The organism is Paenarthrobacter sp. 10L412 (assembly GCF_056395565.1).
In genome coordinates, this window is the sequence record NZ_JBFTJT010000005.1 from 114943 (window position 1) to 171787 (window position 56845).

The window sequence follows — 56845 nt, forward strand, 5'->3', positions numbered from 1 at the left end:
GAAGAACGCATACTCCAGGACGAACGCCAGTCGGGGGCGGGCCCACAGACCAAAGCCAACGCGGCGATCATTCCGTCCCCAGCCAAGAACTGGAAGGTCCCGGAGGTGGACCACCGCATCCAGAAGCCAGTGAGACAGGACTCCGACCCAAAAGAGGACACCCACTAGGACACTCTGGTAGAGCAGCCCGGCCAGCAGTGCGGGCACAATGCTGAGCGCACCACCGAGGACCAGCGAATGCGAGTAAGGGTAGGAAGTGAATTTGACGCGGGATTGCAGTGGATTGTTACGGTCCACTTTCACCGACTCTTTGCCAGCGAAAACCAATGCAGGCCAAACAATGTCTGGCCACGCGACTGCCACGGCGATGGGTAAGGCGGGCGTTTCAGGCGCCACTGCGAGAATGACCGCAGCTGCGGCGAAATGACCTATGTACACAATCGTCAAGCCTAGTGTCGGCAAGAACGGCATTCTCAATCTGCCACCGCGAGTCGTCCTTGTGCTCACCACAAGCGGTGCTCACCACAAGCGAGAACGGGCCACTCCCGAAAGCTAAGGCGCCGGGACCAACGTCTCGGTACGATTAGCAGCGGAGGCATCAATGGCCAGGTCAACGCAACGAACCAGCAAAAGCACCGACTACGAGTTCCTTACGGTCTGGAGAGTGGCCGGAACGCGCGAGGAAGTGGTGGATGTCCTCGGTAACGCGGCCACCCTCAAGCAGTGGTGGCCCTCGGTGTACCTCAAGGTGACACCAGTGGCGCAAGGCAACGCGGACGGCGTGGGCGCCTCGTTCGATCTCCACACCAAAGGCTGGCTCCCCTACACCTTGCGTTGGCGGCTCACCGTCACCGAACCCGTAACCCTGCATGGATTTGCGCTCAAGGCCGAGGGAGACCTCAACGGCACTGGCCGCTGGACTTTCGAAACCGACGGCCCGGAAGTCGTCATCACCTACGACTGGCGGGTCAGCACAGCGAAGCCACTCCTGCGAAAGCTGAGCTGGCTCCTGAAGCCCGCGTTCTCCGCCAACCACCACTGGGCTATGGCGCGTGGCGAGGAAAGCCTGAAACTTGAGCTCCGCCGTCGTCGGCCCGGTGCGGACCTCAGCCGCATACCGGAGCCACCAGGACCAACCTTTGTCCGCACGAGCAGTCGACTCTCAGCGCTTTAAGCAGCCAACATCCCACCTGCGCGCAAAGTATCCACATAGGACCCATCCGAGGCCAGTCCGGCTCCGAACTCCCGATAGAATCAAGACGCTGACAACTGACAGCATCCGGCCAGACGATCGAGGGAGGACTCCGTGCGCTCATTGCAGCCCCGGGCACCCTTCCATGCGTTGCGGTCCGGCGCGATCTCGCTCGTTATCGTGCTGCTAGCATCCGGGGCTCACGTGATCGGCGGCGGGGAACTTCCCGCTGTCCCGGTCCTGTTGGCACTTGTCGCATTGACAGGATTGGCCGCAACGCTGGCCACGCGCTTCAAGCTCAACTTCACCGCCATGACGGCCTTGCTTGGAACCAGCCAGCTCGCGCTCCACGAAGCCTTCACGGCTTTGAGCCCAGTAACGGCAACGGCTCCAGGGAACTCGCACCACGCTGCCGAGTCTCTGAATCCCTTGCTCTACACAGCGACGCCCCACCTGCATGAGTTGGGCACAACTCTGGGCACTGCGATGTTCGCTGGCCACATCCTGGCGACGATCTGCTCTGCCGTGATCCTGGCCAAGGGCGAGGACGCCCTGTGGCAGTTGGCGGCCTGGCTGCGCCCTTTGGTTGCGGTGCCCACCCTTCTGTTCAGGCCCGACGCCGGCGCCTCCCCTATCGTTGTTGGCGCGCCTGACGTTTTCCTGCCCCGCCCTTGGCGGAACCTGAGGCAAGACAGCCGCCGCGGCCCGCCCGCCGTCGTCGTTCTTCCCTGATTCCGCCCGGCACCAGCGCAACGCACTCAGCAGACGCCTTTGGTGACGGGCCACAAACCCGTACCCTGCGCCGACTCCGGCGCCCCCGAAAGGCAATCCCATGAAGAAGTCCACCCTCCGCCGTACCCTGTCCGCGACTGCCGCCGCAGGCGGAACCGCTGTCCTGATGATGGCCGGCCTCGCCGGAGCATCCGCACACGTATCGGCCGATCCGAACAAGACCGCCGCGAACTCGTACGCACTGTTGACGTTCGGTATCCCCCACGGCTGCGACACGTTCGGCACAACAAAAGTCGCTATCTCGTTGCCCGAGGAACTGACCGATGCCCAGCCCACGGTCAACCCAAACTGGACGGTCGAGAAGGTGACGGAGACCTTGGCCGAGCCGAAGAAGCTGGCCGATGGCACCACCATCACCAAGCGGACGAGCCAGATCGTCTACACAGCCAAGGCCCCGCTGGACCCGCATCTTCGTGATGCTTTGGTTCTCTCGGTCAAGCTGCCCGACGCCGCCGGCAAGACGCTCTATTTCCCGACGCTGCAGACCTGCGAGCAGGGCCAGACTGACTGGTCGGAGATCCCGAAGGAGGGACAGGACGAGCACGAACTCAAAGCCCCGGCACCGTCCGTCACCATCACGCCTGCCGAAGCCGAAGGTGACCACCACGCAGCGGGCACGGTGTCCACGGAGCAGGCGTCGTCGGTAACCGACGACGGATCACAGGCCCGCAGCTGGGCGGGCCTTATCGCCGGTATCGCTGGTTTGGCCTTGGGCGGCGCCGCATTCTTCCGCGGCTCAGCAAAGACAGCAGCAGCCAAGGTCGACGCCAAGTAACTTCGGTGAACCTGTAGCGGATTGGCGTCCGGAAAGATTACGATCCGGACGCCAATCCCCTTTCCTTGCCGTGGCTCAATTGACTCCCGTCACACCCGGCGCAAGGCTGGTGCCCATGTGGACTCAGCGCATCAAAACCGGACTTGTGACGTCGACGGCCGCAGCTTCGCTGCTGCTCCTTGCTGCTTGCGGGCCAAGCCCAAGCCCCGCGGGAAGCAGCAGTGCCCCGCCCACCTCATCTTCCGCATCTCCGACGTCGGCCTCCCCCAGCGAGAGCAACTCGCCTTCGCCGTCCGGAACGGTCACCTCCGCAGCACCTGCCGCCGAAGGTCAATGCAAGGCCGATTCGCTGACTGCCGCCACCGATTCCACTGGCGGCGGCGCTGCCGGAAGCATCTACGAAAAATTGATCCTGACGAACTCCGGAACGACGCCTTGCACGTTGGAAGGTTTCGCCGGCGTTTCCCTGACGGCCGACGCCAACGGTGCCCCGATCGGCGAGCCCGCTACCCGTGAAACCACCACCCCCGTCACCAAGATCGAGCTTGCCCCGGGCAAATCGGCGTGGGCTGAACTGCGCTACACCCAGGCCGGAAACTACGGCGATTGCACCAAGGTTCCGGCGGCGGGTTACCGCATCTACCCGCCTAATGACACAGCGTCACTGTTCGTCGCTGAGCAACACGATGCCTGCAGCAACACCGGCATCAAACTCCTGACCATCACTGCCTTCCAGGCTGTCTAACCATCAGCCCACGGCTCGGGCTTATTCTGTCTGAGCCGTGGGGCATGATGGAGGAATGCAGGAGCAGCAGGCGTCCATCGGCGCCATAGGCCGTTTCAGCCAGGCAACCAGGGAATGGTTCCTCGGCGCTTTTTCCGCGCCCACTCCCGCCCAGGATGGTGCGTGGAACGCTATCTCTTCGGGCTCCCATGCCCTGGTGGTGGCCCCCACTGGTTCCGGCAAGACCCTCGCCGCCTTCCTTTGGGCCTTGGACAGGTTGCATTCCACTCCGTCGGACACGTTGCCCGGATTGGAGTCCGTCCCCGACGCGAAGGGCCGCGCGAAACGTCCCAAGTCCAAGACCCGAGTCCTTTATATATCGCCGCTCAAAGCACTGGGCGTGGACGTGGAGCGGAACCTTCGCTCACCGCTTATCGGAATAACGCAAACCGCCAAGCGATTGGGGCTCCCGGCACCTCTGGTTACTGCCGGCGTCCGTTCCGGAGACACGACGGCGGCAGATCGCCGCTCGCTGTTATCGAACCCGCCGGACATCCTGATCACCACGCCGGAGTCCCTGTTCTTGATGCTGACGTCCCGCGCCCGGGAAACGCTGAGCGAAGTCGACACCATCATCATCGACGAAGTTCACGCTGTTGCTGGGACCAAGCGGGGCGCCCATCTTGCGGTGTCCCTGGAAAGGCTGGATGCTCTTCTACCGAAGCCGGCCCAGCGGATCGGCCTCTCTGCTACGGTGCAGCCGCGTGAGCTTGTGGCCCAGTTCCTGGCGGGCCAAGCCCCTGTGGAAATTGTGGCTCCGCCGTCCAAGAAGAACTGGAATCTCACAGTCACTGTGCCTGTGGAGGACATGTCGGACCTCCAAGGGGCTGCGGGCGCCTTTGACTCCGGCCCTGCTTCCGGGCTTCAACCCCAAGCATCCATCTGGCCCCATGTTGAGGAACAGATTGTCGATCTTGTCCTTTCCAAGCAGTCCACAATCGTCTTCGCCAACTCACGCCGCTTGGCCGAACGGCTGACAGCCCGATTGAACGAGATCCATGCCGAACGGCAAATGCTGGCCGCGGCCGGAGGAGAGTGGGGCGCTCCGGACAATGCAGAGGATTCGGGAAGCTGGGGCACCGGGGCGGCCACCAAGCCAGCGGGCGCTCCCGTGTCCACGGCGACGCCGGCCCATATGATGGCCCAGGCCGGCAGCACGAGCGGAGCAGATCCTGTCTTGGCGCGCGCCCACCACGGTTCGGTCTCCAAGGACCAGCGGGCCATGATCGAGGATGACCTGAAGTCAGGCAGGCTGCGCTGCGTCGTTGCCACCTCGTCACTGGAACTTGGCATCGATATGGGAGCTGTGGACCTGGTCATCCAGGTAGAGTCGCCGCCCTCGGTAGCCAGCGGCCTGCAGCGCGTAGGGCGTGCCGGCCACCAAGTGGGCGAGATCTCCGAGGGCGTGTTGTTCCCCAAGCACCGGGCTGACCTCCTGCACACCACCGTCACAGTGGAACGGATGCTAAGCGGCCAAATCGAGCGCCTCAGCATCCCCACAAATCCTTTGGACATCCTTGCCCAGCAAACCGTGGCCGCCACGGCCCTCGGCAGCATCGACGTCGAGGAATGGTTCAGCACTGTCCGTCGGTCGGCGCCGTTTGCCAGCCTGCCCCGGTCCGCATTTGAGGCCACGCTGGATCTTCTTGCTGGCAGGTATCCGTCCGACGAATTTGCAGAACTTCGGCCACGTATTATCTGGGACCGCCATGCAGGCACCATCGAGGGCAGGCCAGGGGCACAGCGACTTGCTGTCACGTCGGGTGGCACCATTCCGGACAGAGGCCTCTTCGGCGTGTACATCATCGGCACGGAAGTTGAGGGATCCGCATCCTCTGCCAACGCCGATGGTGAAGGTCCCAGCGCCTCCGCCCGTGCCGCGAAAGGTGGACGCCGCGTTGGTGAACTCGACGAAGAAATGGTTTACGAATCGCGGGTAGGCGATATCTTTGCCCTCGGAGCCACCAGTTGGAAAATCGAAGACATCACCCACGACCGCGTTTTGGTCTCCCCCGCTTTCGGCCAGCCGGGAAAGCTCCCCTTCTGGAAGGGCGATTCGCTCGGCCGTCCGGTGGATCTCGGCCGCGCTCTGGGAGCCTTCATCCGCGAACTCTCCGCGGCCGACCCCGCGCCAGCCATGGAGCGCTGCCAAGCGAGTGGGCTCGATGCCTTTGCCGCCGGCAACCTGCTTCAGTATCTGGAAGAACAGAAGCAAGCCACAAACATCGTTCCCAGCGATCGAACATTGGTTGTGGAACGTTTCCACGACGAGCTCGGGGACTGGCGTGTTGTTCTCCACAGCCCCTTCGGCATGCCTGTTCACGCGCCGTGGGCTTTGGCCGTTGGACAACGCCTTCAGCAGCGCTACGGCTTGGATGGTTCAGCCATGGCCGCCGATGACGGCATCGTTCTTCGTGTCCCCATGATGGAGGACGAGCCACCCGGTGCTGAGTTGTTCCTGTTCGATCCCGAAGAACTCGAACAGATCGTCACCGCCGAGGTTGGGGGCAGCGCGTTGTTCGCTTCCCGGTTCCGTGAGTGCGCGGCCCGCGCCCTGCTGCTGCCCCGCCAAAACCCCGCCAAGCGCCAACCCCTGTGGCAGCAACGCCAACGTTCTGCCCAATTACTGGATGTCGCCCGGAAGTACCCGTCCTTCCCTATCGTGCTGGAAACCGTCCGGGAATGCTTGCAGGATGTTTACGATCTGCCCGCCCTCAAGGACATCGCCGCATCAGTCGAGCGCCGCGAACTGCGCATTGTGGAGACCACCACCCAGCAGCCGTCACCTTTCGCGAAGTCCCTGCTGTTTGGCTATGTAGCTCAGTTCCTCTACGAAGGCGATTCCCCGTTGGCGGAGCGTCGGGCAGCAGCCCTCGCCTTGGATTCCACGCTGCTCAATGAGCTTCTGGGCAGGGTGGAACTGCGCGAGCTTCTTGACGCCGCAGTCATCGATGCCACGGAACGCGAGCTGCAGCGTCTGGTGCCGGATCGTCGCGTGCGCGGAATGGAAGGTGTCGCTGACCTCCTCCGGCTCCTTGGTCCACTCAGCGTCGAGGAAGTGACGGAGCGTCTTGAAGAAGGGCCGGACGCGGGCTTACACCTTGCCGCACTCCAGAAAGCCAACCGGGCGCTGAAGGTAACGATCGGCGGCGTCGAGCGTTTCGCGGCAGTGGAAGATGCGGCCCGGCTACGCGACGCCATTGGTGTTCCCCTGCCCATGGGCGTGCCGCTCGCCTTCATTGAGCCTGTGCACGATCCCCTGGGCGACCTCGTCTCACGGTATGCGCGCACCCACGGACCGTTCACAGCGGCCGAGTCCGCATCCAGGCTGGGACTTGGCGTCGCCGTCGTCAATACTGCGCTGAAGCGACTCGCTGCCGATGGCCGTGTTGTGGAGGGCGAGTTCCGGCCACATGCAGTGGCAACGGAGAGCAGCACCGTGGAAGCGGCAAATCCAGAGCTCATGTCCGCAGATGCACCGCCGTCCAGCGAATGGTGTGATGCCGAGGTCCTGCGGAAGCTCCGGCGTCGTTCCCTGGCTGCCTTGCGCGCAGAGGTTGAGCCCGTTGACACTGCCGCCTATGGGCGGTTCCTGCCGGCCTGGCAGAACGTGACGGCACCGGGGAAATCCCGGAGCCAGGCATTGCGCGGGCTCGACGGCATCATCACGGCAGTTGATCAACTCTCAGGCGTTCCCATCCCCGCTTCCGCATGGGAGCCATTGGTGCTCTCGAGCCGCGTGGCGGACTACAAACCAGCCATGTTGGACGAACTCATGGCGGCCGGTGAGCTGCTGTGGTCCGGCGCTGGGGCCTTGCCCGGAAACGACGGCTGGATCAGCCTCCACGTGGCTGACTCCGCCGAGCTGACGCTCAATCCGGCACCAGACTTCGAACCCGGCGACGCCCAACAGAGGCTCTTGGACTACTTGGGTGCAGGCGGCGGTTACTTCTTCCGCCAACTCACTGAAGTGGCAGGCGGAATGGACTCTGTGTTGAGCGATGACGCCGTGGTCTCGGCACTCTGGGATCTGGTGTGGGCCGGCCGCGTCACGGGCGACACCTTTGCTCCCGTGCGCGCCATGATCGCCGGCGGGCGCACAGCACACCGGCAGGTCGCCAAGGCACCTCGCGCCCGTGCGCCGAGAATGAGCAGGTTGGGCCGCTCCCACGGTACGGGCCTTCTGGGATCCCCCGGGCTAACGGGTGGGCGCTATGGTTCGGTCTCCGGCACCGCTCCCGCCCCGCCGTCGGCCGTAGGACGCTGGTCCGCGCTGCCTTCGCCCGAACTGGACCCGACCATCCATGCACGCGGCACCGCCGAGCTTCTGCTGGATCGGTATGGCGTGGTCACCCGGGGGTCCGTCATGGCAGAAAACATCATCGGCGGTTTCGGGCTCATGTACAAAGTCCTGGCCCGACTCGAAGAAGCAGGGCGTTGCCGCCGTGGCTACTTCATCGAGCACCTGGGAGCGGCCCAATTCGCCGTCCCCGCAACGGTGGACAGGCTCCGTTCCTTCACTGAAGATGCGCGCATCACCAAGGCAGAACCCGCGGCTTTGGCACTCGCAGCCACGGACCCTGCCAACCCTTACGGCGCAGCGTTGCCTTGGCCTGCGCTGTCCGCCGACGCCGGTTCCGGACACCGCCCCGGACGGAAGGCCGGCGCTCTGGTGGTGATGGTCGACGGCGCGTTGGTCCTTTACGTTGAGCGCGGCGGTAAGACTCTGCTCACCTTCAGCCATGACGACGCCGTCCTGACGGTCGCTGCCGAAGCTTTGGTGGACGTGGTGCGACGCGGAGCGGTGGACAAGCTTTTCATGGAAAAGGTCAACGGTCACGACCTCCTGGATACGCCGATTGCTGCCGCGCTTGCGGCTGCCGGAGCCTACTCAACCCCGAAGGGGCTGCGGATCCGTGCCTGAGGGAGATTCCATTTGGCGGGCAGCCTCGCGCCTCAACGCGGCCTTGGCCGGGCAGGTCATTACAGCTTCAGACTTCCGTGTGCCGCGTTTCGCCACGCTGAACCTTGCAGGTTGGACCATGAGGGAAGTGGTTCCCCGGGGCAAACACCTGCTCATGCGCTTGGTGGGGCCTGAGGACGAGGAACCTGGCGCGAGCAGGAAACCCCGTGAGCTGACCATCCACTCCCATCTCAAGATGGAAGGCAGTTGGATGATCTACCCGCCCGGAGGTCGCTGGACCAAACCGGGGCATACTGCACGTTGCGTGTTGCGGACGGCTTCCGTTGACGCGGTCGGGTTCTCGCTGGGCATTCTCGAGGTAGTGCCAACCAGCGAGGAAGATCGGATCGTCGGGCATCTGGGGCCTGATCTGCTCGGCCCTGACTGGGATGAAGAAGAAGCCCTCCGCCGGCTCCAAGCCGAACCTGACGTCCCCGTCGGCTATGCCCTGCTCGACCAGCGGAAGCTGGCCGGGATCGGCAACATCTACCGCTGCGAAGCGTGCTTCCTTTCCGGAATCCACCCCGCGTTGCCTGTGGGCTCAGTGCCGGATCTTGCCAGGACCGTCAACCATGCCAAGAGACTCCTGGGCGAGAATCTGGGTCCAGGCCTGCGGACCACTTTGGGTCCCCGGGCGATGAGGCCCGGCTACTGGGTTTACGGCAGGGCCCGCCAGCCATGCAGGCGCTGCGGCACGCCTATTCGTCGCGACGTCCTCGCAGCGCCGGATGGAACCGAGGAGCGGGACATCTACTTCTGTCCCAGATGCCAACCACTTCCATAGGACCCGAAACCCTTCACGTTCTTACTGACCTCAGGCAGCCGGCGCGGCCTCCACGGCCTCCGTAGCTTCCGCCGGGGCCGGCTCCTTGGCAGGTTCCGGGACCATGAACTTCGGCAGGAGAACCTGCACGATCGGACCGATTGCCAAGGCGTAGACCACGGTGCCCACGCCAACGGATCCACCCAGCAAGAAGCCCACGGCCAGAACCACCACTTCAATTCCCGTCCGGACGAGGCGGACAGACCACCCTGTCCGGCGAACCAGTCCCGTCATCAGGCCGTCACGGGCTCCCGGGCCGAGGCGTGCTCCGATGTAGCAAGCGGACGCGATTCCATTGAGAATCACCGCACCGGACAGCATCGCAATTTGTCCGCCCAGGTGTGAGAACTCCGGGATCAGCCATAAGCCCAGATCAGCAAAGACTCCCACAAGGACGGCGTTTGCCAAGGTTCCGAATCCGGGCATTTGCCGCAGCGGGATCCAGAGGAGAAGGACGAGGAAACTGACCGCGATCACCACAACCCCAATGCTGAAGCCGGTCTTTTCCGAAACGCCCTGGTGGAAGACGTCCCAAGGGTCAAGGCCAAGACTTGCGCGGATGAACATGGCCAGCGAGATGCCGTACATCGCAAGGCCGATCAGGAGTTGTGTGATTCTTCGGGTCATCATGAAACCATGGTCCTCGAAAACTGGCCTTGTATTCCATAGCCAGTTTGCAATACTGGTCCTATGCCCGGCTCACTGAATCCCACCGCACTCGTCCGTCTCCTTGGCTCTTGGAGCAACGGCGCCCTGCCCGCCTACCGCGAGCTGGCCGACGTCGTGCGTTTGCTGGTGATGGATGGGCGCATTCCGCTGGACGTCGCATTACCCAGTGAGCGTGCGCTGGCGCAGACGCTCGGCCTGAGCCGCACCACTGTCACTGCGGCCTACGCGAGCCTTCGCGAGCAAGGTTTCCTCACCGCGGGCCAAGGCAGCCGCGGCCGGACAAGCATCCCCCACCGCGACGCACCGGTGAGCGTTCCGGGCCTTGCTGCGCCTGAGGGACTCCTGGACCTGGCCTACGCATCGCTTCCGGCCGCCGGCGAAGTTGTCCACCGGGCGTTCGCCGATGCCCTCACTGAATTGCCTGCACTGCTCCCCGGCTTCGGGTACGACGCCCTTGGAGTGCGGGCCCTGCGACAGGCAATCGCGGAGAAGTATGCCGCGGAAGGAGTGCCCACTACCGCGGATCAGGTCCTGGTGACGTCCGGCGCGCAGCACGCCCTCAACGTAATTCTCCATACCCTCGTGGGAAAGCAGGACAGGGTTCTGGTGGAACACCCCACATATCCAAATGCCCTGGACGCCATCCGGGCGGCTGGCTGCAAAGTGCTGCCTGTGGCGTTGCCGCCGCACACTTCCCCCGCCTGGGACGTTGATGCGATGGTGTCCGCAATGAACCAGCAGCGCCCCGCAATGGCCTACCTTGTCCCCGACTTCCACAACCCCACAGGGCGAATCATGTCCGATCTGCAGCGCCGTCGCTTAGCACGGGCCGCAGCAGCAGCCGGGACTGTGCTGGTGGTGGACGAGACCTTGCGCGGGTTGAACCTCGACGCCGTACGGACGTCACCGATGTCAGCCTTCAGTCCCAGCGTGGTTTCGATCGGCTCGCTCAGCAAATCGCATTGGGCCGGGCTCAGGACGGGCTGGATCAGGGCGGACGAAGCGATGATCACCCGGTTCGTGGCGACAAGGACCACCATGGACCTTGGTGGACCCGTGGTTGAGCAGCTGGCCGCCGCGCGACTGGTGAGGTCATTCGCGGAACCGCTGGATGCCCGACTGCACGAGCTGCGGAACAATCGGGAATCCCTGCTGACGTTGCTTGCTGAACACTTGCCGGAATGGGAAGTGGAACGGCCCCGCGGCGGGCTCACCATATGGTGCCGCTTGCCCACGGCCTGCAGCACTGCCCTTACTGTGCTGGCACCGGATTTCGGGCTTCGCTTGGCAGCCGGACCGCGATTCGGAGTGGGTGGCGCTTTCGAGCATTACCTGCGCGTCCCCTATACGTTGCCACCAGCGCAGCTCGAATTCGCCGTCGGCGCCTTACGAGCCGCCCAGGACAAGCTCGACGCTTCTCCCCAACTCCGCCGGACCCTGAAGGCCGGGCGACCACCCGCCGTCGCAGTCGCCTAAGACGCCTGGGAGCCGCGGGCGGCAGAACCCATGCGCTGTTTCGCCGTGTTGCTTCCAGGGCCTACGGGTACATGGGATGTGGCCTTCGCCAAGCCAAAAAGCGGCATCCCGTTGTACACCACTTCAATGCCCGACGCCGGTACCTGGTACGTCTCGTGCCACACCCCAATATCGCCCCTGCCGGAAATTTCCTTCATGAACTTCCGCCAGGGACCCAGATGCGGGGATTCACGGTCCGCGGCGAAGCGCCTCAGGTGCTCGGGACTCTCCCAATAGCTGAGCAGGATGGTGGTGCGCCCAAACCATTGCTCACTGCCGAGCAACCCGGCCTCCGGATTGGCGGCAAGATGCCTCATCATCGTGGGCATAGCCGAGGCTACCCTCGCGACCTTGCCCATCTTCCACCACCGGTTGGCCCGCATCCCGATGAGGAAGACGGTCATTGTTTCGCGCCCGATGTCCGCCGTAAAACGTCCGGGAAAGATCTCCTGTGCCATGTCGCTCCTTTGGTGGGGAACCGGGAATTCTCGATTTCCGGGTTTCATAACGTTGTTATGAAACAATGTTATGAAACACTTGGAGACATGGCAAGACCCATCGTTCATGATCAGCACGTTCAGCAACGGCTCCTGGAAGTAACTGCGGAGCTAGTGGACCGCGAAGGCCCCGCGCGTGTCACTCTCCGCGATGTTGCCGCAGCCGCAGACACCTCCACCTCGGCGATCTACTCGCTCTTCGGCGGCAAAGCGCAACTCTTGACGGCCGCCGTCGACGACGGCTTTCGATCCTTTGGGGAGTCTCAACAGGACGCAGCCAAAGACGGACTCCGCGGCCTGGGCCGGGCGTACCGCGCGTGGGCCTTGGAGCATCCGGCACTTTACCGGCTCATGTTCAACGGCGCGCTGGCCGCCTACGTGGATTGCAGCCCGACGCCGGAAGTCGCCTCAGCCTCGATGCTCCCCTTGGTGGAGGCGGTAGTCGCCGCCCAAGGTGCTGGGAGGATCCGTTCGGATGATCCCTCCGTCATCGCAATGGCCATTTGGGGGCAGGTGCATGGGCTCGTCAGCCTGGAGCTGGCGCGGATGAATGAACCCGAAACGGACTGGGCCGGGATCTATGAAGCCTCCCTCGAAGCAGTCGGCCGCGCCTGGGCCCCCTAAACGGAAATTGACTGGCAGAAGTGGTTGTTCTCAGCGGGCTGAAAACAACCACTAATGCCAGCCAGTTGGGCAAGTACTTCCTACGCGTACACCTTCTCCAGGAACGCACCCCACGCCTTCGCCGTCAGCTCGGAGTCCCCCGAGCCACCGAATTCATGCACGGTCATGCCCACCGGCGCACCAAAAGCGTTCCTGCCGAAGAAGCGGTACAGCGTATCGGCGGTGCGCAGGCCTAGGAAGTTCTCATTGGAGAAGTCCACCTCGCCACTCAGCCTGCCCACGCCGTCGACGTCCACGTCAAATCGCGCACCGGCTTCCGCTCCGTCCACGCCCAAAGCCCTTTTCAGCTGCACAAAACCGTCCGCAGTCTGCGACGAAGCGGGCGCCTGGATATCCGTGAAGACCACGGGCTGCCCATCGAAATACTGCAGGTACTGGCCCAGGGTGTGGAGGTAAAACTCCGTGTGCTTGCTGGCGCCGTCGTACTGTTCGTCCCAGTTGTCGGCGAAGATGCCGCTGTGGACGTAGTGGAGCTTGGCGCGGCCACCTTCCACAGGCTCCAGGACGTGCTCCAACTGGTTGAACCAACCGTTGGGACCCTCCATCCGGGACACAAGATGGCTGGGGTATTCCTCGACGGTTTTCACATCGGGCCACTGATCCGTGGGGAACATCCAGGCCGCCGTGTCCTTGGTGACCGCCTGCCACACCCGCTCGGGAGTAGCCGGCAGTTCGGTGTCCGCCACGATCTCGAATTTCCGGTTGTCAGTCATTGCCTTGTTCCTTTTCTGCTGTTTTTTCCGTTGACGGGGTCTTGAGTGTGGGATGAAGTACGACGACGAGCCGGTGCTTTCGTGCGCCGCCTGCCACGGCGGCAGCACCGCCGTCGTGGTACTTATCGACGAGCCGCGTGACCGCCACGCCGAGCTCCTCAGCGAAAGCGGCGCGTTCCGCGGCTGAGCGGAAAGTAATTTCTCCATCGATCGCGAAGCTCGCGAGCTTCTTCTTGGCGGCGGCCGCACCCGAAATGAGCTTCCCCATTTCCTGGACGGTGCGGGAGGCGAGCGCCAGGAGCCAGAAAGCGGAGAACCTGTCGGCGAAACGCTGCGGATCAGGGGCCACCGAAGCCAACGCGACGGGCGAGATCAGGTACGAGGCCGCCGTCGCCTGGAGAACGCGCTCGGTGACGTTGCCTTTCCGGCGTTCTTCCACAAGCTCCACCAGGCCATGCCGCTCGAGGGCTTTGAGGTGGTAGTTGACCTTCTGCCGCGGCAGCCCCACCTTGGCGGCCAGTTGAGTGGCCGACGCCGGCTCGGCGAGCTCCTGAAGTATGCGCGTGCGGATCGGATCCAACGAGGCCTCTGCCGCCGCTGCGTCCTCGATCACTTCGATATCCAACATGCTTCAAGTATGCCAACCGACAATTTTTATTGTCAAGAACTTTTTTATCGTCGGGTTGAACGTGCGTTGCGGGACCCGGTTTGCGTGCTCCTCCCGGCCCAGGGCGCGCAGAGCAGGCCCCCAACGCGAGCCACAGTAGAATTGTCCGGTGATGCAATCCCCCCTTCCCGTGCGCGACGGCGTTAACGCGACCCGCCTGCGCCTCCCGGACGAGGGGCCGTGGGACACTGCGATGGACTACATGATGCATCGCTGGGGACACATCGATCCCCAGGGCATCGAAGACCGCTTCGACGCCGGCGAAATCGTGGGCGAAGGCGGCGTGCGCCTGAACAGGAGCACCAAACTCGAGGACCACACCTTCATTTGGTACTACCGGACACTCCCTCCGGAGACCCGCCTGCCCGTGGAAATCAACATCCTGCATCAGGACGAACACATCCTCGTGGTGGACAAGCCGCATTTCCTGCCCACAACACCCGGCGGCACGTACATCCAAGAGTCCGCCTTGGTCCGCCTGCGGAACCTGCTGAATCTGCCGGACCTCATCCCCATGCACCGCCTGGACCGCATGACCGCCGGCATTTTGCTGCTGTCGACCAACCCAGAGACCCGCGGCCGGTACCAGGTTCTCTTCGAGAAGCGCCAGGTCCAGAAGGAATACGAGTGTGTGTCCGCCGCGTCGCCCGCTGATGGCCATCCCGGCGTCGAATTCCCCGTGGTGGTCCGCAACCGCATGACCAAGTCCCGCAGCTATCTGCTCGCTGAAGTTATTGATGGCGAACCGAATGCGGAAACGCGCATCGAAAGAGTCAGGACGTTCGACGCCGGGACTCACCAGCGCGGGCTGTACCGACTGGAGCCGCACACCGGAAAGACACACCAGCTCCGGGTCCACATGGCATCGCTGGGTCTGGGCATCGTCAACGACGCCTTCTATCCGGACCTCCTGGACAAGGCCCCGGACGACTACAGCAAGCCGCTTCAATTGTTGGCCCGCGGCATCACCTTCGTGGATCCCATCACCAAGGAGCGCGTGGAATACCGTAGCCAACTGGAGCTCAGCGAAGCCCACGGCTGACCCTTTCGCGGAGCCCGTTCCTTCCGCTACAGCACAGGACTACCATGGGTTTGCTGGTCAGAATCCGGGAGTTCCGATGAAGCAATTCACTGAGATGCCGGGCGACAGGACCGCTTCGGCCTTCGCCTACTCTGCTGCGGCAGTGGGCGTTGCGGGCGTTCTGACGCTCGGGGCCATGTACGCCGTGGAAGTCCCCAAAGGCGGCCCGTTTGTTTTCGGTGCCATCAACGACGCCACAGGCGCCGTGTTCAACGTGCTCGTCATCCCTGTGATCCTCCAAGTCCATAAACGCCTTCCCCAGGCACCATGGACCGAGCCGCTGAAATGGGTAACGGTGGCCGCCTGCGCGGCCGGAGCCACAAGTTCCGCGCTGCTGGTCCTCAAGGTCCTGAGCTTCGAGCCATCGACAGCAATTTCCGTGGCCGCCATTGTGTTCCAAGGCGTCTGGTTCCTGGTGGCGCACAACAAGCTTCTCCACGTTGAGGGCTATCCGAAGGGGCTCGCGAAGCTTGGCCGATTCATCGGCGGAGCACTTCTGATCGGGCTTCCCGTTGCCGGCCTCGGCTTCCTCATTCCCGGGCCCGAGTGGCTCCGCTGGGCAGTGATGGGAGTGGGTTTCGTCGCCGGGGCGTCATCGTGGGTAGCCTGGCCATACTGGTACTTCAAAGCGGGCAGGTTCCTTGGCCACAGGCGTGAGGTTGAGGCGCCACAGGGTGCCACTCCGGAACCAGCCTGACGCCGGGCGGCACGTTAGTCCCCCGGCGTCAGGTGGTCGAATACCAGGTTCGTCTGGGTGTGCGCGATGGCAGGATCCGACGCCAAGTGAACAGCTATAAAGTCACGTAATTCTTTGGGCGTCCCGCAGGCGACGTGCATGAGGAAGTCCTGATCGCCGGCCAGCAGGAACACGCTCTGAACGTTGGGCAATGCACGCAAGCGTTGACCAATAGCCAGCATCTTGTTCCGCGCTTGGGAGTTCACCCGCACCGAGATCAACGCGTAGACGAGGAGCCCCAACGCTTCAAGGTCCACTGACGCGTGGAAGCCCCGGATGATCCGGGCATCCCTCAGCGCCCGGACGCGGCCCAGGCACGTGGAGGGTGCAATTCCCGCTTTGGAAGCCAGCACATTGTTGGGAATCCGGGCATCAGCCATCAGCTCCCTGAGGATCAGACGGTCCGTTTCGTCCAGTCGAACGCGATTCGAAAGTGCTTGCTGAGATCGAGTGCTGGGTGAATCTGACACTAAGCATCCTCTGTTCTTTTTGTGATTCTTCAGAATCCTTCGCGGCACTTTGTGGTGGATTCTATCCTGAAGCGATTTGCAGAATCGACGAGGAGGTCGTGATGGACAGTTTCGGTAAGATCCAACAGCGGGAGGGCGGGCTCAAAAGGCAGCTCACGTCCCGGCAAATGACTATGATCGCTTTGGGCGGAGCGATCGGCACGGGGCTGTTCCTGGGAAGCAAGTTTGCCATCGGGCTGGCTGGCCCCAGCGTGATCATCAGCTACGCAGTGGGCGGCTTCATCGCCCTGCTGCTCATGGGGACCTTGTCCGAGATGACAGTTGCCCATCCCACCTCGGGCTCGTTCGGCGCCTTCGCCGAGCACTACGTCAGCCCCTTGGCAGGCTTCCTGGTCAAGTACATGTACTGGTCCTGCATCGTGTTGGCCGTGGGAACTGAGGTGACGGCCGTTGGTGAGTACATGAAACTCTGGTTCCCGGACGTGCCATCCCTCCTGTGGGTTATCTTCTTCTCGGCTGTACTCATCGGTGTCAACACCATGAACGTCAAGGTGTTCGGTACGCTTGAATACTGGTTCTCCAGCGTCAAAGTCTTCGCCATTATGGCGTTCATCGTTCTTGGGGCGTATATCGTTTTCGGCGCCCACACCGAGAGCACAGGTTTCCAGAACTACACAGCTGATGGCGGTTTCTTCCCCAACGGGCTGTCCGGAACGTGGTTCGCAGTGATCGTGTCGATCTTCAGCTACCTCAGCATCGAAATGATTGCCATCGCAGCCGGTGAAGCCAAAGACCCCACCACAGCAGTGAAGAAGGCTTTCCGCACCACCATCGCCCGGCTGCTCTTGTTCTATATCGTCACCCTGGCCCTTATTTTGGCTATCGCACCCGTCAGCCAAATCCTTGCCGGTGGCAGCCCCTTCGTCACAGTGATGCAGAACCTCGGTATCCCCTTCGCAGACAGTCTCCTCACGTTCGTGGTGATCGTCGCGGCGCTCTCGGCCATGAACAGCCAGCTCTACATCTCCGCTCGCATGATCTTCAGCCTTTCCCGCAGTGGCGACGCGCCGTCCATGTTCGGCAAACTTCGCTCCAACGGGGCCCCGGTGAATGCCCTGATCCTGTCCACCACCGGCATCGCGATCGCCACCGTTGTCTACGCGATGTTCCCCGAGACTGCCTTCACCTTCATGATGGCCATCTCCATGTTCGGCGCCATGTTCACCTGGTTCATGATCTTCGTGACGCACTGGTTCTTCCGCCGCAGCATGAAACGCTCGGGCAAAGAACTCACATTCAAGACCAGATTCTTTCCCGCGAGCACGATCCTTGGAGCAGTACTCATGCTGGCCATTGCCGTCAGCACCCTCGGCACCGAAGCATTCAACATGACGCTGATCTTCGGCCTGCCATCTCTTGCCCTCGTGGCGCTCCTCTACTTCGTGGTGCAGCGACGCAAGCGTCAGTCGTCCGGCCCCGATTCAAGCCCCAGCGACGATTCAAACACAGACCGGAAGACCGCCGTCGTATCCTCCGAAAACAGGACGAACTCCACCAACTCAAGTCCGCTGGCGGTCGCGGCACCATCTGAAGACTCAGATGAGAACGAGCCCACGGCGTCGAACGCTACTTCCGCGACCTCCCGGGCGTCCCAACCATAGATTCCGGCGCTGATCGCGGGAAAAGCGACGGACCGTGCACCCACCTCCACAGCCGCATTCAGGCTTTCCCGGAAGCAAGAGGCGAGCAGTGCGGGATCGGTTTGGCCGGCGTGCCGGTTGGGACCCACCGTATGAATCACCCAGCGCGCCGGGAGCCTGAATCCGGGGGTCACGACGGCGGCCCCAACAGGCAGCCCATCCGGCAGTTTGGTGCGGCGAACCTCCCGGCAGGCCTGAAGCAGTTCGGGGCCGGCGGCCCGATGTATCGCGCCGTCCACTCCCCCTCCACCGAGCAGTGAAGAGTTGGCGGCGTTGACGATCGCATCGACGTCGCGCGTGGTGATGTCCCCGTGCATGATTTCGATCTGCATTGCGCCAGTCTCCCGCCGAGCGGCCGGAGCGGCAAGTGCGGTACCTTGTGCCAATGGACTTCATCGCCCCCGAGACGTGGGGATCCGCAATTTATTTGTGGATCGTTCCCATGGTGCTGGGCGATGCCATCTTCCCACCAATCCCGTCCGAAATGGTGGTGATCACCGGCGGAGCACTGGCCGCCGATGGCCACGCCAATTTCTGGCTCATCCTGCTGCTCGCAGCCTTCGCGTCCTGGCTCGGGGACATGGCAGTCTACTTACTGTTTAAGCGGCGGGTGAGCCATGTACTGGATCGCTGGGCATGGGGCAGGAAAGTCCACCGTGGAATCCACGAGGCCATCGCCAAGGCAGGCCGATCCTCCACTTATGGGGCTATCATCGGCGCGCGGTTCGTCCCAGGCGGCAGGCTCGCAACCTCGTCCGCAGCTGGAATCGCCAACGTCTCCGTCCGCGGTTTCAGCCTCTGCGCCGGATTGGGCGCCGTTCTGTGGGCCGTGTGGCAAGTCGGACTGGGCTACTTCACGGGCTCCGCAACCAAACTGCCGTTCTGGGCCAGCTCACTGATTGGCGTGGGCGTCGGCTTGGTCATCGGTGTGGTGGTCGGATTGATCGTCACACGGCGGCGCGGGAGCCGCTCCCCGGTGGATGAAACCTTCGACGGCGACGTGCCCCAGCCGGAGTAACGTAAGCCTAGATCGGCGACCAGCGTCCGCGGCTGCGGCGCAACACGTAGAGGCTCCCGGTCAGCGCAACGCGTTCGACGGCGTCGCGCATCATGGCGGCCGACGTCCGGGCTTCGTCGTTCTCACCGGAGTAGTCGCGGTCGTTCACCGTGAAGCGCAGGCTGAGCTGCGGGACGCCTCCGACGATATCGAGCTGGTTCGATTCGACATGATGGCGGGTTTCCAAAGCTTCTATCGCGGCCGCCATGACTGATTCGGGAGGGTTGCCAGGCTTGAGGCCAGTGATCTTCAACTTGGTCTGGAACGACGGCATCCAACAACCCTAACGCTCAGCGCAGGAGCTTTAAGCCGGAAAGCTCCCGCACCCCAATGACAGTTCGTGGGGTGAGAGAGCGTTCCGGGAAAACCGGCGGGATGTGAGAGAGCGCTTAGCCTGTGTTGCGCAGGCCGGCGGCCACACCGTTGACGGTGATCAGCATGGCGCGCTGAAGCCGCTCATCGATCTCAGCACCGGACACCGATTCCTCACGCACACGGCGTAGAAGTTCCACCTGCAGGTAACTGATCGGGTCCAGATACTGATCACGGATTTCCAGCGACCGCTTCAGGGTGGGCTGGGCGTCAAGGAGTTCAAGCTCCCCGGTCAGCCGCTCGATTTCAGCAACCGTGAGCTCGTACTCGTCCCGGATCATGTGGAACAAGCGGTGCAGTTCCTCAGGAACCAAGGACGAAACGTAGTGTCCCGCGATCTCCATGTCGGTCTTGGCCAGCGTCATTTCGACGTTGGAAATCACCGAACGGAAGAAGTGCCAGCGGTCCATCATTTCCATGAGTTGGTCAGCGTCACCGGCTTCCCGTGCCGCCTTCAGGCCGGAGCCCACACCAAACCAGCCGGGAACGATCTGGCGGGACTGCGTCCAACCGAACACCCACGGGATGGCGCGAAGGCCGCCCAAGCCAGCCCCGGAATCGGGACGCTTGGAGGGACGTGATCCGATGTTCAAGGAACCCAGCTGCTCCACGGGCGTGGACGCCAGGAAGTAGGCCGGAAGATCGGCGTCGTCGATCAATGCCCGGTAGCGTGCAAAGGCAGCATCGGAAATGGTTTCCATGACGTTCGCGTAGCGCTCGCGCTCGTCTTCGGAGGTACGCGGAGTCCGGTGCAAGGCAGAACCCTGCATGACGGCTGCCAAGGACAGCTCAAGGTTCTCGCGGGCAAGCTCGGGAAGTGAGTACTTGTCCGAGATGACCTCGCCCTGCTCGGTGAACTTAATTTCGCCCTCGAGGACACCATTGGGCTGAGCCATGATGGCGTCGTACGTCGGACCACCACCACGGCCCACGGAACCACCACGGCCATGGAACAAGCGGACCCTCACTCCGTGCTTGGCAGCCACATCGCGCAGCTTCCGCTGGGTCTTGTGGATCTCCCACTGGCTGGTCATGACACCGGATTCCTTGTTGGAATCGGAGTACCCCAGCATGATTTCCTGGACGTCGCCACGGAGACGGACCAGTTCACGGTAGGACGGATCAGAGAGCAACTGATCCACAATCTCAGCGGATGCGCGGAGCTCCTCGACTGTTTCCAGCAGCGGAGCAAAGCCGATCTTGGCGTGTGGCTTGGCACCGAAGAGGTCAATCAAACCAGCCTCACGTGCCAGCACAGCGGCGGCCAGGACGTCATCGGCGCCCCTGGTCATGGAAATGATGTATGTTTCCACAACGTCCGGACCGTAAGTGTGCAGGGCCTGGCGGATGCTCCGGAAGACGTCGTAGGTGCTGTCCGCGGTGCCTTCGAGCTTGATCGGGTGGCCGGAGAGCGGGCGACGTGAGGCCAGCTCGGCACCAAGGAATTCGAAACGTTCCTCGCGGGTCAAGGAGGCGTACGACTTCTCGGTACCAAGACGGTCCACGAGCTGTCCGACGGCATCGTGGTGGTAATCGGCATGTTCACGGATGTCCAGGGTTGCCAAGTGAAGGCCGAAGGCTGCGATCGCACGGCGGACACGGGCCAAGGCGCCGTCGGCAACAAGGCCAGCGGCGTGGTTCCGGAGCGACGTTTCGAGCAGGCCGAACTCGGCCAACAGCTCACTTGTGGTGGCGTAGTCCCGGCCGGGCTCATGATAGGTCGAGGCGGAAACGCGGCGGCCCGTATTGATGAGCTTGGCTTTGATACACGTGAGCTTGAGTCGGTAAGGCTCTTGGGCATTGAGCTCCAGGATGCGCTTGTCCAGACCGGGCAAGTTCTTGAGGTCCACGTCGATCGAATCCAGCAGCTCCTGGTCAGCCCCGAACAAAGCCGTGGAGTTGGACAGGACCGAGATCAGCTCGTCGATCAACGCGATACTGATCCGAACCGCGTTCTGGTTCTGCAACTGCAGAATTTCGCGCGTAACTGCCGCGGTGACGTTGGGGTTTCCATCGCGGTCGCCACCGATCCAGGAACCGAAGCGCAGCGGCGCGCTGGCAGCGGGCAGGACCACGCCGTGCTCGGCAAGCAGTTCGGAAAGGTCAGTCAACATCTCCGGCATGGCGTCCGTGAGGATGCTGTTCAGGTAGTAGATCGCGTTGCGCGCTTCATCCACGGGCGTTGGCCGAACCTGGCGAAGCTCATCGGTCTGCCACATTTGGTCGATGATTTCCGAGAGCTGGCGATCCTGCCGGCGTCGGGCAGACGTTCCCTCTTCGGTGGGCTGGGCCAATACGTCGGAGAGTTTGCGGACCTTGTCCAGCACTGAGCGTCGCGAGGCCTCTGTGGGGTGCGCCGTGAAGATGGGCCGAACATCAAGCTCGTTCACCACGTCCTGAAGGACCTGCGGCCCAGCCTGGCCGGCAATTTCCGTGACGGCCTTTGCAAGCCAACCGTCCTTCTCCTGCCGGGTCCGAAGCCCGCGGACGCGGTGGACCTGCTCGGCCGCATTGCTGAGGTGGAAATAGAACGCGAAGGCACGAACCAGATCCGTCGCCTGGTCCAGCGGCAGGGAGGCGAGCAACTCGCGCACCTGGGCAACGACGTCGTGCGCGCTCCATGGACCGGTCGCGTCGGCTCCGCCCCGTGCGGCTTCTTTGGATTCCTTGGTCAGCAGGCGGACCTGCTCCACGAGCTGCAGCAATTCCGGGCCGTGTTGTCGCACCAGGGACTCACCCAACAGGGTGGAAACGCGGCGCACATCGGCCCGCAGTTCTGCGGCGAGATCGGTGTCTTGATGGGCAGTGTGAACCATAGATACTTACCTTCGGGATCTGGTTTGGCTCGTACACTGCGCTGGATACTGTGAGCCGGGTTACTAATGTTTCCTACGGGATCTTACCCGCACAGGACTCTACTGCGGGAATACGTCTCAGATTTTGGCGTCACCGGATTGCTGCTTAGAGGCTTTGCTCGTCGACGGCGGCAGGACCACCTTTCCGGCGAACAGCCCGGCCTCTGCGGTGCCAGGACCGGCTACCAATTTCTCGTGCCTTCGCTGCCGCATTTCCTCGAGGGCTGCCGCGGCCTCCATTTTGGTCGGCGCACCTGTGGCAGGCTCGATCATGGAGAGGACACTCCCGAGCGTGCCCGTTGCCCCCTTCGCGGAAACACCCTTCTGCACCAGCCGCGTGCCAGCCCAAACCGACCCCACAATCAGTGCAAGGCTTACTACTGCCGCCATCACGGATTCCATGCCCATGCGCTCAGGGTACGCCTTGGGATGGGCACCGGACAGCCCGTAATTACCGGGCCCAGGCGTTCCGCAACACCTCCCAATGCCCGGCGGTCATGAGGCTTGCGGGGGTCACGGACACGGATGTGGCCCCACCCCGAACAGCCTCATGCAAGGCCGTTTCGAACCTTTCCGGGGAGATCGTGCTGTCATTGGACCAAAGCCCGATGGACAATGACATGCGGGAGCCCGCGCGGTGGGTCAGGGCTTCTGCGAGGTCCTTCGTCTGCGGCGAGCGCTCGGCATTAAGTCCTACGTACTCCCAAACGTGAAGCCGGTCGAGCTCGTTCAGCAACAGGTCGTAGTCATGCCCACTCTCGGGGCGGTCGGCCGATGGTGAATCCCGCGGCGAGCGCACGTCCATCTCCAGCCGGACACTATAGGGTTCGACGGCGGCTCTCACCTTGCGCACAATGTCAGCCATGGCTTCGCTCCGCCACGTGCTGATCCGGGCATCCGACTGGTCGATGCCGCCTTCGTTGTTTCTAGGCCAGTCGTCTTCTCCAGTGGTGGCTTTGAAGTCATCGAAGTCTTCACTGCCAAAGGTGAAATCATCGAACATCAATTCCGTGAGATTCACGGCTGTGGGCCGGTACTTCTTCGCGACGGCGGCAGCCATGGAAGCCAAGCGGGCGCCGGCCTTGCCGTGCCGCAGGGACGACACACTGGCGAAGGACTTGGATGGCTCGCCAGCAATATTTCGTCCTGCGAGGGAGGGGTCGGCACTTAGCGCACGGTCCAACAGCACATCGATCGTGAGGATCACATCACGTTGCGTGCCGTTTTTCGCCGCCCCCAATGCTGAGATCGACTCCCCCACGAAGTCCCGCCCAGTGCGGGAAACTTCATCAGAGATCACATCGGTTTGGCCGGACCAGGGAAAGGCCGCCCAATCTGCGCGTCCCACGGAGATCGATACGGCGGTGGCGTCCACAGCTTCCAATCGTTCCGCTAAGTCCACCAGGTGTGACCGGTCCTCGTTGACGACGTCCTCAAAGCCAAGATTCACCATGCGGTCCATAGGACGAAGCTCCGGCTCTTCTGCGCACGCAGCGATACCCGTCAATGCAACGCCAAGGAGAACCGAGCTCACCAGGGCAGCACTTAGCCTTGCGACCAGGAGGGTGGGTCCAAAAGCCTTCATACTCGCACCTCGTAGCTGGGGCTGGCCTCTGTGGCAGTTACGGAAATGACGCCCGTCCGTTGCAACTTGTTCCAGACAGCAGGGCTGCCGCGGATCTCCTTGATAATTGCACTGGCTAAGGCGAGACCAACAAATACGGAATACAGGGGCCATAGTGGCAGCGTCCATAGAAAGCGAAGATCCTTCCATGAACGATTGAGGCCAATGGAGAAGACAATCAGCGCGAGGGACACAAACAGTCCCAACCAACCAAGGATGGCGAGGACTTCAGCGGGTACGGGACCCGAACCAGCAAGGTACAGGAACGGCAGCACCGCCAAAATGGCAAGTTGCAGCATAGGGATCACCACCATGGTGATGGCGTTGAACAAAAGGAACATGCCAAACAGCCCATAACGCCGCCGCCCAAGCATCCCGATATGCATGCGAAGCGTCTGCAGCAGGCCCCGCGACCACCGAACGCGCTGCCGCCACAATCCGCCCATCGTTGATGGCGACTCGGCATAAACCAGGGCTGAGGGCTGGAACCTCACCCGGTAGCCGGCCTTATAGACGCGCCAAGTAAGCTCAAGATCCTCGCCGAGCGTGTCCTCGTGAAAACCGCCTACCAGCTGGACCACGTCACGGCGGAAGGCACCTATATTCCCGGAGACGATTGGCAGGCAATGCAACAAGGACAAGGCCCTGCGGACCAGGCCTGTCCCGACGTGGCTCAGGACGGCAAGCATCATCGTTTGAACGCGATTCAGGTTAACCGGCCGGTCGTCGCCGCATACCGCTCCCACCTTTGTGTGATCAAAACCCTCGAGCATGCGCATCAGGGTGTCTGGTGCAAAAATACCGTCGGCGTCCACAAACATCAGGATGTCGCCATTGGCCTTGGCTATTCCATAATTGAGCGCAGCTCCCTTCCCTGCGTTCGTTTGGGAGAGAAATCGGACCCGGTCATATTGATCTGCAAGCCCGGCCATGATGCTGGCGGTGGAATCAGTGGAACCGTCGTCCACCAGAATCACTTCCAGACGTAAATAGCGGCTGGCCAGTATCGACTCGACGCAACTAGTGATCACCACGGCTTCGTTATAGCCGGGCACGATCACAGAGACCAGGGGCCGGTCAGTGATGACGGAATAACGATGCTTGGCAGAGTTGGAACGATAAAGCCGGTTGAAATACAAGGCCAGTGGAACGTAGACGATTTTGACCACGCCGAAACTGAGAATCAGCACGCCTCCAACCTGGACAAACGCCAGGGCAGCATCAAGAGGTGTCACGCAGGCCTTCCGGTCAATCGACCGGCGACATGTCGGTGAAGGACGTTCTCCAGGAGTTCTGGGGCGAACGCACTGTTTGCGCCAAACCTCGCATTGATCTCCAGTACCACCGGACTTCCGTTCTGCAGGCGGCGCACGTCCACGTCTACAGGTCCTGTCAACCCGAGCGCGGTCACGGCTGAATCAGCCAATTGGGCCACGTCCGCGCTCTCGGCTCCCTTATTCCTCCTGACGGACAGGGCGTTACCTACCCGTCCCTCTTTGAGTTCTGTCTTCTCCAGCACCACCACAAGATCGTCCTGACCCGGCTCCGGCCTGTGGCGAAGGACCACGGGTGCGTACTCCGTTCCAGGCGCGAATCGTTGCACGATCCAGGAATCGTCCAAGGAGGACCAGGCGTGGGCCGCGTTCCGGCCGCCGTCGCCAGTCTTTTCCAGGACCTGGACCCCGCGTCCACCGCGGGAAATCCGCGGCTTGACCACCAGGGATCCCCCTAGCCGCGCCATCGCCTGGTCAACGGAGGCGAAATCGCCGGGCAGCCCGAAATCGGGGACGGCGACGCCTGCATTGGCAAGGCACCTCATGGTGAGGAATTTGTCATTCGCGATTCGAACGGGTGCGGGGTCGGCAATAAGGACCTCGACATTGGGAGCGAAGCCTTGCCGGGCTTCCGAAACCAGGACGAGTTCATCGCTGACCGTGGGCACCACGAGCTCGATGCCATGGGCGCCCACGAGTCCCCGTAATTCCCACAGGTAGTCGGGAGAACTGGACGCCGATACCAAGGAGACCGTATCAGCCGCAGAACCGTGGACCTGTTGCATATCAACGCCCAAGACCCAATGTCCCAGTTCCCTCAGCTGGCGCGCCAAGGAGGAGCCAGCTGGTCCTCCAACGCCTGTTACGAGTACCCGAACCATCAGAACTCCCCTACGGCAGAGCCAAGCAGTCGAACGGGTTCGAAACCCTCTGCATATGTCGTCTTCACTTGCGAGCCCCTGAACGCTGCGAGACTGCGTACTCTTTCTGCGCTCATATAAGGCTTGCCCTTTTGGTTCCGGTGCATGGCAACGGCGTGAATCTTCACGTCCACATACCCCGCGATATCCACGAAGACGCTGGGATCGAACTGCCGTGTGGATGAAGGACTCTCAAAGCACAGGATGGAGGAGTGCTGGCGGGCTGCCCGCATAGTCGCACTGTGTACGGCCTGATGGTCCTGGTGGTAGTCGTTACGGGAATGGGTAATCACAACGTCCGGGCGAAAATCGTCCATCACGGCCTCAATCGCCTGGACCATTTCATCCCCATGTTCCGCGAGGCTGGTGTCCGTAAAATCGTGGACATGGACCTTGGACGCACCCATGAAATCCGAGCCCGATGCCGCTTCAGTCACACGGACTGCGCTGTCTCCTCCTTTTCCCCCTGAGCTCATCACCATGGTTCGGACTTCATGCCCGGCATCTGCCAGTTTGGCGAGGGTGGCACCGCAAGCCAATTCCAGGTCGTCCGGGTGCGCTCCTATGGCCAGCACCCTTCGAGGCTGCATGGCCACACCATGGTGAATCCTGAAGGCCGGCGCGACAAGAAAGCCCACAATCAACCCTGCTCCTGCGAGCACGACTACAACCTCAAGCCAGGGGCGCTGCGCCGGCCCCATTGCGCATCCCATCAGTGACAGCAACAATAAGGCGCCCAAACTTGCCATGGCCCATCGGAGGCCATGCGGCGAGCTGAACCTGCGAACGAACCAGTTTTGACCGATCGGGACCAAAGCCCAGACCGCCGCCGAGGCGCCCAGCAAGCCTGCAACGGCCAAAAACGTTGCTTTCATATTTCCCCTAAATTGCACAGATAAATGGGCAGCTGCCCTCTCAGGGCACCGCCTCTGAGTTAGTGGCCGGAGCAATTGGTTCGTGACGCTGTATCTGGCAGTGATTCGTGGTCAGTATTTGTGCACGAATTCGCCCGCTGCAAGACCACTTCCACTCAGGGAATATGTCAGGACACCCGCGCCCTTTTTATGCTTGGACTGCGCGGAAACCTGAAAATGGAGGTCGCTCCGCCGTGCCGAACCTGTAATGCACGTGACGGCTGTCCGTCCCTCCATGGAGCACGACCACCCTTCCGGAGCCCGCAGCGAACTCTCCTGGATCCGTGCGTCCATTTCCACTGAGAACACGGCTTTGGCCGGTCCCAGGGACTGTGAGCCGCCGATCCCAAAGTCCACCTCCATGGCCGTCATGCCAGAACCCCGGTCCTTGGGGGTCCGCACCGAGGCTGTCACCGCTGCAAGCGAGGCAGGAAGGGCTGTTGCCGCTGATGAGGTGGGGTCCGGCGAGGGAACAGATTGTTGAGGTTGCGGCTGGGATTCCACACCAGAAGGTGCCGGGGTGGAAACCAAAGGTTCGGCCTCAGTGTTTGGCTCCCCATGCCCTGCGTTTGACGGCGATGGCTCAACCGCAGCTGGCGACACAGGCGATGGCAGGCTGGGCTTCGGCGTCGCGGTGGGAGTTGGAGCCTGGGCCCCTACGAATGACTCCTGACGGGAGGAACTTGTCTCAATGGCCAACTGCTCCATGGGGACATCCGGCGTCAAGCGACCAACGATTCCAACCGCGCCCAGAGCCAGGCCCAATCCTGCTACCGCTACGATGGCCATTACCGCTGGTTGCCCAATTGCCGGGACCACTATCGCTGCCTTGATGGGGACCAGCCCTCCCAGGAAACCCAGTCCGGCACCCTTGGCTGCCAAGGTGGCGAGAGGTATGCCGGTCACCAGAGGGAGAAGCACAGCCCTCATGGTTCCCTGAACGTCCTTTAGTTCCGAGAGGGCGCCGGTGCATTTCGAGCAACCATTAAGGTGCTGACGCATCTTGCGTTCAGCGATCCTTGAAAGTCCCCCTCGAATGAACGTACCGAGTTTCGATGCGAATCCAGCGCAGTCACTGTCCGGTTCTTCCGCCACATGGGCCTGCAGGTATTGCCTCCTCAAGCCTTCCCGTGCCCGGAGCGCCAGTGCTGACACGGCATTCGCGGACAGACCCAGGAGTGGTGCCACCGCCGCTGGCTTCATTCTTTCCACGTCCAGATACCACAGCACGGCCTGCCACCGTTCGGGAAGGGCGCGAAATGCTTTTGCAACCGTATGCGATTCGAAGGCTTTGACTACGGCATCGGGATCCGGCAGCGTACGGTCAAGAATGGCGTCGTCGCTACTGGGCAGCGACCTCCCGGCCTTCCGGTTCCGATGATGTGAGAGACGGGTGACAGTGGACAGCAGATACGCCCTGAAGAAGTTGTCCGGCCCCCGTCCCACAACCAGGCTCTGCAATACGGCTTGGAAGGCCTCGGCCACAACATCCTCGGCATCACTTGGATTGTCCACGTTTCGCCGGGCCACTGTGGACGCGACGGACACATGGCGTTCGTACAGTTCGTCGAATGCTGACATGTCACCGCCACGCACCAACCCGATTAGATGACCATCGCTCTCAACTCCTGCGCTGGAAGCGTTGTCAGTACCTGTCCCGGATGCCATTTAAGGCACCCCCACAACGTATAAAATCGTGCCCATATATACGCAGTGGGCACCAAGCTCAAGTCATGACGCGAATTTGTATAGGCTCTTTACCAAACAGATCCTTCTACCGCTTTTCGTCATGAATCCTTATTCGGACGCACTATTCGGATATGACATCGTTCCGGACAAAATCATTCGCCGAATGTACATTTTCCCGACACCTGTTGATGCGCAGATGGCAGACCACCAGTTATCAGAATGGTTGGCGGTTCCCGGCAGACTGGTTCCTGCCCGAGGTCCGGACGGTGGTGACATCGCTGGCTACACGAGCCAGTGTTCCACCTCCTACTGCAAGATCATTGGGCGCGGCACGGGCCAGGAATGGTGTTGGAATCGGCGAAACCATGACGGACTTCCGCGCCCTCTTCCTGGCAGCAGACCGGAACATGGACATAGAGGCTCTCCAATCCTTGGCTGAAGGATGGGCAGAGGCCGCCGATTCCGCACCGCCGATTTCGTGCACGGACGTTGAGACGGGCCTCGCCACACAGGCCCATTTCCAGCGACAAATCCACGAACTCTCCATTTTTGGAACGGCATGTTCCCACCCTTACGCGCTTGCGATCCTGTCCCTGCCCCAACCGCTTGAGAGCCGCGTCCATCGCTGGACCCTGCTGGCGCGGCTCGGAGAAACTGTTCAACGGCAGCTGCACGGGACAGGTGCCACGGCGATGTACAAGAACTCTGCTGTCCACGTGCTCTTGCCCCTCTCAGCAAACAACCTTGGGCAACTCATGGAGTGCAGGACTGCCATGGAAAGCCTGGGCGAAGGAGCCCTCCGACCCGCACGCATGCAGTTCTTCCCGTTGGCAAATGCCCCTTCAGAACCCGCGCCCCAGGACTACATTCCCGAAGCAATGTGAGTGAAGCCTGTTGGTGCCGTCACGAACAGCGTTGAGTCGCCACTCACCATGCGACGAGACACGCTTCCGCATTCGAAGGACCAGCCAACACATGAAGAATCAGCTCCATCTCAAGTCCGCCTCCCTGGTGGCCGCGCTACTGGCTGTTGTGGTGACAGCCTTCGGGCTCGCCTGGTCGGCGGTGCCGGCAAACGCTGCCGTCATCCCGGGCGCGGCCGTCACCATCAGCACGGACTCAGTGGTTACAAACCAATGGGACCAAGTAGACCTCACCTGTCAGTGGTCCGTCCCAGACAACTCGCAACCGGGCGATACCTTCAACCTCCAGCTCCCACCAGAGCTTCGCTGGTTTGGTGCCGCGTCATTTGATCTGGACAACGCCGACGGCGTGACGGTCGCCAAGGCGGCTGCGAACGATGCCGGACAAGTGGTCTTCACGTTGACCGACTTCGTGGCGGACCACCCCAATAATGTGGGTGGGACGTGCAATTTCAGCACGCAATATGCTGTGGAGCCGGGCACCGGCGAAACGACGGAACTGAACTTCACCGTGGGATCCACAGTGGTACGCGTGCCTGTCGATGTCGACGGTCCATGCACCAAGGACTGCGATCCCGCTCCCCCTACTTCGGCGGGCAAGTCCATGTGGTGGGCCGATGCTCCGCAAACTGAACTTGAATCCATCTTTTACATGCCTCCAATGCCTTCAGAATCAAACGACGTGGTTGTGACGGACACGCCCGCCGCCGGCATGGAAATCGATTGCGACCAGATCACTCCGCGCGTCGGCAGGGTTGTCAGCAGCTCCGGAAACATCACCGATCCAATGGACAACGAGCAATACCCCGCGACTGTCGAGTGCACTCCCCAAGAAGCAACGGTGCGATGGACGGGCCTGCCCAGGGGTGAGCGGGTGGAGCTGTTCGTCGTCACCAAAGTGACCGACAGGAAGCTGGACGTCTACACCAACAGCGGAACCGTCACTATTGCTGGGGAAGAAACCCCGGTCGGTGCCGAAACGCGGCGAACCCGCGCTGACGGAACAGGCGACGGAACGGCAAGCCCAACGCCGACGCCGACCCCGACGCCGAGCCCCAGCACCGCAACACCCACACCCACGCCGAGCCCCAGCACCGCAACACCCACACCCACGCCGAGCACCGCAACACCCACACCCAAACCGACGCCGAGCCCGAGCACCGCAACACCCACACCCACCCCGACACCCACGCCGACCCCGAGCGCCAGCACTGGAACTCCCACGCCGACGCCCACGCCGACCCCGAGCACAAGCACCACGAGCCCGGTGCTTGTACCCACGGACGAGCCCACTCAGCCCGCAGAAGTTCCGGGACCAGAGCCCCTCGCTACCACTGGCGCTCAAAGCCCGGCGTTCATCTACGCGGCCGCCGCGCTGTTGGCCTTGGGATCCTTGCTCGCTTTCCTGGGCGTCAGGCGATCGGCTCGTCGTCAGCACTAAATAGCAAAAGGCCGAGTCCGATGGCCACCGGCATCCCGATAGCCTCGCAAGACCGCAAGGACTCATAGGCTCCACTGCGAATGGCGATCCGAGCGAACGATGGGCCGTGCACACGATGCGCGGCCCATCGTTGCATGTCTGGGTGGCACTCTTCCGGATGCACGCCTGGGTTCCACGCTCAATGCTGCGCGCTTCCGGGAATGCACCGGTGCGGCGCATAGTTGAGGAGATTGCAAAGCCGCCCAACCGTGGCTCACATCTTCCGAGGAGAACCATGAGCTCGCCCACCACTGCAACAGACGCCCAGCTTGCCCGTTGGGAGCGGTTCCGAGCGTCTCGGAATGCAGCACTGGCTGCCGATCATGGCTGGCTGACGCTGACGTCGTTTCAGTGGCTTGAGTCGGAGCCGGCAGAAGTCGAGTTTGCCCCGGGGCTGTGGTCAACGGATGGCACGACTGCAACCCTCACGGCCACCGCCGAGGACGGCCTGACCCTCGTTGAGACCGGCGAACGTGTTGACGGCACCGTGACGGCGACCCTGCAGGATGAAGAGTCGCACATGTGGGTGCAGTACGGCGGCGACGACGGCAAGCAGGTGGTGGTGGAGCTTGCGATGCGGGCGGACAAGTATGCCATCCGGACCAGGGACGCGGGCTCGCCCGTTTTTACGGACTTCGTTGGAGTTCCCACCTACGACTACAACCCGGACTGGGTGATTCAGGGTCGGTTCGAACCCTATGACCAGCCCGTGGATGTACCCATCGGAACGGCCAACCCTTTGGTGGACGGCGTTCATCGTTCGGTCGGGGAGGTGGTGTTCCGGGTTCCTGGCGTTGCCCATGAAGTCCGCCTCCATGCTGAGGAAGAGAAACTCGGCGCCTTGAACGTGACCTTCCATGATGAGACCAACGGCGACACCACGGATGAGTGGCGGAAGGTTTTCATCCCGCGCCCACGCCCTGATGGATCCGTGGTGATCGATTTCAACCGCGCCATCAACTACCCCAGCGCCTTTACGCCTTATGGCACCTGCCCGATGCCGGTCCGCGGAAATTCCATTGATGTCCGCGTTGAGGCTGGCGAAAAGATCCCTCAGGAGTAAAGCGCCGGGAACCCGGTCAGCGACTGACTAGACGATGGCAGAGACCCCCGTTACTGCACGGCCCACGATCAATGAGTTGATCTCGTATGAGCCCTCGTAGGTGAAGATGGCCTCAGCGTCGGCGAAGATCTTGGCAATTTTGTAGTCGGTGACGATACCGTTGCCGCCCAGGATGGAGCGGCCCAAGGCCACACTTTCACGCATCCGTGCACTGCAGTAGGCCTTTGCCAGTGCCACCTGTGCCATGTCGGCACCGCCGTGCCGGGCACCTTGCGCGTCGCGGGAAATGCCTTCTTGAAGTTGGGCGATCCGCACCATCATCCCCATGCTGGCCACGGCGTTGCCGAGCATATCCACCAGGTGCTGCTGGATCAGTTGGAACCGGGCAAGCGGTTTACCGAACTGCAGTCGTTCCACCGCATACTGCCGCGCGACATCGAAGGCTGCCAACTGCTGGCCGACTGCCTGCCAGGCAACCATGATCCGTGAGCCGCGCAGGAGATGGTTCGTATCCGCGAAACTGCTGATTCCTGCGAAACGGTCTGATTCTGCGACGTGGACGTCTTCGAAGAGAATGTCGGCATTTTGTACTGTCCGCAGGGCAATCTTGTTCTCTATCCGGCTCCGCGTGATGCCCGGCAGCGAGGCGTCCACGATGAATGCTCGAACTGCGCCGTCGCTTTCGTCTTTGGCCCACACCAGCATGTAGTCACAGAACGTCCCATTGCCAATCCAGCGCTTGGCGCCGTTGATCACCCAGTAATCGCCGCCGTCGGACTCCGCTCTTTCCACACGCCGTGCTGTTGTCTGCATACCGCCCGCGACGTCGGATCCGTGCTCTGGTTCGGTGAGCGCGAAGGCGCCTGTGGTGCGGAGGTTTGAGGCGTCGTCGAGGTATTTGTCCTGCTGGGCGTCGTTGCCGAAGTCGTAGAGCGACTCAACGAAGAGGTCGTGGTGGACCATGAAGAACGTCGCGATGGAGGTGTCCACCCGTGTCATCTCGGCAATGACCAGCCCGGCGAACAAATGTGTGTAGCCGCGCTGGGCGGGAGCACTGAGCCGGAGGGCCGCGAGCTTGGGCAGGATGTGTTCGGGGAACTCGGCTTTGTCCCACCACTGTCCGGCGTAGGGCGCGATCTCGGCGGCAAGGAAGGAGCGGAGCTCGTTGAGTTTCCGCTGTTCCTGGACACTCAGGAGAGACTCAAAGTCGAAGAAGTCGGCCTTGGGCAGGTCCGCCACAGACGCCGGTATGTAGCGCCCCGAACCCGCGGGAGCCGGCCCTCCGCTGTAGTCCCCCATCATTTCAGGCCCATGCGGATGGCGCCGTCCAGCCGGATCGTCTCGCCGTTCAGCATCGCATTCTCGACGATGTGGGCGGCAAGATTGGCGTATTCGGGCGCGCGGCCGAGCCGCGCAGGATGGGGTACTTGCTGGCCGAGCGACTCCTGGGCAGCTTGGGGCAATCCGGCCATCATCGGAGTCTCGAAGATGCCGGGGGCAATGGTAGCAACCCGGATCAGGGAGCGGGCGAACTCGCGCGCCAGGGGCAGTGTCATCGCCGCAACAGCACCCTTGGATGCGGCATAGGCTGGCTGGCCGATCTGCCCTTCGAAAGCGGCGACGGACGCCGTATTGATGATGACTCCGCGTTCCGGGCCGCCTAATTCGGTAGTGACCGGCTCATTTTCCACCATGGCTGCAGCTGCCAGGCGGATGACGTTGAAGGTTCCAACGAGGTTGATCTGGATGACTTTGTTGAATGCCTCGAGCGGCAGGACACCATCACGGCCCAGGACCTTGCCCGGCGTGGCAATGCCTGCGCAGTTAACTACGATCCGCAGGGTTCCCAACGAAGCGGCGGCGTCGACGGCGGCCTGGACCTGGGCTTCGTTGGTCACGTCTGCGGGGGCAAAGACGGCCCGTGGACCCGCATCCCCGCCAGCGGAACCCACCGCATTCGGGCCGGCCGCCGAGCCAATGGCGTTCAACTCCGCCGCGTAATCCTCCCCGGCAGAATTTGGCAGGTCCACCAGCACCACCGATGCTCCGCCGTCGAACAAGCGTTTGGCGGTTGCCGCGCCCAAGCCTGACGCTCCGCCGGTGACCAGCGCGACCGTGCCCTTGATGTCCATCCATCCTCCTTGATGCAGACTCAAATCCGTTAATGCATGTTAACTGGAATTGTGATCGAGCGCACCCTGGACCCCGGATAGGCTGGTTCCATGCCCACCCAAAGCAACCCCGCCGGCCAGCAACCACCCACAACGGAGGCAGCAGCGTGGGCGATTCGCGCAGATGAGGCTGCCCGCTCTGTCACGCGGCTCTTCGGCCGACGGCTGCTTTTCCTCCCAGGCACCCACATCGGCGCCGTCAGCATCCCCTCCCGCGGGATCCGCGCCCCTCTCGGTCCATGGCACTACTGGTGGCAGGCGCATTACGTCGACTGCCTGGTGGACACGGGCCGCCGGGAACTGGCCACCAAGAGAAAGTTCGACGGCGACTCCCGCCCGAGCGCGGGACGGCTCGCTTCCCGCCTTGTCACCACCATCCGACTCCGGAACTTCTTCAGGTTCGTCAACGATTACTACGACGACATGGCCTGGCTGGCACTGTCCACCCTCCGATTGGAAAAGCTGGCCAAGGAGACGCGGAAGCCCGGACGCCGCCGGAACGCCTATATTCGCCGGAAGCTAACGCTTCAATTCGATTCGGCTTCCACGGACGAGCTGGGCGGCGGAACATTCTGGAGTACCAAGAGGGACTTCAAGAACACCCCCGCAACGGCCCCGGTTGCCCTCTACTTCGCACGAACCGATCACCGTGAGCGGGCTCAAGCCCTGGTGAACTGGCTGAACGGCAAGCTCCTTCACCCCGGCCGCGGCCTTTATCTGGATGGCCTTCGCATGCGGAATGGGGAGATCGTCCTTGAGGACGCGGTCTACACCTACAACCAAGGGCCAATCCTTGGGGCACTCCTGGAACTGGGCGGAGAGGAGAACCTGGACCGCGCCGCCCATCTGATCGAAGCCGTTGCCAGGGAGCTTACGGTGCCCGGCACGCAGGTAATCCACGGCGATGGAACTGGGGATGGGGGCCTCTTTACCGGCATCCTGATCCGGTACCTGGCGCTCGCTGCCAAAGATCAGCGGCTCAAGGATTCCGCCCGTGACATCGCTAAAGGCCTCGTTCTCAGCACAGCCAAGGCCTTCTGGGACGGCCGGCGGGAGTCCGGCGGTGATCCCGAATATCCGGTCCTTACCTTCTCCCCCAACCCTTTGCGCCCGGCGAGTGAAACGTATCCGGCGGGGGCCGCCGTCGAGCTTTCCACCCAACTGCAGGCATGGATGGCGCTGGAGGCAGCGGCCACACTGGAAACTTAGGTCGCGGCAATTACGGCACGCAATAGTTCCGTAATTGTTGTGATCCTTGTCACATAAGTGTTCCAGGCTTTGGAAGCATAGGTTTGCCTAACCTACGCTTTTCTCAGCGGGTTCCCCCAAACCTTCCCGCTCACACGGAACAAGCCCAAAGCTTGGCACTCTGTGTCTTTGTTCGCAGAAAGAAGCCCTCATGAAGCTCTCCAAAAACGCGCTGGCGGGAATCGCCCTGCTCGCTTCCGCCGCCCTTGGCCTCACGGCCTGCGGCTCCAACGCCGGCACCCCCGCTGCCTCCGGTTCGCCGTCGTCAGATGCTGCTGCTTCCGGCGAAGGCATCACGGTGTACAACGCGCAGCATGAGAGCCTGACCAAGGAATGGGTGGATGCCTTCACCAAGGAAACCGGCATCAAGGTCACCATGCGGCAGGGCTCGGATACCGAACTGTCCAACCAGATCGTCCAGGAAGGTGCCGCTTCTCCGGCAGACGTTTTCCTGACAGAGAACTCTCCCGCAATGGCGCAGGTTGAGAACGCTGGACTGTTTGCGGACGTAGACAAGGCCACGCTGGACCAGGTCCCCGCTGAATTCCGTCCTTCCACGGGCAAGTGGACCGGCATCGCAGCCCGCTCCACAGTCCTTGTGTACGACAAAAACAAGATCAGCGAAGACAAGCTGCCCAAGTCGATGCTGGACCTGGCGAACCCGGAGTGGAAGGGCAAGTGGGCCGCTTCACCGTCTGGTGCCGACTTCCAGGCGATCGTCGCAGCACTGCTCGAACTCAAGGGCGAAGCCGCCACGGAAGAGTGGCTCAAGGGCATGAAGGAAAACTTCAAAGCCTACAAGGGCAACAGCACGGCCATGAAGGCCGTCAACGCCGGTGAAGTGGACGCCGCACTGATCTACCACTATTACTACTATGGCGACCAGGCCAAGACCGGCGAGAACTCCAAGAACGTCACGCCGTACTTCTTCAAGAACCAGGATCCGGGCGCGTTCCTCTCGGTCTCCGGCGGCGGTGTCCTGAAGTCTTCCAAGAAGGCAGCAGATGCCCAGGCGTTCCTGAAGTTCATCACTGGCAAGAAGGGCCAGGAAGTCCTGAAGACCGGTACCTCGTTCGAGTACGCCATCGCCTCGCAGGTGGACGCCAATGACAAGCTTGTCCCGATCAAGGACCTGCAGGCGCCCACGGTTGACCCGGCCAAGCTGAACTCCACCAAGGTCACCGATCTGATGACCAAGGCAGGACTCCTGTAATTCTGTGACCACTGATCTATCGGCTCCCGACCTTCCACAGTCGCCAGGGAGCACGACGACGGCGGGCAAGGGCAAACGCCCTCGCCCGCCATTCGGCGTTTCCACAGTGTCATTGCTGGCGGTGCTGATCGCCCTGTTTTCCCTCATGCCGTTGGGCTACGTCATCTTCATGACAGCAGCGACAGGCTGGGACACCGCCGTCGAACTCATTGTTCGTCCCCGGGTTGGCGAACTGCTGTTGAACACCATCATGTTGATGGTCCTGACAGTGCCGTTGTGCCTCATTCTTGGGGTGGGCGGCGCTTGGCTGGTTGAGCGCACCAAGCTACGTGGGAGCCGCTGGTGGGCCGTGGCATTGGCTGCTCCGCTTGCCATTCCCGCCTTCGTCAACAGCTACGCATGGGTTTCGGCTGTACCTTCAATGGAGGGCATCTGGTCCGGCGTGCTGATCGCCACCCTGTCTTATTTCCCTTTGGTTTACATTCCCGCCGCCGCCACGCTGGGCCGGTTGGATCCGGCGATCGAACAATCTGCCGCGTCACTTGGCCTGGGTTCCTGGGCTGTGTTCTTCCGGGTAGTGCTCCCGCAGCTTCGTATCGCAATGACCGGCGGTGCGTTGCTGGTGGCGTTGCACCTCCTTGCGGAATATGGCGCTTTCGCGATGATCCGCTTTGATACCTTCACGACGGCGATCATGATCCAGTTCCAGTCGACGTTCAACGGTGCCGCCGGAAACATGCTGGCAAGCGTCCTGGTCTTCCTCTGCCTGCTCCTTCTCCTTGCCGAAGTCAAGAGCCGAGGCACCGCCCGCTACGCGCGAATTGGCTCAGGCGCGCAAGCGAAAGCAACACGGGCGTCCCTGGGCGGATACCAAGCTCCAGCGCAGCTCGCTTTGCTGGCCCTGACAGCGCTGGCGTTCGGGCTTCCTATCTGGTTCGTCCTGCGCTGGCTTTCTGCCGGAGGCGCCCAGGTATGGGCCGCCGACGAATTCCTGCCCGCACTGCTGCAGACGCTCCTGTACGGGGCCGTCGGCGCCGCAGTTACCACGATCGTGGCTTTTCCCATGGCCTACTTGGCCGTTCGGCATCCCAGCTGGTTCAGCAAGATGCTTGAACTGTCCAACTACGTGACCAGCTCCCTGCCCGGAATCGTTGTGGGCCTCGCCTTCGTCACCGTCAGCATCCGCGCAGTTCCCGGCATCTACCAAAGTGCCGGCGTACTGGTGGCCGCCTATGTCCTCCTCTTCCTTCCCCGGGCGCTGGTCAACATCCGCTCCGGGCTGGCCCAGGCACCCAAAGAGCTCGATGAAGCCGCTCAATCCCTTGGCAAAGCTCCGATGGTGTCCTTCTTCCGTGTGACCCTGCGGCTCACGGCGCCGGCTGCGGCAGGTGGTGCCGCACTCGTCTTCCTGGCCATCGTCAACGAACTCACGGCAACCCTCCTTCTCTCGCCCAATGGAACCCGCACCCTGGCAACAGAGTTCTGGAGCAAGAGCAGCGAGATCGACTACACAGGCGCCGCACCGTATGCGCTGTTGATGATCGTGCTTTCCGCCCCGATGACCTACCTTCTTTTCCAACAGTCCAAGAAAGTGGCCGGACAGTGACCGAACAATCTCCACCCAGGCTCCCGTCACCGCGCGTGGCGCCGTCCATTGTGCCCACCACCAACACGCACTTGGACATCGCTGAGGTCACAAAGAATTTCGGTTCCCAGGCTGTGCTGAAGGGGGTCAATCTTTCCGTGGCCAAGGGCGGAACCACCGCCATTGTTGGTCCTTCCGGCTCCGGCAAAACCACGCTGCTTCGCTTGATCGCAGGTTTCGAGCATCCAGACACCGGGACCATTTCCCTGAACGGCTCAACGGTTGCGGGCAATGGAGTGTGGTTCCCTGCGCACAAACGGCAGGTGGGATACGTCGCCCAGGATGGGGCTCTTTTCCCGCACCTGACCGTGGGACAGAACGTTGCTTTTGGGTTGGATTCCGGAAAGCTCGACGGCGGCCGCCGGGCTGTTGCTTCCCGCGTCCAGGAACTGCTCGAAATGGTGTCGTTGGACGGCTCCATGGCGAAGCGGCGTCCGCACCAGTTGTCAGGCGGGCAGCAACAGCGCGTTGCCCTGGCACGTGCGCTGGCCCGCGAACCGGAGCTCATGTTGCTGGATGAGCCGTTCTCGGCACTCGACGCCGGGCTCCGCGTAGCTACGCGTCGGGCTGTGGCCAAGGTGCTCAACGCTGCAGGCGTCACAACCATCCTCGTAACGCACGACCAAGCCGAAGCTCTTTCCTTTGCCGACCAAGTGGCCATCATGCGCGGAGGAAAACTGGCACAGATTGGCAACCCCTTTGTGGTCTACACGCGGCCAGCAGACCGCGCGACGGCCGAATTCCTCGGTGACGCCGTGATCCTTGACGCGTGGATGGAAGGGTCCCTGGCCACGTGTTCCCTGGGCGGGATTCCCGTCCGCCGGCCACCGGCACAGGGCAAAGTGCAGCTCATGCTCCGCCCGGAGCAGATACGCATCGCACCCGACGGCCCCATCCGGGGCGTGGTTGTGGACACGGACTACTTCGGTCCCGAAACGACTGTTCGGATAAGGCTCGCCGCTTACACAGCGGCGGACGGCGTTCTATCCGGAAATGCCCACCGTTACCCCGGTGGAGGAGAGATCATCACCATCCGGCACTGGAACGCGTCCATCACCAAGCCCGGCACGGAGCTCAGCCTTCGCGTTGTGGGCGAAGGCGTGGCGTTCGCGCCCGAAGGCTGACTACCTGGGTCCTGGCGCTACTCGCTGTGGCGCTATCTGGGCCTTGGCACTACGTGGTCTCTGACGCTACTTGGGCCCTGAAGCCGGGCGCTTCTTCTGCGGGTACGGCGCCTCGTGCCGGGCAAGCATCTCCACAAAACCGGCGATCTTCCGCTCCCTCGTGTCTGCCCTTTTGACGAGGTTGGTCCGGTGTATGAGGGCGAAGCGGTTTTGGGACGTCAGGACATCGAACATGGCCTGCGCCTCGGGTACAGCGGCGATGGCAGCCGCGAGATCATCGGGAACCACTGAATCCGCGGGACCGGCATAGGCAGCTTCCCAACGCCCATCGGCCTTGGCGGCTTCGACGGCCGCCCATCCGGCGGCGGTCATCTTTCCTTCCTGATCCAGCCGGGCGATGTGCCCAACGTTCCGTGCCGACCAGATGCTGCGGCGGCCCCGCGGTGTCATGCGCTGGAAGTAGCTTTCGGCGTCGCGGCTTTTGGATTGGCCGTCGATCCAGCCGAAACAGAGCGCCTCGTCCAGCGCGGCATCGTAGTCCAGCTCCGTGACGTTCCCGCCCTTTTTGTGCAGGACCAACCACACACCCGGGCTGTCGGCAGCGTGGGCCCCGAGCCATGCGCGCCATTCCGCGGCGTCCTTGACGATCAATTCTTCGAGCTCGATGGGCATGGATTCATTCTGCGGCAAACCGGACGGCATAGTGTGGAGGACAGAACCGGAATGCCAGCGAAGCCAGCCCAGGAGGACCCATGTTGCGAGCCCGCCCCATCCACTTCACCTCCCGTCCGAAACAGTGGGCTGAGCTGCTGGAGGCGCTGGGCTTGGTCAACACGGTCCAGAATGACGACTGGTTCGAGTTCGACGCCGGCTCGGGTCGGCTGGCACTTCACCGCGTACAGCACGGAGCAGCAGTGGAGGGCTCGCCCCAAGACGGCACCACCGTTTTCGGCGTCGAGGTTGGGGTGCTGGAAGAGTTCGCCCGGCGCACGCAGGAAGACGGGACCATCGCGGTGCTCACCGAGGCCTCGCACGGCCCGACCGTACAGATCACGGCCCGGGATGGCTTCACCTTCCTGGCCGACCCCGCCCGGCGCGCCGCGGACGGCACGTGGGCCACGTCGGACAACGCCGACCCGGCTCTTGCCGTAGTTGCCACCTGGGTGAGTCCCGGCGTCATGGATGCCGCGCAGGAGCTCCGCAACATCGGTGCCCGGCCCCGGACCTCGGATGACGAATCGGCGACGTTCACCACCAAGAACGGCGGGATACTTCGAGTGATCCACGGTGCGGCCGCGGAGTCCGGCGATCTGGCTTTTGAGTACGACGCCGATCTGGAACCACTGCTGCACAGGCTCACCGGAGCTGGGGTTGAGGCGCGGATCAGCGAGGGTGTCCTGTACGTCGCCAATCCGGATGCGGTGGGCGGCTCGGCGCCGGCGTCGATCGTGGTGGAACGTGTGCCCAGCGAACGGCCGCAAACATAGCCAGCAGCTTAATGCGCAGCGCGCAGGGGGTCCTGCCACCGAACTTCCGCTGGGGATGCGGTAGAACTTAACTATGAGCGTACGTACACCCGACCCGTATCCAGGCTGGCTTTCCGACGAAGACCTCTTCGAAGCCCGCGGCCGCCTTCCCATGGTCTACGTGGAGGCAGTCCCCGTTCGTCTGGATCCGCTCGGGTACGTCAATGAAGTCGGTTCCCTCCTGCAGGGCGACGCCGACGGCAACATGGTTCGCTACCTCGTCTCCGGCCGCGTCCTTTACCGTGAAACCATCCGCGCAGCCCTTCTGCGGCACATGGAAAAGGACCTCGGCCCCCTTGCATTCCCGCAGCTGCCCATCAGCCCCGTTCCCTTCACCGTGGCCGAATACTTCCCCGCGCCGTCCCAGACAGGATTCACCGACGACCGCCAACACGCGGTGTCGTTGGTCTTCATCATCCCCGTCACCGGCGAATGCGAACCGCGTCAGGACGCCCTGGAACTCACCTGGATGACACCGCGGGAAGTCCTGAGTGACGACGTTCAGCAGGAGTTCGAGGGCGGCCGCGGCAACCTCGTGCGACAGGCACTGGCTTTCTCGGGCATCGTCTTATAGTCCGTCATCGTCCTGTAGTTCGGCAGCGTCCTTTAGCGGGTCCCGCGTCCTGCGGCGGCTGGAGTTTGTAGACTGGACGGCGGACCGCAAGAGAACCAAAGGACTTCCGATGACTCACAGCCCAGCCTCACAGCAATACCGCGAAAAGCAGGCTGGGGACCTGCAACCCGGAGACTTTGTGTTCCTGCCCGGAGACGGGCCTGCCGAGGAAATTGCCGCCGTGGAGGTGGAAAAGGACGATTATGGCGTTGCCGCCCTGCTGCTGGTGACAACGGTCGACGGCGGCACCGTGCGGATCGCTGCCGGCTCCAGCGTGCCGGTGGGTGATGGAGCTTCGGCCGGCTTGGCCGCGCCCGAATCCGCCGCAGTCGGCCTGGCTGATTCTGAAGCCGACGGCTCCAGCACATCGATGGAAGGCGAAGCCGAAGTGGCGGCGGGTTCCGCCGTCGTCGTTCCCCCACGCCCGGAAACGCCGCCTGTAGTCGCCACGCCGGCCCCCGAAGAACTCGCGCTGATCCCCGAGCCGGCCGGAACGCCTGAAGCAGTGGTGCGGGCCGCCGTCGCAAATCACAAGGGCAAGAACGGCGTTCAGGTGCTCGCCGAAAGGCTGGCGAAGGGCATCAACACCAAATCGGGCAGCTGCCTCCGGGACCTCAGCAATCTGGCGTTCGATCTCTGCATCGTGCTGCGGGATCCGGACAACGCCTTGGCCGTGGCTGATCTCCTGAACGTGCTGCCCTTTGACGGCAACCCCGATCGCTGGGCGTCGATCGAACGCGCCCTGGCGCTCTCCAGCTTCATCTGCCGGGAGGGCGGACAAACTGAACGCGCGGCCGTGTACGAGAAATTGCTGCGCGCCCACGAGTCAGAAGAAACGGACCCCTTCAAGGCCCGAATCGCCGCGAAGGTCCGCCAACGCGCCCTGAACGAACCGAATTTGTACGACAAGGAAATCTTCCGCGCGATCGATAACGGCAATCATGAAGCGGAGCGCGAATGGCGGTTCCTCCGCCTTGAGTCGCTGCTGTTCCTGCGGGCACACGGCGGATCCGAGACACTGGGAGAAGAGGAACTGGGCCGGCGCATCGGCATCGAACTGGATGCCGTGCGGGCCTGATGAGCGGTGTTCTGATTCGTCCGCCTAGTCCCGGCACTTCTAAACTTCAAGACCTGTTTTAGAGACGCGAACGGCGGTAGATTCGGGGCCATGACGAACAATCTGAGCGTTGTGGTTAATGCCGACGCGCAGCAGGTTTGGACAATGCTGCGTGAACCCTCGCTGGTGGCTCAATGGCACGGATGGGAAGCCGATGACCTCGCCGACGAAATTAAACAGATCTACTTCCACCCAGATGTGGAGGAAAATCCCGATCACACCAAGCTGACGGTGCATGGCGGGGATGAGTTTGAGCTCCACCCTGTTTCCGGCGGCACCGAAGTCAAAGTCACGCGCGCCGCGCTGGACCACGATTCCGAGTGGGCGGAATGGGACGAGGACATCACGCAGGGCTGGCTTACCTTCCTGCAACAACTCCGTTTCGCCCTTGAGAGACACCCGCACGGTCAACGGCGAACCCACTTCGTATCGCTTCCAGGCAGTGGTGGGCCGGCTATCGAGAAGTTGGGGCTGGGCGATCTTCCCCCCATCGGCGATGACTACTCCCTTACGCTCGGAACCGGCGAGAAGATCTCCGGCCGCGTGTGGTTCAAGAGCCGTCACCAGGTGGGCCTCACTGTGCACAGCTACGCAGAGCACGGAGATGGGTTGCTGATCGTTGCAGAGCAGCTGCCGATCCCCGATAAAAGGCCCGACGGCGGTTCCATGGTGATTGCCTCCACCTACGATTTGGGGGCTCACACCTTGGCGGATATCAGGTCCTCCTGGGATAACTGGAAGGCTGAGAACTACAGCTCCTAGGACGGGTTCCGCAGGTTACCCGGGGTAAAGCTGGCACACTTGGTAGCGTGCCAGCTTCCGCTTTCCTGCCCTCGTCTCCTCCGTCCACTGCCTTGCCGGGTCTTTCTTCACGGCAATCCGGGTTCTCCTTTACGGTGGGCCAGCGCCTGACCGAAACGTGTTCGCCGTCGGACGCCTTGATCGAAGCCAATGGCGGCACTTTCCTGGGCCGGACCGGAACCATCACCACGCCGCACGGAACCATCCAGACGCCCGCGTTCATCGCCGTCGGAACCAAAGCAACAGTCAAGGCCGTGCTGCCCGAGTCCATTGCCGGGCTCGGCGCGCAGGCAGTGCTTGCCAACGCCTACCACCTGTACCTGCAGCCGGGCCCTGAGATCCTCGACGCCGCCGGCGGGCTGGGTGCTTTCATGAATTGGTCCGGACCGACGTTTACGGATTCCGGCGGATTCCAGGTGATGAGCCTGGGCTCGGGGTTCAAGAAGGTCATCGACATGAAGAATGTGGACACCTCCGGCCCCGACGACGCGGTGGCGCCCGGCAAGGAACGGCTGGCCCACATTGATGATGACGGCGTGTGGTTCAAGTCGCACCTCAACGGGGACAGGCACCGCTTCTCCCCCGAGATCTCCATGCAGGTCCAGCATCAGATCGGCGCTGACATCATGTTCGCGTTCGACGAGCTGACCACGTTGCAGAACTCCCGGGCCTACCAAGAGGAATCGCTGGAGCGGACCCGGTTCTGGGCTTTGAGGTGCTTGGAAGAGCATGCCCGTTTGACTTCCGCCCGGGTGGGGAAGCCGTACCAGGCGCTGTTCGGGGTGATCCAGGGCGCGCAGTACGAGGATCTGCGCCGAAAGGCATGTCAGGACCTTGGAGCCATGCCTTTTGACGGGTACGGGATCGGCGGTGCTTTGGAAAAGGAGAACCTGGGCACCATCGTGCGGTGGTGCAATGAGGAACTTCCTGAAAACAAGCCGCGGCACCTGCTGGGCATTTCCGAGCCGGACGACATCTTCACGGCAATCGAGAACGGGGCCGACACGTTCGACTGCGTCTCACCCACCCGCGTGGCACGGAACTCCGCGTTCTATACCCCGTCCGGTCGGTTCAACCTGTCCGGTGCCCGCTATAAGGCCGATTTCGGACCGCTGCAGGATGGCTGCGACTGCTACACCTGTGGAAACTATTCGCGCGCGTACATCCACCACCTGTACAAGGCCAAGGAAATGCTCTCGGCAACGCTGATCTCCATCCACAACGAGCGCTTCGTGGTGAAGATGGTGGACGATGCACGGTTGGCCATCGAGTCCGGGGATTTCTTCGAGTTCAAGGCGGAGACGCTGGGCCGGTACTACTCGTAGCATCGAGATCGCCGGAAACGTGCGTGGACGTCTGGAAACTTCCAACGAACTGGCGCGGCTCCGGCGATCTCGGCAAACCTAGGCCGCGACCGGCCCGTAGCTCGGCTCGCGCTTCTTGATGTAGCCAACCACCAATACGGTGATCGGCACGAACAGGAACTCCACGGCCGTCTTGTAGACAAAGCCCACCAGGACATAGTTGGCGAACATGCCGAAGTCGGTGATGCCAATGACCGAGGCCGCGATGCTGCAGAAGATCAGGGTGTCCACGAATTCGCCCACTACGGATGAACCCATGAGCCGTGCCCACAAGGTCTTCTCGCCCGTGCGCTCCTTCATTTTCACCAGGATCCAGGAGTTGATGGTCTGACCGGCGAGGAAGGCCAGGAGTGAAGCGAGCACGATCTGCGGGACGGGGCCAAGTGCGCCTTCGATAGCTGCCTGCTTGGCGGTTCCATACTCGTCCGTGAAACCGGGCAGCACGATGATCACCCAGTAGCAGAGAGAAGCGAAGACTGAGAGAGCGAACGAGGTAATGATGGCCTTGCGCGCCACCTTGAAGCCGTACACCTCACTCATGACGTCGCCCAGGATGTAGGCGAGCGGGAACAGGAAGAATCCGCCATCGGTGATGATCGGACCAAGCACGACGCCCTTGGATGCGCCGATATTGGACAGGATCAGCACCACGGCCATGATGGCGAGCATGATGCCAAAGTACGGGGATCCGATCGAGGCGAAGCGGGGTGCAGGCTTGCTCAAGGTGCTGGAGCCGGAAGGCGAGGGCATGGGTCATCCATTTCGTAGTGGTTCGCACGGGCGCTGTTTCAGGCGCCCGGCTGTATTAGCACTGTGGTTGGTGGGGGCTCGGCCCAACACCAGCTTTATTGTCCCACCCACCAACGCTCTCTCACATCCAGACCCGTTTCCGGCGGATGTTCTCTCACATCCAACGGGGTTTCGGCGGACGAACTCTCACATCCAACCAACTCTTCGGCGACCGTTTCTGAACGTGTTCAAATTCGGGGGTATACTCGTTATTGAACGCGTTCAAAACCTGGTTAGAGGAGTAGCGCCATGGCAGCAAAAAGCGAACAGACCCGGCAGCTTGTAGCCGACGTCGCACTGAAAATGTTCCGCGAAATCGGCTTCGAGAAGACCACCATGCGTGCCATCGCACAGGAGGCGGGAGTTTCCGTCGGCAATGCCTACTACTACTTCGCCTCCAAAGATGAACTCGTCCAGGAACTGTACATCCAAGTCCAGAACGAGCATGCGGAGGTTGCGGCACGAGCCCTCAGGGACGTCCACGATCTCGCAGGTCGACTGAAAGCCGTACTGCACACCGGCGTCGACGTCATGGCGCCGTATCACCAGTTCGGCTCAGATTTCATCGCGACTGCGATCCGGCCGACGTCGCCAGTCAACCCATTCGGCGAGGCGTCCACCGCCGCCCGCGAGGCTTCGCTGGCGATCTTCCGGTCCGCCGTCGACGGTTCCTCCCCCGCCGTCGCCAAAAAGCTGCGCGAAGATCTACCGGAGCTGCTGTGGCTTGCATATATGGGTGTCGCACTTTTCTGGGTTTACGACAAATCCGAGGGCCAACGGCGCACGCGGAAACTGATCGACGGCGCCGCGCCCCTGGTAGCGCGGGGGTTGTCGCTCGCGAAGATTCCCGGCGTCAGCAAGGTATTTGACGACGCTCTGGGACTCGTCCGCAGCGTGAAGGAAGGCTCGTAATGCCGCACACAGTGGTCCTTGCGGGCGCTACCGGCTTCATTGGCAGTTACTTCAAGCATCGCTTTGTTAATGAGGGTTGGCAGGTTCGGACGGTCGGGCGGGATGCTTCAACTGATGCTCTATGGAACGACGACGGCGCCATCGCCAAGGTGCTGAACGGCGCCGAACTGCTGGTGAACCTCGCCGGACGATCTGTGAATTGCCGCTACAACGACCGGAACCGCCAGGAGATCGTGGACTCCCGGGTTTTGACAACTCGTGTCCTGGCCCGTGCCGTTGCTCGATGCGCCGACCCGCCTGGGACATGGATCAACGCCAGCACTGGCACCATCTATCGGCACGCAGAGGACCGCTCACAATCTGAAGCATCGGGTGAGCTGGGGCGCGGGTTCTCTGTAGACGTGGCCCGTGCGTGGGAGGACGAGTTGGCTGCTGCCAATGTTCCGGGCACTCGAAAGGTCCCGCTTCGCATTGCGATCGTCCTCGGTCCGGGCGGCGGCGTGATGACTCCCCTGCGGAATCTGGCCCGGCTTGGTTTGGGTGGGCATATGGGGCCGGGCACGCAGAAGTTCAGCTGGATCCATGTGGAGGATCTGTTCCGCGCCGTGGTGTTTGTCCACGGGCAGCCCGCACTCACGGGCCCAGTAAACGCAGCAACGCCGTATGCCGTGGATAACCGCGAACTGATGTCGCTGGTTCGGCAAAGTATGGGTGTCCCGTTTGGCATCCCGACGCCAGCTTGGCTGCTCGAAGCCGGAGCGCTCCTCATCCGGACACAGACGGAACTGGTGTTGAAGAGCCGGTGGGTCGAACCCCGGAAGTTAGTCGATGCAGGATTCACCTTCACATATCCAGCTCTGGCCGGTGCACTCAACGCGATCGCAAGGGGCAAGTGATGAGTCTGACCGCCCCTTCGGAAGTCTGGACCTACGGGCCAAAGGATCGAGTGGTTTTGGGCTGGAAGGCCCTGGTGATAGGCATCTTGATCTCACACCTGGTGTTCGGCATCCTCTTTGCCCTATCAAACCCAGCATGGGGCGTCGTTTTGTTCGTCTTCAGTGCCCCACCAGCTTGGGCAATCGGTGCCGCGGTGGGCTCACTCTTGGGCTTGGCGCTGCGACGCATCCGAAACCAATGGATTCACGTCGCAGCATTCTTCACGACCGCGGCACTAATGTGTGTCCCCTTCGGAGGTTTTTGGAGTCCAACAGCATGGGCCTTTCCGTTGAGCATTGCCGTCGCAGCCGGAATCGCGCGCCTCTCCATTTGGAAAATCGTCCGCATAAACGACACACCTTCTCTCACATAATTACCGCCTCCCCAGAACGTTCTCTCACATCCCGACGCCTTCCGGGCAACGTTCTCTCACATCCCGCAGCGCGCGAGGGATCATCGGCGCCGTGATCTTGTGCCTAGGTAGCGGCGAACCCTTTTCGCGTATTCCGCATAGGGTCGCCCAAAGACCTCCAACAGCGCAGCCTCTTCGCGCAGTACACCCCTGTGGTCCACGAGCATTCCGATCGGCAAAGTCACGAGCACCCATGATGAACCGGCGAGTGTCCCCACGCCCAAATGGATGAGCCACCACCCCACGTACATAGGATGGCGGGTCACTGCATAAGGGCCGCTTGTTACGAGCTCCCCAGGCCTCTCCAAATCGAAAGTGCCCGTCGAGCGGCGGTCTCGTTCAGCCAAGGCCCAGGCATTCAGCCCACCGCCAATCGCCAGCAGACCAGAACCCACCATCCTGTGAAGCGCGTCGGACCCCGGCAACGACCAAGGGCTAGCCCTTCCGAGAAGGACCATCATGGTCACTCCGGTCACTTGGCCCGGAGGAAGGGGCAGGTTGCCGAATATCCTCCTCAACGTCAGCCGAGGGCCCGGGGATGGCTGAGGAAAAGTCGCCATGTCTGAACAGTAACCCCGCGATCCGCTCTTGTCCGCAGCAGGGAAACAGGACGTGACAGAGCATCCGCCGAAAGCGGTCAGGATGTGAGAGAGCGTCCGCCGAAAGCGGTCACAGGATGTGAGAGGCATCCGGAGGGACCACAGCGCAACGGTGGGATCAAAACAATGCCGCACACCGCCGTCGTGCGTCAGGGCGTTCAGGGCGTTGAGGGCGTTCAGGGCGTTTAGGGCCTCGAAACCTAAGGAAGTGTTAGGAAATCGCCTCGGGCGTTGGCTGTGCCGTGCATCACCAATAGTTTGGATTATGTCCTCTTCACCCATGGAGGACCTTTCTTAGTCGACGAAGAGCCATGCGCAAGGACGCCATGAGCAAGAGCTTCATGGACAGAACGAACTCATGCAAGACACGGCTGCCATCGCAGGCGCCGTCCAGGAAGGTTCATTGATGAGCACCCAACAAGTTGCGCCCCTCAGCGAGGCCGCACAGACACGCAAGGCCGTGAGCAACATCCTCAAAGGCTCCGCGGGCAACCTCGTGGAGTGGTTCGATCTCTACGTCTATACGGTTTTCGCGGCATATTTCCAGTCGCACTTCTTCAACTCCTCGGACGATCTGCAGGCTGGCCTCGAAGCTATGGCCGTCTTCTCGACGTCGTTCCTCATGCGTCCAATCGGCAGCTGGTTCTTCGGCCGATACGCCGACCGGAAGGGCCGCAAGGCCGCGCTGACCCTCAGTGTGACTATGATGTCGGCCGGTTCGTTTGCCATCGCGATCCTGCCAACCCAGGATGTGATTGGGCTCTGGGCACTGATCCTGCTGGTCTTCATCCGGGTGGTGCAGGGCTTCTCGGTCGGCGGCGAATACGGCACCAGCGCCACCTACATGTCCGAGGCTGCGACCGCCAAGCGCCGCGGTTTCTTCTCCAGCTTCCAGTACGTAACACTCATTGGCGGGCAGATGCTGGCCCTCTTGGTGCTCGTGATCCTGCAGAATACCATGAGCAAGGAAGATCTGACGGCGTGGGGCTGGCGAATTCCTTTCGCGATTGGTGGCGTAGCTGCGTTGGTTGTCCTCTGGCTTCGCCGTTCCATGGAAGAAACGCTTTCCGCCGATCAGCTCCGCGCCGCCCATGTGAAGGTTGAAGGCGAGGCACAGCCCGGGACCATGAAGCTGCTGTTCACCAAGCACTGGAGGCCGCTGCTCATCTGCATTGGCATCACGCTCGGTGGCACGGTGGCGTTCTACACGTACACCAATTTCATCCTGAAGTTCATGAACGATACGTCCGGCATCGCCAAGACCGATACTTCCATCATCAATTTCTGGGCTTTGTTCATCTTCATGCTGCTCCAGCCTGTCTATGGCCTGATTTCCGACAAAATTGGTCGCAAACCGCTGCTCATCTGGTTCGGGGTCACGGGCGTACTGTTCACCTGGCCGTTGCTCTCCACGCTGTCCGGAACCAAGGATCCGTTCACGGCATTCCTGCTCATGCTCGGTGGCCTGCTCATGGTGGGCGGCTACACCTCGATCAATGCGCTGGTGAAGGCTGAGCTGTTCCCGGCCTCGATCCGCGCCCTGGGTGTCGGCTTGGGGTATGCGATCGCGAACTCGCTGTTCGGTGGCACGGTCCCGCTGATTGGCGCCGCTCTGCAGAAGGCCGGGCAGGTGGACATGTTCTTCACATACGTGACTGCCGCGATCTTCATCTCGCTGCTGGTGTACATCTTCGCGCTGAAGAACAAGAAGGCCACGCACTTGGACGCCGAGCAGGGAAGCGCGTTCGCCGCGAAGGGCTCTGATTCGAGCGACGCCGACGAGGACAAGAAGGACCTCGCTAACGCTTGAACCGGATAGTTTGTGAGGCCCGTTATGCGCTCTTTGGTCACTCCGAGGGGCGCAGAGCGGGCCTCGCAACGTTAATCCGGCCCGGGATGTGAGAGAACGTGCCGCCAAAAGACGCACGACCTGAGAGAACGTTGCGCCAAAAGGCGCACGACGTGAGAGAACGTCCGACGGCGGATCGGGAACCGAGGGCGCGGGGCGCTGGAAGGCGGATCCGGCAGGAAGGGAGTAATCTCCAAAAAGGACCATGGGCCTCCAATCGTCCAGCCATCGGGCCCAAACCAACCCACCAACCCACAAGCGGCAAAGGATCACACAGTGCACGTGCTCATCGTCGAGGATGACGACGCCATGGCGTCCGCTTTGAGCGCTGCCGTTGCATCCGCCGGCCACAAAGCCACCAGGGTGTCCCGCGGCGAGGACGCACTCCTGGGGCATCGGCACCACGAAGTGATCCTGCTCGATCTCGGTTTGCCGGACTTGGACGGCCTGGACGTCCTACGGAAACTGCGACAGGTCACGCAAGTCCCCATTCTGATCCTCACGGCGCGCGACGACGAACGAAGCGTGGTCCTGGGCCTTCGCTCCGGAGCGGATGACTATCTGGTTAAGCCCGTGAAGCTCGTTGAATTGCTGGCAAGGATCGAAGCAGTGACGCGCCGTACCAACCGTGCCGGGGAGACGGCACCCCACAGCATTGTGGTGGGAGACGTCAGTGTGGACCTGGACCGGAGGATGGCATCTGTTGGCGAAAGGGAGCTCTCCCTGACCGCAACAGAGTTCGAACTCCTCAGCCTCCTGGCAAGGAATGCGGGATCAGTAGTGACAAGGGAACAGATCCTCGATGCCCTCTGGGGTGATGCTTTCCTCGCACATTCCCGGTCCCTCGATGTGCACCTCACCGGCCTCCGGTCCAAGCTCCAACTACCTGGCTTCATCATCAACGTCCGCGGGGTCGGTTACCGCGTCGAGCAGCCGTGAAAATCCGTGTCCTGGCCATCCTGAGCGTGATCGCAGTGCTCATAGTGGTCACCGTGTCCAGCGTGATCCTGACGTCGGCCAGCAGGGAGCTCACGCAGGAACTCCAGATCAATCGCGTCACGTCATTGAACCGCTTCGCCCAGCTCGCAAACGACGCTTCCTTGGACAACGACACCACCCAGCTGCAACGCGAAATGGACCGCTATTCCGAGCTCTACGGTGAGGGGATCCTGATCCGTCTGCAGCAGCAGACAGTGCGCTCAGGCGGGCTCAACGAGGACCGGGTCGAAGTCCGTGAGGCACTGAGCCGCGCCAGCCTGAACCTCAGCGACACCACGCTCAGCCCGCTCAGGCCCTTCGGATCCGGGACAGAGGTTATCTCAAGGTCCTTCGGCACAGCCAGCCAGGTGCTTGGTGAGGCTGTCCTTGAAGTGAACCCGGAAGCGGCCCGGCAGAAACTGCGGGAGCGGTGGCTCGTCGTCGGGCTTGCCGCAGTGGCGCTCGGGGCGCTCCTCCTGTTGGCAGCGGCCCGCCTCACCGGCTGGGTCCTGCGGCCGGTCCATCGCCTGAGCAACGCTGTCCACGAACTTGAAACGACCGGCAAAACGAGCCATCTTCCCGACGCCGGTCCGCCCGAGCTGCGGGAGCTGAGCCGTTCGTTCACCGCGATGGCCAACACTGTCACCGAGAGCATCGATTCGCAGCGCCAACTGATCGCCGACACATCGCACGAACTACGGAACCCGGTGGGCGCCTTGCGGCTCCGGATCGATCTGCTGCAGCTGGCGCTGAAGTCCGAGCCCGAGAAAGCCGCCGCGGCCGGGGTAGTGGCTGAACTTGAGCGCGTGGAGGCAATTCTCGACGGCGTGCTGAAGCTGGCGACGGCGGAACACCGCGCCTTCGAGGGTTCGGCGCGCGTGCAGCAGGAAGCTGAGCACAAACACCACACCGTCATCGATCCCTTCCCCATCCTGCAAGGAGAGGTGGAGCGGGCGATGCCAGCTGCCGAGCGCGCTAATTCGACGATCACGCTGGCGCAGCCGGAGCAACCGCTCCACCTCGCCTGCAATCCGGACGAGCTGGCACATATGGTGGGTGAGCTTCTGGCCAACGCCATCAAGTACGCTCCCGCCGCCCGGATCACAGTGGCAATGAAACGGACGGGACGAGGGGTCGCCGTCGAGATTTCCGATGACGGTCCCGGGCTTTCCGCCGAGCAGCGCACCGCGTCCACAACGCGGTTCTGGCGGGCGCCGCAGCACAGCAGGATCGCAGGGAACGGCCTGGGCATGACGATCGTGGACCGTTTGGCGCATGCGAACGATGCTGAGCTTGTGCTTGAGGGAAGAGAACCGCACGGGTTGACGGCCCGTCTTGAATTTCAGCAAGCGCCCGGAGGCCGGGATGAATAGCAGGATCGTGTCAAGGCGGGCTCTACTCAGAACCGGACTGTCAGCTGGTTTGGCTGGGCTACTGCTGCCGGCTTGGACCGCTTGCACGCCTGAGGAGAAGCCGCAAAAGCTAACGGTCGCCGGCGGTGAACCAGGTGGCTTTTACCTGGAGTTCGCAACGTTGTTCGCGGAGTTGCTCCAACGCGAGGGTGTAGCCGAAACCGCCATGCCGCTGACCACCGGCGGAAGCCTGGAGAACATCCGGCGGGTGTTGTCCGGCGAGGCGACGTTCGCCGTCGCCCTCGCGGACGCAGCCGCCCAGGCTGCAGCCGCCCGGCAGTCTGGCGGGAATCTTGTGGCGCTGGGAAAGGTGTACCAAAACTACGTTCACTGCATCGTGCGCGAGGACAGCACTCTCCGGTCCTTCGCCGACCTGGCTGGCAAGACCGCCGGTGTTGGCGAAGTAGGCTCGGGGACGTCGCTGACCGTTCCGCGCATCATCTCTGCAGCTCCTGCAGACATGGGCCTCAGGCAGGTGAATCTCGGCCTGAACCAAGGGTTGGCCGCCTTGCGGGACGGGTCCATTGATGCCCTGTTCTGGTCCGGCGGCGTGCCAACCGCTGCCATCGCATCAACCGCCAATGATATTGGCCTTCGGCTGATCGACCTCTCCGAGCACATCAAGGCCATGCGCGAACAATTCGGCGTTTTCTATGACCGCGTCCTGATCCCCGCGAAGAGCTACGGGGACGCCGCAGCCACGTGGACCGTGGGCGTGGCCAACCTGCTCCTTTGCCGCAGCGACCTCGCTGACCACCTGGTTTCGGAGTCCGTGAAACTCCTTGTGGAACGAGCTCAGGACCTGGTCCCGAAGACGAGCACCGGAGTGCAATTCCTCAGCCCTGAGACGCTCATCAACACCGCAGGCGTGCCCCTTCACCCAGCCGCCGAGGCAGCCTACCGCCGCTTGCACGGCTAAGGGCTACGTGCGCCGCCGCCCTAACGGCGCGGGCAAAATCGGCTAGCCGGGCCGAAATCGGCTCCCCGACGGGCAGCTGGCAAGATGGAAGACATGACTTCAGCCGTTGCCCCTGCCATTGCACTGACCATCGCCGGCTCCGAAGCGACCGGCGGCGCTGGCGCGCAGGCCGACCTCAAGACCTTCCAGGAACTGGGAGTTTTCGGCATCGCGAACCTCACGTGCATCGTTTCCTTCAACCCTCAGGACAGCTGGAACCACCGCTTTGTTCCGGTTGACCAGCAAGTCATCGCGGACCAACTGGAAGCCACGACGGCGGCCTACGGTCCCGCTTCCGGCGCACCCTCGGTTTTGGACACCGTGAAGATCGGCATGCTCGGAAGTCCGGTAACCATCAGCACGGTGGAGAAGGCGTTGGCCGATGGCTCTTTCGCGAACGTGGTCCTTGATCCGGTCCTGATCTGCAAAGGACAGGAGCCGGGCCACGCCTTGGACACCGACCACGCATTGAAAGCGCAGATCCTGCCTCTGGCTACCTTCGTAACCCCAAACCACTTCGAGGCAGAATCCCTGTCCGGATTGACCATCACGGACGAAGAATCGTTGAAAGCCGCTGCCATTCGCATCCACGAGATCAGCGGCGCAGCAGTCCTCGCCAAAGGTGGGGTGAGGCTGGAAGGCCCTGACGCCGTCGACGTTTACTACGACGGCGAAACGCTGGAAGTCCTGCGCAGTCCCAAGGTTGGCGACGTGGCTGTGTCGGGTGCCGGTTGCTCCCTGGCTGCGGCCGTGACCGCTGAATTGGCCAAGGGCGCTACTCCGCTGGAAGCTGCACGCACCGCCAAGGCGTTCGTAACAGCCGGCATCCAGAACCGCGTGTCCTCAGGTGCTCCGTTCGATGCCCTGTGGCAGGGCGGGTCCCGCTAGCGTGAGACCTTGCCCATCAGTGAGGCGACCGGGCGCAGGAACAGCGGGCGGGCCAGGAACCAGGCGGCCGCCGTAAAGACGATTGAGGCGGCGAAAATGCCGAAGCCCCACCAGCTGTAATCGTTGTTCGAGGCGTACATGTGGTTCAGGTTGTTCAGCGCACCGGTGGCCAGGACCAACGTGACGTGGACGATCACGAACGCCACAAAGTAGATCATCACCGGGAAGTGGACTTGGCGGGCGAGTTCGATCGGGTAGAACTTGTTGATTGCCGCCTTTTTCGGCCACGCACCGGACATCCGAAGGCCGGTGATGATGGCCAGCGGGGCGGCGATGAAGACGGTGGCAAAGTACGTCAGGAGCTGAAGGCTGTTGTAGTTGTTCCAGCCGTTCTCAATGGGCCAGTTCAAGGAGGCATACTGCAGCGCTGCGGACAGGGCGTTGGGGAAGACGTCCCAGTTGGTGGGGATGATCCGCAGCCATTGGCCGGTCGCGAACAGCAGGACGATGAAAATGATGCCGTTCAACACCCACAAGGCATCCAGCGTGAGATGGAACCAGAGATCCAGGCTGATCTTGGCCGGCGCGTTCTTGGTCTTGATGAAGCCTTTGTTGTTCCGGGTCCAGTAAGCCGGCGGCCTTGTGGTGGTCCGTACCTGCCAGCCAGAGCGGATGATCAGGACCAGGAAGAACATGTTGAGGAAGTGCTGCCAACCGAGCCAGGCCGGGAAGCCCGTGGGGGTGCCTTCGGGGATCGCTGAGTGTCCGGGGTAGTCCACCAGGAACTGCTGCACGGGTTGCAGCGTCCGGAGCCACTGCGCGATGAGCACCAGGACCAGCGCCACCACCAAAGCTATGGCGGTAACGACGACGGGCTTGAACCACCTGTTCGACGTGATCCCGGACGACTTGCTTGAAACGGACATCAGGCCGCGTTCCTCTCTGGCTTTGTTTGGCGTGCGACCAGTTGGCGCTCTCTCATAGCGATTCAACCAGTTGCAGCGCGACGGTAAAAACGGCACCCGGGTTTCGGGGCGTTTGACGTCAAAAATCGCAGCATTCGGATACATACTGCAACACATATTTCTAGAACGAGCTTCTAAGATTCTTTCCTTTAGTTGATTGATGGTCAAGGGGTTTGATTGCTTCTGGTTTCGGACTTGGTGAAGGTACGATTCCAGAAAGAAGCCCGACGACACTCCGGCAAACTGCATGTCGCGGCGAAGGGAGCATCCTTGGTTCGGAAAACCTCCAACGCGGCAGTCCATGCCGGCTCGTGGCAATGGACGCGGACAGCCGCCACCCGAAGAAACCTCCTGGATGCGGCCAGGGAAGTTTTTTGTGAGCACGGCTTCACCGATGCCAACATTTCGGACGTCGTGGCCCGTTCCGGGTCAAGCGTCGGCAGCCTGTATCACCACTTCGGGGGCAAGACCGAACTCTTCCTGGCCCTGTGGGATGACTACCAAAACGAACATGAAAGGCTCGTCGCCGCTGCTGTAGCCAAGGCCCGCAAGTCAGGCGAGAACGATCCGTTGGCACTGTTCAACGTCGGCAGCCGCAGCTATTTCGATTACACCTGGACGCACCGCGCATTGGAGCGGGTGTTCATCGAGGGAGACACTCCCCCGGGGTTCGAGGTACTGCGACGGGAACGTGGACGCGAGTGGGTCCGCCAAAACTCCGTGCTGCTGGGAGCCAGCGATGACACTCTGGGAAAGCTCACGGTCGCGGTCATCACGGACATCATCACTCTGGCCGGACACGAGGTCGCCTTGAGTTCATCCAAGCGACAGGCGGACGACGTTGTTGAGGCTGCGGCAGTGCTGGTGGCGCGGCTGGTTCCATAGCCATCGCTCTCTCACATCCGGGCGCGTTCCGGCCGACCTTCTCTCACATCCTGATGCCTTCTTCCGGACGCTCTCTCACATCACTCTTCAGCGGGGATCAGCAACCCAACCTGTGAACAATGGCAGGCCGGTTTCAACGTGCACTATCTCGTAGTGGAACGGGTGGTCGAGGGTGATCTCGCGTTCGGGGATCAAGGCGCTTGAGGCG

The 56845-nt window shown here is 62.2% G+C and carries 54 protein-coding genes and 1 pseudogene (2 of these 55 running past the window's edge); 33 read left to right on the forward strand and 22 right to left on the reverse strand.

All coding sequences use genetic code 11. The features are described from left to right. Positions 1–462, reverse strand: partial view of a hypothetical protein gene (locus AC1DD7_RS07185; RefSeq protein ID WP_477514396.1) — the 5' portion only. It extends 204 nt beyond the left edge of the window; only the first 462 of its 666 coding nucleotides appear in the window; its start codon is at positions 460–462; its stop codon lies beyond the left edge, outside the window. Positions 463–601: 139 nt separating this feature from the next. Between AC1DD7_RS07185 and AC1DD7_RS07190 the strand changes: the two genes are divergently transcribed. From AC1DD7_RS07190 to AC1DD7_RS07215, 6 genes are all read left to right on the forward strand, one after another. Then, entirely contained in the window at positions 602–1174 is a 573-nt protein-coding gene (locus tag AC1DD7_RS07190) for an SRPBCC family protein (protein WP_477514397.1), read from the forward strand. Between the two features lie 132 nt (positions 1175–1306). After that, positions 1307–1924 carry a hypothetical protein gene (locus tag AC1DD7_RS07195; RefSeq protein ID WP_477514398.1) on the forward strand — a complete coding sequence of 206 codons (618 nt, stop codon included), beginning with the start codon at positions 1307–1309 and terminating at the stop codon, positions 1922–1924. A gap of 100 nt (positions 1925–2024) precedes the next feature. Then, a complete protein-coding gene (locus AC1DD7_RS07200; RefSeq protein ID WP_477514399.1) occupies positions 2025–2759 on the forward strand; it encodes a YcnI family copper-binding membrane protein in 735 nt (244 codons plus the stop codon). Between the two features lie 115 nt (positions 2760–2874). Next, positions 2875–3504, forward strand: coding sequence for a DUF4232 domain-containing protein (locus tag AC1DD7_RS07205; protein WP_477514400.1), 630 nt, complete (start codon positions 2875–2877; stop codon positions 3502–3504). A 55-nt stretch (positions 3505–3559) separates the two neighbouring features. After that, positions 3560–8467 (forward strand): ATP-dependent helicase, encoded by a 4908-nt coding sequence (locus AC1DD7_RS07210; protein ID WP_477514401.1) that lies wholly within the window; start codon positions 3560–3562, stop codon positions 8465–8467. Then, entirely contained in the window at positions 8460–9290 is an 831-nt protein-coding gene (locus AC1DD7_RS07215; RefSeq protein WP_477514402.1) for a DNA-formamidopyrimidine glycosylase family protein, read from the forward strand. The genes AC1DD7_RS07210 and AC1DD7_RS07215 overlap by 8 nt, the downstream gene beginning before the upstream one ends. 30 nt (positions 9291–9320) lie before the next feature. On the opposite strand, the gene yczE is transcribed toward AC1DD7_RS07215, so the two are convergent. Continuing rightward, positions 9321–9959 (reverse strand): membrane protein YczE, encoded by a 639-nt coding sequence (yczE, locus tag AC1DD7_RS07220; protein WP_477514403.1) that lies wholly within the window; start codon positions 9957–9959, stop codon positions 9321–9323. Between the two features lie 60 nt (positions 9960–10019). On the opposite strand from yczE, the gene yczR reads away from it, so the two are divergent. Then, positions 10020–11474: a MocR-like transcription factor YczR gene (yczR, locus tag AC1DD7_RS07225; RefSeq protein ID WP_477514404.1), complete on the forward strand. Its 1455-nt coding sequence runs from the start codon at positions 10020–10022 to the stop codon at positions 11472–11474. Here yczR and AC1DD7_RS07230 read toward each other — a convergent pair. Continuing rightward, a complete protein-coding gene (locus AC1DD7_RS07230) occupies positions 11471–11971 on the reverse strand; it encodes a DUF4188 domain-containing protein (RefSeq protein WP_477514405.1) in 501 nt (166 codons plus the stop codon). The two genes, yczR and AC1DD7_RS07230, sit on opposite strands and share 4 nt — an antisense overlap. An 87-nt stretch (positions 11972–12058) precedes the next feature. Between AC1DD7_RS07230 and AC1DD7_RS07235 the strand changes: the two genes are divergently transcribed. Then, positions 12059–12634 carry a TetR-like C-terminal domain-containing protein gene (locus AC1DD7_RS07235; protein WP_477514406.1) on the forward strand — a complete coding sequence of 192 codons (576 nt, stop codon included), beginning with the start codon at positions 12059–12061 and terminating at the stop codon, positions 12632–12634. 80 nt (positions 12635–12714) lie between these two features. Here AC1DD7_RS07235 and AC1DD7_RS07240 read toward each other — a convergent pair whose 3' ends face one another. Further along, positions 12715–13407 (reverse strand): SRPBCC family protein, encoded by a 693-nt coding sequence (locus AC1DD7_RS07240; RefSeq protein WP_477514407.1) that lies wholly within the window; start codon positions 13405–13407, stop codon positions 12715–12717. Next, complete coding sequence (locus tag AC1DD7_RS07245) at positions 13400–14035, reverse strand: ArsR/SmtB family transcription factor (RefSeq protein ID WP_477514408.1); 636 nt, start codon at positions 14033–14035, stop codon at positions 13400–13402. Before AC1DD7_RS07245 ends, AC1DD7_RS07240 begins: the two co-directional genes overlap by 8 nt. A gap of 151 nt (positions 14036–14186) precedes the next feature. Between AC1DD7_RS07245 and AC1DD7_RS07250 the strand changes: the two genes are divergently transcribed. Then, entirely contained in the window at positions 14187–15116 is a 930-nt protein-coding gene (locus AC1DD7_RS07250; RefSeq protein WP_477514531.1) for a pseudouridine synthase, read from the forward strand. A 76-nt stretch (positions 15117–15192) separates the two neighbouring features. Then, positions 15193–15852, forward strand: a complete 660-nt coding sequence (locus tag AC1DD7_RS07255; RefSeq protein ID WP_477514409.1) for a hypothetical protein — start codon at positions 15193–15195, stop codon at positions 15850–15852. Between the two features lie 14 nt (positions 15853–15866). Here AC1DD7_RS07255 and AC1DD7_RS07260 read toward each other — a convergent pair whose 3' ends face one another. After that, positions 15867–16361 (reverse strand): Lrp/AsnC family transcriptional regulator, encoded by a 495-nt coding sequence (locus AC1DD7_RS07260; RefSeq protein ID WP_477514410.1) that lies wholly within the window; start codon positions 16359–16361, stop codon positions 15867–15869. Between the two features lie 173 nt (positions 16362–16534). Here AC1DD7_RS07260 and AC1DD7_RS07265 point away from each other — a divergent pair. Then, positions 16535–17737, forward strand: a pseudogene (locus AC1DD7_RS07265) (amino acid permease); the annotation flags it as partial. 86 nt (positions 17738–17823) lie between these two features. Here the strand turns inward: AC1DD7_RS07265 and AC1DD7_RS07270 are convergent. Continuing rightward, the gene (locus AC1DD7_RS07270) at positions 17824–18393 is read right to left on the reverse strand and encodes an O-acetyl-ADP-ribose deacetylase (protein WP_477514411.1); all 570 of its coding nucleotides are present in this window, start codon (positions 18391–18393) and stop codon (positions 17824–17826) included. A gap of 53 nt (positions 18394–18446) precedes the next feature. Between AC1DD7_RS07270 and AC1DD7_RS07275 the strand changes: the two genes are divergently transcribed. After that, the gene (locus tag AC1DD7_RS07275) at positions 18447–19079 is read left to right on the forward strand and encodes a DedA family protein (RefSeq protein ID WP_477514412.1); all 633 of its coding nucleotides are present in this window, start codon (positions 18447–18449) and stop codon (positions 19077–19079) included. Between the two features lie 7 nt (positions 19080–19086). Here AC1DD7_RS07275 and AC1DD7_RS07280 read toward each other — a convergent pair whose 3' ends face one another. The 8 genes from AC1DD7_RS07280 to AC1DD7_RS07315 all read right to left on the reverse strand — a co-directional run bounded on the left by AC1DD7_RS07280 (position 19087) and on the right by AC1DD7_RS07315 (position 28745). Beyond that, positions 19087–19392: a hypothetical protein gene (locus tag AC1DD7_RS07280; RefSeq protein WP_477514413.1), complete on the reverse strand. Its 306-nt coding sequence runs from the start codon at positions 19390–19392 to the stop codon at positions 19087–19089. Between the two features lie 115 nt (positions 19393–19507). Further along, positions 19508–22306, reverse strand: coding sequence for a phosphoenolpyruvate carboxylase (gene ppc / locus AC1DD7_RS07285; protein ID WP_477514414.1), 2799 nt, complete (start codon positions 22304–22306; stop codon positions 19508–19510). Positions 22307–22423: 117 nt separating this feature from the next. Beyond that, positions 22424–22753 (reverse strand): hypothetical protein, encoded by a 330-nt coding sequence (locus AC1DD7_RS07290; RefSeq protein ID WP_477514415.1) that lies wholly within the window; start codon positions 22751–22753, stop codon positions 22424–22426. Positions 22754–22796: 43 nt separating this feature from the next. Then, complete coding sequence (locus tag AC1DD7_RS07295) at positions 22797–23930, reverse strand: hypothetical protein (RefSeq protein ID WP_477514416.1); 1134 nt, start codon at positions 23928–23930, stop codon at positions 22797–22799. Then, positions 23927–25204: a glycosyltransferase family 2 protein gene (locus AC1DD7_RS07300; protein ID WP_477514417.1), complete on the reverse strand. Its 1278-nt coding sequence runs from the start codon at positions 25202–25204 to the stop codon at positions 23927–23929. The genes AC1DD7_RS07295 and AC1DD7_RS07300 overlap by 4 nt, the downstream gene beginning before the upstream one ends. Next, a complete protein-coding gene (locus AC1DD7_RS07305; protein ID WP_477514418.1) occupies positions 25201–26124 on the reverse strand; it encodes an ATP-grasp domain-containing protein in 924 nt (307 codons plus the stop codon). Before AC1DD7_RS07305 ends, AC1DD7_RS07300 begins: the two co-directional genes overlap by 4 nt. Then, positions 26124–27038, reverse strand: a complete 915-nt coding sequence (locus tag AC1DD7_RS07310; protein ID WP_477514419.1) for a PIG-L deacetylase family protein — start codon at positions 27036–27038, stop codon at positions 26124–26126. Before AC1DD7_RS07310 ends, AC1DD7_RS07305 begins: the two co-directional genes overlap by 1 nt. Before the next feature lie 111 nt (positions 27039–27149). Continuing rightward, complete coding sequence (locus AC1DD7_RS07315; protein ID WP_477514420.1) at positions 27150–28745, reverse strand: RNA polymerase sigma factor; 1596 nt, start codon at positions 28743–28745, stop codon at positions 27150–27152. 209 nt (positions 28746–28954) lie between these two features. Here AC1DD7_RS07315 and AC1DD7_RS07320 point away from each other — a divergent pair, with 209 nt between their 5' ends. The 3 genes from AC1DD7_RS07320 to AC1DD7_RS07330 all read left to right on the forward strand — a co-directional run bounded on the left by AC1DD7_RS07320 (position 28955) and on the right by AC1DD7_RS07330 (position 32232). Then, the gene (locus AC1DD7_RS07320; protein ID WP_477514421.1) at positions 28955–29650 is read left to right on the forward strand and encodes a hypothetical protein; all 696 of its coding nucleotides are present in this window, start codon (positions 28955–28957) and stop codon (positions 29648–29650) included. 91 nt (positions 29651–29741) lie between these two features. Further along, positions 29742–31130, forward strand: a complete 1389-nt coding sequence (locus AC1DD7_RS07325) for an Ig-like domain-containing protein (RefSeq protein WP_477514422.1) — start codon at positions 29742–29744, stop codon at positions 31128–31130. A 274-nt stretch (positions 31131–31404) separates the two neighbouring features. Beyond that, positions 31405–32232 (forward strand): DUF1684 domain-containing protein, encoded by an 828-nt coding sequence (locus AC1DD7_RS07330; protein WP_477514423.1) that lies wholly within the window; start codon positions 31405–31407, stop codon positions 32230–32232. Positions 32233–32259: 27 nt separating this feature from the next. Here AC1DD7_RS07330 and AC1DD7_RS07335 read toward each other — a convergent pair whose 3' ends face one another. Further along, positions 32260–33531 (reverse strand): acyl-CoA dehydrogenase family protein, encoded by a 1272-nt coding sequence (locus AC1DD7_RS07335; protein ID WP_477514532.1) that lies wholly within the window; start codon positions 33529–33531, stop codon positions 32260–32262. Continuing rightward, entirely contained in the window at positions 33531–34364 is an 834-nt protein-coding gene (locus AC1DD7_RS07340; RefSeq protein WP_477514424.1) for an SDR family NAD(P)-dependent oxidoreductase, read from the reverse strand. Before AC1DD7_RS07340 ends, AC1DD7_RS07335 begins: the two co-directional genes overlap by 1 nt. 90 nt (positions 34365–34454) lie before the next feature. Between AC1DD7_RS07340 and AC1DD7_RS07345 the strand changes: the two genes are divergently transcribed. From AC1DD7_RS07345 to AC1DD7_RS07360, 4 genes are all read left to right on the forward strand, one after another. After that, complete coding sequence (locus AC1DD7_RS07345) at positions 34455–35612, forward strand: glycoside hydrolase family 76 protein (RefSeq protein ID WP_477514425.1); 1158 nt, start codon at positions 34455–34457, stop codon at positions 35610–35612. Positions 35613–35802: 190 nt separating this feature from the next. After that, positions 35803–36864 (forward strand): iron ABC transporter substrate-binding protein, encoded by a 1062-nt coding sequence (locus tag AC1DD7_RS07350; protein ID WP_224094295.1) that lies wholly within the window; start codon positions 35803–35805, stop codon positions 36862–36864. Positions 36865–36868: 4 nt separating this feature from the next. Continuing rightward, positions 36869–38470: an ABC transporter permease gene (locus tag AC1DD7_RS07355; RefSeq protein ID WP_477514426.1), complete on the forward strand. Its 1602-nt coding sequence runs from the start codon at positions 36869–36871 to the stop codon at positions 38468–38470. Beyond that, complete coding sequence (locus AC1DD7_RS07360; RefSeq protein WP_477514427.1) at positions 38467–39633, forward strand: ABC transporter ATP-binding protein; 1167 nt, start codon at positions 38467–38469, stop codon at positions 39631–39633. The genes AC1DD7_RS07355 and AC1DD7_RS07360 overlap by 4 nt, the downstream gene beginning before the upstream one ends. A gap of 66 nt (positions 39634–39699) precedes the next feature. Here the strand turns inward: AC1DD7_RS07360 and AC1DD7_RS07365 are convergent, their stop codons facing one another. Beyond that, complete coding sequence (locus AC1DD7_RS07365; RefSeq protein WP_477514428.1) at positions 39700–40305, reverse strand: YdeI/OmpD-associated family protein; 606 nt, start codon at positions 40303–40305, stop codon at positions 39700–39702. Positions 40306–40385: 80 nt separating this feature from the next. Here AC1DD7_RS07365 and AC1DD7_RS07370 point away from each other — a divergent pair, with 80 nt between their 5' ends. From AC1DD7_RS07370 to tgt, 5 genes are all read left to right on the forward strand, one after another. Then, positions 40386–41120 carry a hypothetical protein gene (locus AC1DD7_RS07370; protein WP_477514429.1) on the forward strand — a complete coding sequence of 245 codons (735 nt, stop codon included), beginning with the start codon at positions 40386–40388 and terminating at the stop codon, positions 41118–41120. 73 nt (positions 41121–41193) lie between these two features. Further along, a complete protein-coding gene (locus tag AC1DD7_RS07375; RefSeq protein WP_224094275.1) occupies positions 41194–41733 on the forward strand; it encodes an NUDIX hydrolase family protein in 540 nt (179 codons plus the stop codon). A 109-nt stretch (positions 41734–41842) separates the two neighbouring features. Beyond that, a complete protein-coding gene (locus AC1DD7_RS07380) occupies positions 41843–42850 on the forward strand; it encodes a DUF6707 family protein (RefSeq protein WP_477514430.1) in 1008 nt (335 codons plus the stop codon). A 90-nt stretch (positions 42851–42940) separates the two neighbouring features. Next, positions 42941–43651, forward strand: a complete 711-nt coding sequence (locus tag AC1DD7_RS07385) for an SRPBCC family protein (RefSeq protein WP_477514431.1) — start codon at positions 42941–42943, stop codon at positions 43649–43651. Between the two features lie 47 nt (positions 43652–43698). Then, on the forward strand, positions 43699–45015 hold the full coding sequence (gene tgt / locus AC1DD7_RS07390) for a tRNA guanosine(34) transglycosylase Tgt (RefSeq protein ID WP_477514432.1): 1317 nt from the start codon (positions 43699–43701) through the stop codon (positions 45013–45015). Positions 45016–45093: 78 nt separating this feature from the next. Here the strand turns inward: tgt and AC1DD7_RS07395 are convergent, their stop codons facing one another. Next, the gene (locus tag AC1DD7_RS07395) at positions 45094–45804 is read right to left on the reverse strand and encodes a queuosine precursor transporter (RefSeq protein WP_224166404.1); all 711 of its coding nucleotides are present in this window, start codon (positions 45802–45804) and stop codon (positions 45094–45096) included. A 288-nt stretch (positions 45805–46092) separates the two neighbouring features. On the opposite strand from AC1DD7_RS07395, the gene AC1DD7_RS07400 reads away from it, so the two are divergent. From AC1DD7_RS07400 to AC1DD7_RS07410, 3 genes are read left to right on the forward strand one after another with little or no spacing between them, the layout of a single operon-like run. Continuing rightward, positions 46093–46755 (forward strand): TetR/AcrR family transcriptional regulator, encoded by a 663-nt coding sequence (locus AC1DD7_RS07400; protein WP_477514433.1) that lies wholly within the window; start codon positions 46093–46095, stop codon positions 46753–46755. After that, positions 46755–47651 carry a TIGR01777 family oxidoreductase gene (locus tag AC1DD7_RS07405; protein ID WP_477514434.1) on the forward strand — a complete coding sequence of 299 codons (897 nt, stop codon included), beginning with the start codon at positions 46755–46757 and terminating at the stop codon, positions 47649–47651. The genes AC1DD7_RS07400 and AC1DD7_RS07405 overlap by 1 nt, the downstream gene beginning before the upstream one ends. Continuing rightward, positions 47651–48064, forward strand: a complete 414-nt coding sequence (locus AC1DD7_RS07410) for a hypothetical protein (protein WP_477514435.1) — start codon at positions 47651–47653, stop codon at positions 48062–48064. The genes AC1DD7_RS07405 and AC1DD7_RS07410 overlap by 1 nt, the downstream gene beginning before the upstream one ends. An 80-nt stretch (positions 48065–48144) precedes the next feature. On the opposite strand, the gene AC1DD7_RS07415 is transcribed toward AC1DD7_RS07410, so the two are convergent. Next, positions 48145–48984 carry a methyltransferase family protein gene (locus AC1DD7_RS07415; RefSeq protein ID WP_477514436.1) on the reverse strand — a complete coding sequence of 280 codons (840 nt, stop codon included), beginning with the start codon at positions 48982–48984 and terminating at the stop codon, positions 48145–48147. Positions 48985–49108: 124 nt separating this feature from the next. On the opposite strand from AC1DD7_RS07415, the gene AC1DD7_RS07420 reads away from it, so the two are divergent. The 5 genes from AC1DD7_RS07420 to AC1DD7_RS07440 all read left to right on the forward strand — a co-directional run bounded on the left by AC1DD7_RS07420 (position 49109) and on the right by AC1DD7_RS07440 (position 54787). After that, positions 49109–50512, forward strand: coding sequence for an MFS transporter (locus AC1DD7_RS07420; RefSeq protein ID WP_477514437.1), 1404 nt, complete (start codon positions 49109–49111; stop codon positions 50510–50512). Between the two features lie 315 nt (positions 50513–50827). After that, entirely contained in the window at positions 50828–51490 is a 663-nt protein-coding gene (locus tag AC1DD7_RS07425; RefSeq protein WP_477514438.1) for a response regulator transcription factor, read from the forward strand. Next, a complete protein-coding gene (locus tag AC1DD7_RS07430) occupies positions 51487–52902 on the forward strand; it encodes a sensor histidine kinase (protein WP_477514439.1) in 1416 nt (471 codons plus the stop codon). The genes AC1DD7_RS07425 and AC1DD7_RS07430 overlap by 4 nt, the downstream gene beginning before the upstream one ends. After that, complete coding sequence (locus AC1DD7_RS07435) at positions 52895–53860, forward strand: TAXI family TRAP transporter solute-binding subunit (RefSeq protein WP_477514440.1); 966 nt, start codon at positions 52895–52897, stop codon at positions 53858–53860. Before AC1DD7_RS07430 ends, AC1DD7_RS07435 begins: the two co-directional genes overlap by 8 nt. 93 nt (positions 53861–53953) lie before the next feature. Beyond that, a complete protein-coding gene (locus AC1DD7_RS07440; RefSeq protein ID WP_477514441.1) occupies positions 53954–54787 on the forward strand; it encodes a hydroxymethylpyrimidine/phosphomethylpyrimidine kinase in 834 nt (277 codons plus the stop codon). Here the strand turns inward: AC1DD7_RS07440 and AC1DD7_RS07445 are convergent. After that, on the reverse strand, positions 54784–55713 hold the full coding sequence (locus AC1DD7_RS07445; RefSeq protein ID WP_477514442.1) for a cytochrome b/b6 domain-containing protein: 930 nt from the start codon (positions 55711–55713) through the stop codon (positions 54784–54786). The two genes, AC1DD7_RS07440 and AC1DD7_RS07445, sit on opposite strands and share 4 nt — an antisense overlap. A gap of 309 nt (positions 55714–56022) precedes the next feature. On the opposite strand from AC1DD7_RS07445, the gene AC1DD7_RS07450 reads away from it, so the two are divergent. Continuing rightward, a complete protein-coding gene (locus tag AC1DD7_RS07450; RefSeq protein ID WP_477514443.1) occupies positions 56023–56637 on the forward strand; it encodes a TetR/AcrR family transcriptional regulator in 615 nt (204 codons plus the stop codon). A gap of 87 nt (positions 56638–56724) precedes the next feature. Here AC1DD7_RS07450 and AC1DD7_RS07455 read toward each other — a convergent pair whose 3' ends face one another. After that, positions 56725–56845: the 3' end of a serpin family protein gene (locus AC1DD7_RS07455; protein ID WP_477514444.1), read on the reverse strand. Its footprint extends 1181 nt past the window's final position; 121 of the gene's 1302 nt are visible here — the last part of the coding sequence; its start codon lies off the right edge, out of view; its stop codon occupies positions 56725–56727.

Coding starts and splice junctions, on each gene's coding strand:
- AC1DD7_RS07270 (WP_477514411.1), bottom strand. CDS start 18,393: ATGCAGATCGAAATCATGCACGGGGACATCACCACGCGCGACGTCGAT.
- AC1DD7_RS07325 (WP_477514422.1), top strand. CDS start 29,742: ATGAAGAATCAGCTCCATCTCAAGTCCGCCTCCCTGGTGGCCGCGCTA.
- AC1DD7_RS07230 (WP_477514405.1), bottom strand. CDS start 11,971: ATGGCACAGGAGATCTTTCCCGGACGTTTTACGGCGGACATCGGGCGC.
- AC1DD7_RS07275 (WP_477514412.1), top strand. CDS start 18,447: ATGGACTTCATCGCCCCCGAGACGTGGGGATCCGCAATTTATTTGTGG.
- AC1DD7_RS07435 (WP_477514440.1), top strand. CDS start 52,895: ATGAATAGCAGGATCGTGTCAAGGCGGGCTCTACTCAGAACCGGACTG.
- AC1DD7_RS07305 (WP_477514418.1), bottom strand. CDS start 26,124: ATGGTTCGGGTACTCGTAACAGGCGTTGGAGGACCAGCTGGCTCCTCC.
- yczR (WP_477514404.1), top strand. CDS start 10,020: ATGCCCGGCTCACTGAATCCCACCGCACTCGTCCGTCTCCTTGGCTCT.
- AC1DD7_RS07345 (WP_477514425.1), top strand. CDS start 34,455: ATGCCCACCCAAAGCAACCCCGCCGGCCAGCAACCACCCACAACGGAG.
- AC1DD7_RS07190 (WP_477514397.1), top strand. CDS start 602: ATGGCCAGGTCAACGCAACGAACCAGCAAAAGCACCGACTACGAGTTC.
- AC1DD7_RS07385 (WP_477514431.1), top strand. CDS start 42,941: ATGACGAACAATCTGAGCGTTGTGGTTAATGCCGACGCGCAGCAGGTT.
- AC1DD7_RS07200 (WP_477514399.1), top strand. CDS start 2,025: ATGAAGAAGTCCACCCTCCGCCGTACCCTGTCCGCGACTGCCGCCGCA.
- AC1DD7_RS07445 (WP_477514442.1), bottom strand. CDS start 55,713: ATGTCCGTTTCAAGCAAGTCGTCCGGGATCACGTCGAACAGGTGGTTC.
- AC1DD7_RS07375 (WP_224094275.1), top strand. CDS start 41,194: ATGAGCGTACGTACACCCGACCCGTATCCAGGCTGGCTTTCCGACGAA.
- AC1DD7_RS07365 (WP_477514428.1), bottom strand. CDS start 40,305: ATGCCCATCGAGCTCGAAGAATTGATCGTCAAGGACGCCGCGGAATGG.
- AC1DD7_RS07420 (WP_477514437.1), top strand. CDS start 49,109: ATGAGCACCCAACAAGTTGCGCCCCTCAGCGAGGCCGCACAGACACGC.
- AC1DD7_RS07380 (WP_477514430.1), top strand. CDS start 41,843: ATGACTCACAGCCCAGCCTCACAGCAATACCGCGAAAAGCAGGCTGGG.
- AC1DD7_RS07315 (WP_477514420.1), bottom strand. CDS start 28,745: ATGGCATCCGGGACAGGTACTGACAACGCTTCCAGCGCAGGAGTTGAG.
- AC1DD7_RS07295 (WP_477514416.1), bottom strand. CDS start 23,930: ATGAAGGCTTTTGGACCCACCCTCCTGGTCGCAAGGCTAAGTGCTGCC.
- AC1DD7_RS07410 (WP_477514435.1), top strand. CDS start 47,651: ATGAGTCTGACCGCCCCTTCGGAAGTCTGGACCTACGGGCCAAAGGAT.
- AC1DD7_RS07400 (WP_477514433.1), top strand. CDS start 46,093: ATGGCAGCAAAAAGCGAACAGACCCGGCAGCTTGTAGCCGACGTCGCA.
- AC1DD7_RS07290 (WP_477514415.1), bottom strand. CDS start 22,753: ATGGGCATGGAATCCGTGATGGCGGCAGTAGTAAGCCTTGCACTGATT.
- AC1DD7_RS07235 (WP_477514406.1), top strand. CDS start 12,059: ATGGCAAGACCCATCGTTCATGATCAGCACGTTCAGCAACGGCTCCTG.
- AC1DD7_RS07205 (WP_477514400.1), top strand. CDS start 2,875: ATGTGGACTCAGCGCATCAAAACCGGACTTGTGACGTCGACGGCCGCA.
- AC1DD7_RS07310 (WP_477514419.1), bottom strand. CDS start 27,038: ATGAAAGCAACGTTTTTGGCCGTTGCAGGCTTGCTGGGCGCCTCGGCG.
- AC1DD7_RS07440 (WP_477514441.1), top strand. CDS start 53,954: ATGACTTCAGCCGTTGCCCCTGCCATTGCACTGACCATCGCCGGCTCC.
- AC1DD7_RS07335 (WP_477514532.1), bottom strand. CDS start 33,531: ATGGGGGACTACAGCGGAGGGCCGGCTCCCGCGGGTTCGGGGCGCTAC.
- AC1DD7_RS07240 (WP_477514407.1), bottom strand. CDS start 13,407: ATGACTGACAACCGGAAATTCGAGATCGTGGCGGACACCGAACTGCCG.
- AC1DD7_RS07405 (WP_477514434.1), top strand. CDS start 46,755: ATGCCGCACACAGTGGTCCTTGCGGGCGCTACCGGCTTCATTGGCAGT.
- AC1DD7_RS07330 (WP_477514423.1), top strand. CDS start 31,405: ATGAGCTCGCCCACCACTGCAACAGACGCCCAGCTTGCCCGTTGGGAG.
- AC1DD7_RS07245 (WP_477514408.1), bottom strand. CDS start 14,035: ATGTTGGATATCGAAGTGATCGAGGACGCAGCGGCGGCAGAGGCCTCG.
- AC1DD7_RS07280 (WP_477514413.1), bottom strand. CDS start 19,392: ATGCCGTCGTTCCAGACCAAGTTGAAGATCACTGGCCTCAAGCCTGGC.
- AC1DD7_RS07350 (WP_224094295.1), top strand. CDS start 35,803: ATGAAGCTCTCCAAAAACGCGCTGGCGGGAATCGCCCTGCTCGCTTCC.
- AC1DD7_RS07415 (WP_477514436.1), bottom strand. CDS start 48,984: ATGGGTGAAGAGGACATAATCCAAACTATTGGTGATGCACGGCACAGC.
- ppc (WP_477514414.1), bottom strand. CDS start 22,306: ATGGTTCACACTGCCCATCAAGACACCGATCTCGCCGCAGAACTGCGG.
- AC1DD7_RS07320 (WP_477514421.1), top strand. CDS start 28,955: ATGCGCAGATGGCAGACCACCAGTTATCAGAATGGTTGGCGGTTCCCG.
- AC1DD7_RS07340 (WP_477514424.1), bottom strand. CDS start 34,364: ATGGACATCAAGGGCACGGTCGCGCTGGTCACCGGCGGAGCGTCAGGC.
- AC1DD7_RS07250 (WP_477514531.1), top strand. CDS start 14,187: ATGCAATCCCCCCTTCCCGTGCGCGACGGCGTTAACGCGACCCGCCTG.
- AC1DD7_RS07255 (WP_477514409.1), top strand. CDS start 15,193: ATGAAGCAATTCACTGAGATGCCGGGCGACAGGACCGCTTCGGCCTTC.
- AC1DD7_RS07210 (WP_477514401.1), top strand. CDS start 3,560: ATGCAGGAGCAGCAGGCGTCCATCGGCGCCATAGGCCGTTTCAGCCAG.
- yczE (WP_477514403.1), bottom strand. CDS start 9,959: ATGATGACCCGAAGAATCACACAACTCCTGATCGGCCTTGCGATGTAC.
- AC1DD7_RS07370 (WP_477514429.1), top strand. CDS start 40,386: ATGTTGCGAGCCCGCCCCATCCACTTCACCTCCCGTCCGAAACAGTGG.
- AC1DD7_RS07395 (WP_224166404.1), bottom strand. CDS start 45,804: ATGCCCTCGCCTTCCGGCTCCAGCACCTTGAGCAAGCCTGCACCCCGC.